The 57507-nt window shown below is 73.7% G+C and carries 51 protein-coding genes and 2 pseudogenes (2 of these 53 only partly in view); 36 read left to right on the forward strand and 17 right to left on the reverse strand.

The window, feature by feature from the left end; genetic code table 11:
* A protein-coding gene (locus ACFV9M_RS09660; RefSeq protein WP_385073165.1) for a helix-turn-helix transcriptional regulator crosses the window boundary here: on the reverse strand, positions 1–564 show its 5' portion. 450 nt of this gene lie to the left of the window's left edge; the window shows 564 of its 1014 coding nt (coding positions 1–564); it begins with the start codon at positions 562–564; the stop codon falls past the left edge of the window.
* A gap of 104 nt (positions 565–668) precedes the next feature.
* Here ACFV9M_RS09660 and ACFV9M_RS09665 point away from each other — a divergent pair, with 104 nt between their 5' ends.
* Entirely contained in the window at positions 669–854 is a 186-nt protein-coding gene (locus ACFV9M_RS09665; protein WP_385073168.1) for a hypothetical protein, read from the forward strand.
* Between the two features lie 5 nt (positions 855–859).
* Positions 860–1198 (forward strand): hypothetical protein, encoded by a 339-nt coding sequence (locus ACFV9M_RS09670; protein WP_385073171.1) that lies wholly within the window; start codon positions 860–862, stop codon positions 1196–1198.
* A gap of 262 nt (positions 1199–1460) precedes the next feature.
* Here the strand turns inward: ACFV9M_RS09670 and ACFV9M_RS09675 are convergent, their stop codons facing one another.
* Positions 1461–1874, reverse strand: a complete 414-nt coding sequence (locus ACFV9M_RS09675) for a pyridoxamine 5'-phosphate oxidase family protein (protein WP_385073174.1) — start codon at positions 1872–1874, stop codon at positions 1461–1463.
* 116 nt (positions 1875–1990) lie between these two features.
* Here ACFV9M_RS09675 and clpB point away from each other — a divergent pair, with 116 nt between their 5' ends.
* Both clpB and ACFV9M_RS09685 read left to right on the forward strand, forming a co-directional pair.
* Entirely contained in the window at positions 1991–4600 is a 2610-nt protein-coding gene (gene clpB, locus ACFV9M_RS09680; RefSeq protein WP_385073177.1) for an ATP-dependent chaperone ClpB, read from the forward strand.
* 239 nt (positions 4601–4839) lie between these two features.
* The gene (locus tag ACFV9M_RS09685) at positions 4840–5373 is read left to right on the forward strand and encodes a YbjN domain-containing protein (RefSeq protein WP_385073180.1); all 534 of its coding nucleotides are present in this window, start codon (positions 4840–4842) and stop codon (positions 5371–5373) included.
* Positions 5374–5508: 135 nt separating this feature from the next.
* Here ACFV9M_RS09685 and ACFV9M_RS09690 read toward each other — a convergent pair whose 3' ends face one another.
* Together ACFV9M_RS09690 and ACFV9M_RS09695 are read right to left on the reverse strand one after the other, a co-directional pair.
* Entirely contained in the window at positions 5509–6198 is a 690-nt protein-coding gene (locus tag ACFV9M_RS09690; protein WP_385073183.1) for a DUF4232 domain-containing protein, read from the reverse strand.
* Positions 6199–6421: 223 nt separating this feature from the next.
* Entirely contained in the window at positions 6422–7618 is a 1197-nt protein-coding gene (locus ACFV9M_RS09695) for a pyridoxal phosphate-dependent aminotransferase (protein ID WP_385073186.1), read from the reverse strand.
* 140 nt (positions 7619–7758) lie between these two features.
* On the opposite strand from ACFV9M_RS09695, the gene ACFV9M_RS09700 reads away from it, so the two are divergent.
* The 14 genes and pseudogenes from ACFV9M_RS09700 (at position 7759) to ACFV9M_RS09765 (ending at position 21536) form a co-directional block, all read left to right on the forward strand.
* Positions 7759–8166, forward strand: a complete 408-nt coding sequence (locus tag ACFV9M_RS09700) for a hypothetical protein (protein ID WP_385073188.1) — start codon at positions 7759–7761, stop codon at positions 8164–8166.
* A gap of 377 nt (positions 8167–8543) precedes the next feature.
* Positions 8544–9101 carry a DUF2617 family protein gene (locus ACFV9M_RS09705; protein WP_385073191.1) on the forward strand — a complete coding sequence of 186 codons (558 nt, stop codon included), beginning with the start codon at positions 8544–8546 and terminating at the stop codon, positions 9099–9101.
* A 140-nt stretch (positions 9102–9241) separates the two neighbouring features.
* The gene (locus tag ACFV9M_RS09710) at positions 9242–10831 is read left to right on the forward strand and encodes a polyamine aminopropyltransferase (RefSeq protein WP_385073194.1); all 1590 of its coding nucleotides are present in this window, start codon (positions 9242–9244) and stop codon (positions 10829–10831) included.
* A 116-nt stretch (positions 10832–10947) separates the two neighbouring features.
* On the forward strand, positions 10948–11901 hold the full coding sequence (locus ACFV9M_RS09715) for an SRPBCC domain-containing protein (RefSeq protein ID WP_385073196.1): 954 nt from the start codon (positions 10948–10950) through the stop codon (positions 11899–11901).
* A gap of 38 nt (positions 11902–11939) precedes the next feature.
* Positions 11940–12773 (forward strand): aldose 1-epimerase, encoded by an 834-nt coding sequence (locus tag ACFV9M_RS09720; RefSeq protein ID WP_385073199.1) that lies wholly within the window; start codon positions 11940–11942, stop codon positions 12771–12773.
* Between the two features lie 10 nt (positions 12774–12783).
* Positions 12784–13332, forward strand: coding sequence for an orotate phosphoribosyltransferase (gene pyrE / locus ACFV9M_RS09725; RefSeq protein WP_385073202.1), 549 nt, complete (start codon positions 12784–12786; stop codon positions 13330–13332).
* Between the two features lie 145 nt (positions 13333–13477).
* Entirely contained in the window at positions 13478–14509 is a 1032-nt protein-coding gene (gene fbaA / locus ACFV9M_RS09730) for a class II fructose-bisphosphate aldolase (protein WP_385073205.1), read from the forward strand.
* Between the two features lie 88 nt (positions 14510–14597).
* The gene (locus ACFV9M_RS09735; RefSeq protein ID WP_385073245.1) at positions 14598–16046 is read left to right on the forward strand and encodes an MFS transporter; all 1449 of its coding nucleotides are present in this window, start codon (positions 14598–14600) and stop codon (positions 16044–16046) included.
* Positions 16047–16068: 22 nt separating this feature from the next.
* Positions 16069–16482, forward strand: coding sequence for a DUF3151 domain-containing protein (locus ACFV9M_RS09740; protein ID WP_385073208.1), 414 nt, complete (start codon positions 16069–16071; stop codon positions 16480–16482).
* A gap of 187 nt (positions 16483–16669) precedes the next feature.
* A complete protein-coding gene (locus ACFV9M_RS09745; RefSeq protein WP_385073211.1) occupies positions 16670–17509 on the forward strand; it encodes a tryptophan 2,3-dioxygenase family protein in 840 nt (279 codons plus the stop codon).
* Complete coding sequence (kynU, locus tag ACFV9M_RS09750; protein WP_385073214.1) at positions 17502–18752, forward strand: kynureninase; 1251 nt, start codon at positions 17502–17504, stop codon at positions 18750–18752. The genes ACFV9M_RS09745 and kynU overlap by 8 nt, the downstream gene beginning before the upstream one ends.
* A 338-nt stretch (positions 18753–19090) precedes the next feature.
* On the forward strand, positions 19091–19984 hold the full coding sequence (locus ACFV9M_RS09755; RefSeq protein ID WP_385073217.1) for an alpha/beta hydrolase: 894 nt from the start codon (positions 19091–19093) through the stop codon (positions 19982–19984).
* Between the two features lie 74 nt (positions 19985–20058).
* Positions 20059–20271, forward strand: a pseudogene (locus tag ACFV9M_RS09760) (response regulator transcription factor); the annotation flags it as partial.
* Positions 20272–20315: 44 nt separating this feature from the next.
* Positions 20316–21536: a cytochrome P450 gene (locus tag ACFV9M_RS09765; RefSeq protein ID WP_385073220.1), complete on the forward strand. Its 1221-nt coding sequence runs from the start codon at positions 20316–20318 to the stop codon at positions 21534–21536.
* Between the two features lie 46 nt (positions 21537–21582).
* Here ACFV9M_RS09765 and ACFV9M_RS09770 read toward each other — a convergent pair.
* Positions 21583–22149 (reverse strand): annotated as a pseudogene (locus ACFV9M_RS09770) (ABC transporter permease); the annotation flags it as partial.
* Between the two features lie 114 nt (positions 22150–22263).
* Positions 22264–23124 carry a diacylglycerol kinase family protein gene (locus tag ACFV9M_RS09775; RefSeq protein WP_385073223.1) on the reverse strand — a complete coding sequence of 287 codons (861 nt, stop codon included), beginning with the start codon at positions 23122–23124 and terminating at the stop codon, positions 22264–22266.
* 218 nt (positions 23125–23342) lie between these two features.
* On the opposite strand from ACFV9M_RS09775, the gene ACFV9M_RS09780 reads away from it, so the two are divergent.
* Positions 23343–24626: an adenylosuccinate synthase gene (locus ACFV9M_RS09780; protein WP_385073225.1), complete on the forward strand. Its 1284-nt coding sequence runs from the start codon at positions 23343–23345 to the stop codon at positions 24624–24626.
* 137 nt (positions 24627–24763) lie between these two features.
* Here ACFV9M_RS09780 and ACFV9M_RS09785 read toward each other — a convergent pair whose 3' ends face one another.
* Positions 24764–28330, reverse strand: coding sequence for a DUF3060 domain-containing protein (locus tag ACFV9M_RS09785; RefSeq protein ID WP_385073228.1), 3567 nt, complete (start codon positions 28328–28330; stop codon positions 24764–24766).
* A 77-nt stretch (positions 28331–28407) separates the two neighbouring features.
* Here ACFV9M_RS09785 and ACFV9M_RS09790 point away from each other — a divergent pair, with 77 nt between their 5' ends.
* Positions 28408–28869 carry a hypothetical protein gene (locus ACFV9M_RS09790; RefSeq protein ID WP_385073231.1) on the forward strand — a complete coding sequence of 154 codons (462 nt, stop codon included), beginning with the start codon at positions 28408–28410 and terminating at the stop codon, positions 28867–28869.
* Between the two features lie 34 nt (positions 28870–28903).
* On the opposite strand, the gene ACFV9M_RS09795 is transcribed toward ACFV9M_RS09790, so the two are convergent.
* The 3 genes from ACFV9M_RS09795 to ACFV9M_RS09805 all read right to left on the reverse strand — a co-directional run bounded on the left by ACFV9M_RS09795 (position 28904) and on the right by ACFV9M_RS09805 (position 32050).
* Positions 28904–29554: a hypothetical protein gene (locus tag ACFV9M_RS09795; protein ID WP_385073234.1), complete on the reverse strand. Its 651-nt coding sequence runs from the start codon at positions 29552–29554 to the stop codon at positions 28904–28906.
* 218 nt (positions 29555–29772) lie between these two features.
* Positions 29773–30480: a GntR family transcriptional regulator gene (locus ACFV9M_RS09800; protein ID WP_385073236.1), complete on the reverse strand. Its 708-nt coding sequence runs from the start codon at positions 30478–30480 to the stop codon at positions 29773–29775.
* 193 nt (positions 30481–30673) lie between these two features.
* A complete protein-coding gene (locus tag ACFV9M_RS09805) occupies positions 30674–32050 on the reverse strand; it encodes an aspartate aminotransferase family protein (protein ID WP_385073239.1) in 1377 nt (458 codons plus the stop codon).
* Between the two features lie 452 nt (positions 32051–32502).
* Between ACFV9M_RS09805 and ACFV9M_RS09810 the strand changes: the two genes are divergently transcribed.
* Positions 32503–34419, forward strand: a complete 1917-nt coding sequence (locus tag ACFV9M_RS09810) for a serine/threonine-protein kinase (RefSeq protein WP_385102365.1) — start codon at positions 32503–32505, stop codon at positions 34417–34419.
* 99 nt (positions 34420–34518) lie between these two features.
* Entirely contained in the window at positions 34519–36072 is a 1554-nt protein-coding gene (locus ACFV9M_RS09815) for a substrate-binding domain-containing protein (RefSeq protein WP_385065584.1), read from the forward strand.
* 148 nt (positions 36073–36220) lie between these two features.
* On the opposite strand, the gene ACFV9M_RS09820 is transcribed toward ACFV9M_RS09815, so the two are convergent.
* Positions 36221–36955: an SLATT domain-containing protein gene (locus ACFV9M_RS09820; RefSeq protein WP_385065600.1), complete on the reverse strand. Its 735-nt coding sequence runs from the start codon at positions 36953–36955 to the stop codon at positions 36221–36223.
* A 320-nt stretch (positions 36956–37275) separates the two neighbouring features.
* Here ACFV9M_RS09820 and ACFV9M_RS09825 point away from each other — a divergent pair, with 320 nt between their 5' ends.
* The 7 genes from ACFV9M_RS09825 to ACFV9M_RS09855 all read left to right on the forward strand — a co-directional run bounded on the left by ACFV9M_RS09825 (position 37276) and on the right by ACFV9M_RS09855 (position 44074).
* Complete coding sequence (locus ACFV9M_RS09825; RefSeq protein WP_385065581.1) at positions 37276–37617, forward strand: YbaB/EbfC family nucleoid-associated protein; 342 nt, start codon at positions 37276–37278, stop codon at positions 37615–37617.
* Between the two features lie 157 nt (positions 37618–37774).
* Positions 37775–38374, forward strand: a complete 600-nt coding sequence (gene recR / locus ACFV9M_RS09830; protein WP_385065598.1) for a recombination mediator RecR — start codon at positions 37775–37777, stop codon at positions 38372–38374.
* Complete coding sequence (locus tag ACFV9M_RS09835) at positions 38367–39026, forward strand: DUF5063 domain-containing protein (protein WP_385065578.1); 660 nt, start codon at positions 38367–38369, stop codon at positions 39024–39026. The genes recR and ACFV9M_RS09835 overlap by 8 nt, the downstream gene beginning before the upstream one ends.
* 407 nt (positions 39027–39433) lie before the next feature.
* Entirely contained in the window at positions 39434–40711 is a 1278-nt protein-coding gene (locus tag ACFV9M_RS09840) for an aspartate kinase (RefSeq protein WP_385065575.1), read from the forward strand.
* Positions 40711–41778: an aspartate-semialdehyde dehydrogenase gene (locus ACFV9M_RS09845; protein ID WP_385065572.1), complete on the forward strand. Its 1068-nt coding sequence runs from the start codon at positions 40711–40713 to the stop codon at positions 41776–41778. The genes ACFV9M_RS09840 and ACFV9M_RS09845 overlap by 1 nt, the downstream gene beginning before the upstream one ends.
* Positions 41779–42203: 425 nt before the next feature.
* The gene (locus ACFV9M_RS09850; RefSeq protein ID WP_385065569.1) at positions 42204–42890 is read left to right on the forward strand and encodes a SigE family RNA polymerase sigma factor; all 687 of its coding nucleotides are present in this window, start codon (positions 42204–42206) and stop codon (positions 42888–42890) included.
* A 122-nt stretch (positions 42891–43012) separates the two neighbouring features.
* Positions 43013–44074, forward strand: a complete 1062-nt coding sequence (locus ACFV9M_RS09855; protein ID WP_385065566.1) for a hypothetical protein — start codon at positions 43013–43015, stop codon at positions 44072–44074.
* Here ACFV9M_RS09855 and ACFV9M_RS09860 read toward each other — a convergent pair.
* Positions 44044–44946: an SURF1 family protein gene (locus ACFV9M_RS09860; protein WP_385065563.1), complete on the reverse strand. Its 903-nt coding sequence runs from the start codon at positions 44944–44946 to the stop codon at positions 44044–44046. The genes ACFV9M_RS09855 and ACFV9M_RS09860 overlap by 31 nt on opposite strands.
* Positions 44947–45070: 124 nt before the next feature.
* Here ACFV9M_RS09860 and ACFV9M_RS09865 point away from each other — a divergent pair, with 124 nt between their 5' ends.
* Positions 45071–46888, forward strand: coding sequence for a prolyl oligopeptidase family serine peptidase (locus ACFV9M_RS09865; RefSeq protein WP_385065560.1), 1818 nt, complete (start codon positions 45071–45073; stop codon positions 46886–46888).
* Between the two features lie 161 nt (positions 46889–47049).
* Here the strand turns inward: ACFV9M_RS09865 and ACFV9M_RS09870 are convergent, their stop codons facing one another.
* A complete protein-coding gene (locus ACFV9M_RS09870; RefSeq protein ID WP_385065596.1) occupies positions 47050–48969 on the reverse strand; it encodes a potassium channel family protein in 1920 nt (639 codons plus the stop codon).
* 163 nt (positions 48970–49132) lie between these two features.
* Between ACFV9M_RS09870 and ACFV9M_RS09875 the strand changes: the two genes are divergently transcribed.
* Positions 49133–50161 carry a permease gene (locus tag ACFV9M_RS09875; protein WP_385065557.1) on the forward strand — a complete coding sequence of 343 codons (1029 nt, stop codon included), beginning with the start codon at positions 49133–49135 and terminating at the stop codon, positions 50159–50161.
* Positions 50158–50961, forward strand: a complete 804-nt coding sequence (locus tag ACFV9M_RS09880) for a TIGR03943 family putative permease subunit (RefSeq protein ID WP_385065554.1) — start codon at positions 50158–50160, stop codon at positions 50959–50961. Before ACFV9M_RS09875 ends, ACFV9M_RS09880 begins: the two co-directional genes overlap by 4 nt.
* Positions 50962–50982: 21 nt before the next feature.
* On the opposite strand, the gene ACFV9M_RS09885 is transcribed toward ACFV9M_RS09880, so the two are convergent.
* Positions 50983–51276 carry a zinc-ribbon domain-containing protein gene (locus tag ACFV9M_RS09885; RefSeq protein WP_385065551.1) on the reverse strand — a complete coding sequence of 98 codons (294 nt, stop codon included), beginning with the start codon at positions 51274–51276 and terminating at the stop codon, positions 50983–50985.
* A 343-nt stretch (positions 51277–51619) separates the two neighbouring features.
* Here ACFV9M_RS09885 and ACFV9M_RS09890 point away from each other — a divergent pair, with 343 nt between their 5' ends.
* Genes ACFV9M_RS09890 through ACFV9M_RS09900 form a run of 3 tightly spaced genes read left to right on the forward strand, consistent with a single transcriptional unit; the run spans position 51620 to position 54835 of the window.
* Positions 51620–53173, forward strand: a complete 1554-nt coding sequence (locus tag ACFV9M_RS09890) for an FAD-binding protein (RefSeq protein ID WP_385065549.1) — start codon at positions 51620–51622, stop codon at positions 53171–53173.
* A gap of 49 nt (positions 53174–53222) precedes the next feature.
* Positions 53223–53849, forward strand: coding sequence for a PadR family transcriptional regulator (locus ACFV9M_RS09895; protein ID WP_385065546.1), 627 nt, complete (start codon positions 53223–53225; stop codon positions 53847–53849).
* Positions 53846–54835: a hypothetical protein gene (locus ACFV9M_RS09900; protein WP_385065543.1), complete on the forward strand. Its 990-nt coding sequence runs from the start codon at positions 53846–53848 to the stop codon at positions 54833–54835. The genes ACFV9M_RS09895 and ACFV9M_RS09900 overlap by 4 nt, the downstream gene beginning before the upstream one ends.
* Before the next feature lie 129 nt (positions 54836–54964).
* Here ACFV9M_RS09900 and ACFV9M_RS09905 read toward each other — a convergent pair whose 3' ends face one another.
* Both ACFV9M_RS09905 and ACFV9M_RS09910 read right to left on the reverse strand, forming a co-directional pair.
* Entirely contained in the window at positions 54965–55102 is a 138-nt protein-coding gene (locus ACFV9M_RS09905; RefSeq protein ID WP_385102368.1) for a DUF397 domain-containing protein, read from the reverse strand.
* Entirely contained in the window at positions 55059–55973 is a 915-nt protein-coding gene (locus ACFV9M_RS09910; RefSeq protein WP_385065594.1) for a Scr1 family TA system antitoxin-like transcriptional regulator, read from the reverse strand. Before ACFV9M_RS09910 ends, ACFV9M_RS09905 begins: the two co-directional genes overlap by 44 nt.
* 178 nt (positions 55974–56151) lie before the next feature.
* On the opposite strand from ACFV9M_RS09910, the gene ACFV9M_RS09915 reads away from it, so the two are divergent.
* The gene (locus ACFV9M_RS09915) at positions 56152–56625 is read left to right on the forward strand and encodes an ATP-binding protein (protein ID WP_385065539.1); all 474 of its coding nucleotides are present in this window, start codon (positions 56152–56154) and stop codon (positions 56623–56625) included.
* Positions 56626–56629: 4 nt separating this feature from the next.
* On the opposite strand, the gene helR is transcribed toward ACFV9M_RS09915, so the two are convergent.
* Positions 56630–57507 carry the 3' portion of an RNA polymerase recycling motor ATPase HelR gene (gene helR / locus ACFV9M_RS09920; RefSeq protein ID WP_385065537.1) on the reverse strand. It continues 1306 nt past the right edge of the window, so 878 of the gene's 2184 nt are visible here — the last part of the coding sequence; its start codon lies off the right edge, out of view — the gene reads right to left on this strand; it ends in the stop codon at positions 56630–56632.

Consider the following 57507-nt stretch of genomic DNA (forward strand, 5'->3'; position numbering starts at 1 on the left):
GCTGTAGCGGGCCGTGTGCTGGTAGAGGGTGCGGATGCGCACGCCGCGCTCGATCAGCGGCCTGTCGCGCTCCAGGGCCTCCAGGAGCCGGTTCTCGGGGCTGCGGCGGCCGCTGGGCTGCACGGTGAGCATCTCGGTGCGGCACTGCGAGGTGGCGAGGTCGAGCGCGGTGTTGATCCGGTCGAGGCCTTCCAGCACGGTGATCGAGTGGGTGGGGGCGGTCTCCTGGGCGCTGAGGGCCATGAAGGGTTCGAAGACGTCGGTGAGCGCGATCGACAGCCGCCGGCTCTCGGTGATCTCGCGCTCGATGGGGTGCAGCCGCTGCGCCAGGGCGATGGACGGGGGGACCGGCCGCAGCCAGTTGGCGTCGTCGGGGTCGGGGTGGAGGAGGGCGAACTCCATCAGGCAGGGAGCGGGCTCGACGTCGGCACGGAGGATGCGGCCGGTGCGCAGGGCGTTCGCGTAGAGACGGCTTCCTTCCTCACACAGCTCGGTCACCGCATGGGGATGTGCCGCCTTAGTCCCATTTGTTGCCAAATCTCCACCCCCCAGGGTCCTGAACATGCAGGAACATGATGCACCGATCGTGTGGCCATGACGTGCCTGAATGAGCCATCGTCTTACTCGACGGGGGAAGAGGGGACCTTCAAGTGAGGACGAAGCCGACTATGCGTAAGAGAATGCTTCGCTCGGTGCTTGTCGCCGCCTTCTCCGCCGTTGTGGCCGTCGGAACGCTGGTCGGCCTCTCCGAAGCGAAGAGCGACGCGCACAAGACGGGTGGTGCTCAGACCGTGATAGCCGCGGTCAACAGCGAGGACACGCCGGCCGTCCCCCTTGACAGCAGGTGGGACTGATCGCGATGACCACACCACCTGACGATCGCTCGTTCCGCCGCGAGATGGCCACCGCCTACCGCTCCGGCTGGCACTTCATCGACCTGGTCACCGCCATCCCCCACAGCGGCGACTCGTTGATGGTGACCGTGTTCGGAGAGCCGGTGGTCGTGACGCGGGACGACGACGGGGACGTACGGGCCTTCCGGTGCCTGCGGCGGCCCCGGGGCGCGCCGCAGCCCGTCCGGTGTGCGATCCGGTACGGAATGATCTTCGTGAACCTCGATCAGCGTGACCACCAGCTGGCGGAGTCGGCGAGCCCCGCCGCCCCCAGGACCATCTCAGCCACCCCCCGCAGTGCCTGACGCGATTCCCCCGTCGTAACAGATCGCCTCAGGTGCTTCCCCCCGCAGCGGCGTCACCGTGACCTGAACACGGTGACGCCGCTGCAGTTTGCGGTGACATGTCGGGGTGCGGGATCCGCGCGCGGTGGCCGAAAAGCGGTGGGTGTGCAACTGGTCACCCTCGATCCCGGCCGGTGGCGGCGGCCGACCGGCCGTCCTCCTGTCCGTCCTCCCTGTCCGCCCTCCCCGTCCGCCTCCCTGTCCGTCCTCCGGTCCGCCGGTGTCAGCCCCGGCCCATGGCCCCGCTCAGCTCGATCTCGATCACCACACGGGTGGGGTTGGGGCGCGGGGCGTGTCCGTAGCGCTCCGCGTAGCGGCGCTCGGCCTCGGCGACGCGCTCCGGGTCCGCGCGGACGAAGGCCCGGCCCTCCAGGGTGGCCCAGCGGCGGCCGTCCACCTGGCAGACCGCGACCCGGGCCCCCTCGGGGCCGGCGGCCCGGACGTTGGCCGCCTTGACGCTGGCTCCGTCGGTGATGACACGAGCGGTCCGGGCCTCGGGATCGTAGGTGACACCGACCGGAACCATGTGCGGGGAACCGTCCGGGCGTGGTGTGGTCAGGGTGCACAGATGGCGTTCACGCCAGAAGGCGAGGTACGCGGCGTCGGGAGCGCCCGGGTTCTGCGGGTATGCGGCCATGGTTGGGAACTTAGTCGCCCCGGAACTCCCCACCACTGCCTTGAGTGGAATAGACTCAACTTTGTGTACGTTGTGCGAGTCAGTGTGACGGCTGACGCAAGGAGGAGACAGCGAACGTGGACGCCGAGCTGACCAACCGGAGCCGGGAAGCCATCCAGACGGCCGGCAACCGGGCCGTGTCCGAGGGACACGCCGACCTCACCCCAGGCCACCTGCTCCTCGCGCTGCTCCAGGGGCAGGACAACGAGAACATCGTCGATCTGCTCGCCGCCGTCGACGCCGACCAGGCCGCCGTGCGGGCCGGCGCCGAGAAGGTGCTCGGCGCGCTGCCCAGCGTGACCGGGTCCACCGTCGCGCCCCCGCAGCCCAACCGCGAGCTGCTCGCCGTGATCGCGGACGCGCAGGCGCGGGCCCGGGAGCTGGGCGACGAGTACCTGTCGACCGAGCACCTGCTCATCGGTATCGCCACCAAGGGCGGGCAGGCCGGTGAGGTGCTCGCCCGGCAGGGCGCCACCCCCGGGAAGCTCCTCGACGCCTTCCGCAAGGCGCGCGGCGGACGCCGGGTGACCACCGCCGACCCGGAGGGGCAGTACAAGGCGCTGGAGAAGTTCGGCACGGACTTCACCGCCGCCGCGCGGGAGGGCAAGCTCGACCCCGTCATCGGACGGGACCAGGAGATCCGCCGCGTCGTGCAGGTGCTGTCCCGGCGCACCAAGAACAACCCCGTCCTCATCGGCGAGCCGGGCGTCGGCAAGACCGCCGTCGTGGAGGGGCTCGCCCAGCGGATCGTCAAGGGCGACGTGCCCGAGTCCCTCAAGGACAAGCGGCTCGTCGCGCTGGACCTGGGCGCGATGGTCGCCGGCGCGAAGTACCGCGGTGAGTTCGAGGAGCGGCTGAAGACCGTCCTCGCCGAGATCAAGGACTCCGACGGGCAGATCATCACCTTCATCGACGAGTTGCACACCGTCGTCGGCGCGGGCGCCGGCGGGGACTCCGCCATGGACGCCGGCAACATGCTCAAGCCCATGCTCGCCCGCGGCGAGCTGCGCATGGTCGGCGCGACCACGCTGGACGAGTACCGGGAGCGGATCGAGAAGGACCCCGCCCTGGAGCGGCGCTTCCAGCAGGTGCTGGTCGCCGAGCCGACCGTCGAGGACACCATCGCGATCCTGCGTGGACTCAAGGGGCGGTACGAGGCCCACCACAAGGTCCAGATCGCCGACAGCGCGCTGGTCGCCTCCGCGACCCTCTCCGACCGGTACATCACCTCCCGCTTCCTGCCCGACAAGGCCATCGACCTCGTCGACGAGGCCGCCTCCCGGCTGCGCATGGAGATCGACTCGTCCCCCGTCGAGATCGACGAACTCCAGCGCGCCGTCGACCGGCTGAAGATGGAGGAGCTGGCCCTCGACAAGGAGACCGACCCCGCCTCCCGCGAGCGGCTGGAGAAGCTGCGCCGCGACCTCGCCGACAAGGAGGAGGAGCTGCGCGGCCTCACCGCCCGCTGGGAGAAGGAGAAGCAGTCCCTCAACCGGGTCGGCGAGCTCAAGGAGAAGCTCGACGAACTCCGCGGCCAGGCCGAACGCGCCCAGCGCGACGGCGACTTCGACACCGCCAGCAAGCTGCTGTACGGCGAGATCCCGGCCGTCGAGCGCGACCTGGAGGCCGCGTCCGAGGCCGAGGAGGAGGCCGCGAAGGACACCATGGTCAAGGAGGAGGTCGGCTCCGACGACATCGCCGACGTCGTCGCCGCCTGGACCGGGATCCCGGCCGGCCGCCTCCTGGAGGGCGAGACGCAGAAGCTGCTGCGGATGGAGGAGGAGCTGGGCCGGCGGCTCATCGGCCAGGGCGAGGCCGTCCGCGCGGTCAGCGACGCCGTACGCCGCTCCCGCGCCGGCATCGCCGACCCCGACCGCCCCACCGGCTCCTTCCTCTTCCTCGGCCCGACCGGCGTCGGCAAGACCGAGCTCGCCAAGGCGCTCGCCGACTTCCTCTTCGACGACGAGCGGGCGATGGTCCGCATCGACATGTCGGAGTACGGCGAGAAGCACAGCGTCGCCCGGCTCGTCGGCGCGCCCCCCGGGTACGTCGGCTACGAGGAGGGCGGCCAGCTCACCGAGGCCGTCCGCCGCCGCCCGTACAGCGTCGTGCTGCTGGACGAGGTGGAGAAGGCGCACCCCGAGGTCTTCGACGTCCTGCTCCAGGTGCTCGACGACGGCCGCCTCACGGACGGGCAGGGGCGCACGGTCGACTTCCGCAACACCATCCTGGTGCTGACGTCCAACCTGGGCAGCCAGTTCCTGGTCGACCCGGTGTCGACGGAGGAGGAGAAGAAGGAGCAGGTCCTGGAGGTCGTCCGGGTCTCCTTCAAGCCGGAGTTCCTCAACCGGCTCGACGACCTGGTCGTCTTCTCCGCCCTGAGCAAGGACGAGCTGGGCCGGATCGCCCGCCTCCAGATCGACCGCCTGGCCCGGCGGCTGGCCGAGCGGCGCCTCACCCTGGAGGTCACCGACGCGGCCCTGGCCTGGCTCGCCGACGAGGGCAACGACCCGGCCTACGGCGCCCGCCCCCTGCGCCGCCTCGTCCAGACCGCCATCGGCGACCGCCTCGCCAAGGAGATCCTGGCCGGCGAGGTCAAGGACGGCGACACGGTCCGGGTGGACGCCTTCGGCGACGGACTCATCGTGGGCCCGGCCACGGCGGAGACGGCGGCCAAGACGCTCTGACGGCGGCCGGACGCACGGCACGGGCCCCGCACCGCACGGCGGTGCGGGGCCCGTCCCGTCCCGCGGCGGCGGCCCCTCGGCCGGCGGCGGGGCCCATGCGCCCCGCCGCCCTCGGACCGGGCTCGGGAGGGCCGGGCGGCCGGATCCCGTCAGCCCGTGGCATACACACCGGGCCGGGGTTGCCATCCCCCGCCCCCTCTGAGGGAGGATGGCGGAATCCGTACGAAGGGAAAAACACGGTGAGCATCGACCCGTCCTCGATTCCGAACTTCGGGGGCCAGCCCGAGCCGCAGCCCCAGGGACCGGCGGGCCCCGTCGTTCCGGATCAGGACCTCGTGAAGCAGCTCCTCGACCAGATGGAGCTGAAGTACGTCGTCGACGACGAGGGTGACCTCGCGGCGCCGTGGGAGGAATTCCGTACGTACTTCATGTTCCGCGGCGAGGGCGACCAGGCGGTCTACTCCGTGCGGACGTTCTACGACCGCCCCCACAAGATCGACGACAAGCCGCAGCTGCTGGAGTCCGTCGACGACTGGAACCGCCGCACCCTGTGGCCCAAGGTCTACACCCACACCCACGACGACGGCACCGTCCGCCTCATCGGCGAGGCGCAGATGCTGATCGGCGCCGGGGTGAACATCGAGCTCTTCGTCTCCTCGACGGTGAGCTGGGTCCGCGCCGCCATCGAGTTCGACAAGTGGCTCGTGGAGCAGCTGGGCCTGGAGAAGGAGGTCAACGACGCGGACACGCCCGAGGAGGGCGACGACGCGTGACGCCTCGCGACATGGCGTGAGGCCCCGCGGCGACGGCGTACCGGCGAGAACGACCGGACACGCCCCGTCCGCACGGCAGAGCCCGGCCCGGGCCGCGACCACCACGGTCGCGGCGGGGCCGGGCTCTCGCCGTCGTCAGGAGGTGTAGGGGACGGCGTCCTGCGGGGCGGTGTGCCAGTTCGTGACGATGGGCTTGTCCACGACCACGGCGCCGGTGTCCAGGGAGACCGGGTCGGGGTCGTCGGCCGAGGCGGAGACGATGACGGTGGTGTACTCGACCCCCCCGTCCCCCGTGGTGCTCTTGGGGCTGAGACCGGCGTAGGCCGTCGTGTCACCGGAAAGGGTGAGCTCGTCCCCGGCGACCTGCTCGGCGGCGGTGGCCTCGATGCCGCCGGAGCCGAAGGCCACCACGGGGAGATCCCCGGACAGCACACAGGTGATGCCCGACTGGGCCTTCACGCTGATCAGGTAGTAGCCGCCCGCCTGGCTCATCTCCTTGACGCTCCAGGTCAGGTCGTTGGTGCCGCAGGACTGGCCGTAGCCGGTCTTGTCCGCGGCCTCACCGGAGGCGTCGGTGTCGGAGCCGGTGCCGGACGAGCCGCCGGACGTCGCGGAGGATCCGCTGCCGCTCGTTCCCGAGCCCGAGGAACCCGGCGTGGCGGATCCCGACGCGGTGGACCCCGACGCGGTGGACCCCGACGCGGTGGACTCCGCCGAGGCGGCGGGGGACGTCGCGGTGGCGTCGCCCTCGCAGGCGGTCATCAGCAGACCGGCCGAGACGGCGGCGGTCACGACGAGAGCGGTGCGCAGACGGCGGCTGTTCATGGAGGTCCTTTCGGGGCAGCTCGTGCGCTGCCGTACGGCAGCTCGGTCAGCTGCCCGTTTCTCTCTTCCGATCAGGATGACGGGGGCGGAGGGGCGTGGGTTCGGTGCCGTCATCCACCAGTGACGGCTGTCACGCGGCTGTGACACGCCCGGCGGCCGGAGAGCCTCTTTTCGGCCACCCCGGACCCAGGGGGTGGCCGGAAAGACGCGCTCCGGCCGCCGGCTAGCCCGCCAGCGCCTTCAGACGCCGCACCGCCTCCTCCAGAACCTCCGGTTTCTTGCAGAAGGCGAACCGCACGAACGGCGCGCCCGCCTCGCGGTGGTCGTAGAACACGGCGTTCGGGACGGCCACCACGCCCGCCCGCTCCGGCAGCGCCCGGCAGAACGCGACGCCGTCGCTCTCGCCGAGGGGCCGGATGTCCGCGGTGACGAAGTACGTGCCGGCCGGCCGGAACACCGCGAAGCCCGCTTCCGCCAGCCCGGCCGACAGCAGGTCCCGCTTGGCCAGCAGGTCCGCGCGGAAGGAGTCGAAGTAGGTGTCGGGCAGGGCGAGCGCCTCGGCGACCGCGTACTGGAACGGGCCGGACGCCACGTACGTCAGGAACTGCTTGGCCGACCGTACCGCCGTCACCAGCGCGGGCGCCCCCGTCACCCAGCCCACCTTCCAGCCGGTGAACGAGAAGGTCTTGCCGGCGCTGCCGATGGTGACCGTCCGCTCGCGCATCCCCGGCAGGGACGCCAGCGGCACGTGCTCCGCCCCGTCGAAGACCAGGTGCTCGTACACCTCGTCGGTGACGACCAGCAGGTCCCGCTCCACCGCCAGGTCCGCGATCGCGGTCAGCTCCGCACGGCTGAGGACCGTGCCGGTCGGGTTGTGCGGAGTGTTGATCAGCAGCAGCCGGGTGCGGTCGGTGACCGCGTCGCGCAGCTCGTCCAGGTCGAGCCGGAACCGGGCCCGCTCGGGGTCGGGCCGCAGCGTCACCGGCACGCGCGTCCCGCCCGCCATCGCGATGCAGGCCGCGTAGGAGTCGTAGTACGGCTCCAGGGCGACCACCTCGTCCCCCGGCTCCAGCAGCGCCAGCAGGGCCGCCGCGATCGCCTCCGTGGCGCCCGCGGTGACCAGCACCTCCGTGTCCGGGTCGAAGGTCAGGCCGTAGCGGCGGCGCTGGTGCTCCGCGACCGCCGTCCGCAGCTCGGGGACGCCCGGCCCCGGCGGGTACTGGTTGCCGCGCCCGTCCCGCAGCGCCCGCACGGCGGCCTCCCGGATCTCCTCCGGGCCGTCCGTGTCGGGGAAACCCTGCCCCAGGTTGATGGCGCCGGTCCGCACCGCCAGGGCGGACATCTCGGCGAAGATCGTCGTCCCGAAAGCGGCGAGGCGGCGGTTGAGGAAGGGGCGTGCGGTGGAGGTCATAAGGGTCATCCTGCGTCGAAGCTCTGGACTTCCTCAAGTGTGCTTTGGCCGGTGAGAGGGGCGGGCATCCCCCGTTCACGCACCGCTCGGCCGGTGCGCGAGGCGCCCACGGGGGGTCGCTTCGGGGGACACGGAAGGAGGGTGACGCCATGGTCATCGGCATCATCCTGGCGGTGCTCGGAGTCGCTGTCGTGGTGGCGGGCGTATGCGCGATCGTCGACGCCGCGCGCCCCCGCCGCACCATGCGGTCCGCGCGGAACGGCCGCGCCGGCCGCTCGCGCGGCTCCGCCGGCTCGCGCGGGTCCGGCAGCTCGCGCGGGTCCGGCAGCCACCACCACAGCGCGGACAGCGCGAGCAGCTGGTGGGTGTCCGGCATCGACATCGGCTCGTCCTCGTCCTCGGGGAGCGACTCCGGTGACTCCGGCGGGCGTTCGGGCGGGCACTCCGGCCACTCCGGTGGCGACTCCGGTGGCCACGGCGGCCACTCCGGCGGGCACTCCTGCGGAGGCGGATCGTCCTGCGGGGGCGGAGGCGGCGGATGCGGCGGAGGCAGCTGACACGGGGCAGCTGAGCTCCCCGAGGGGGAGCCGCATCCGGACCGCGGGGCGCGCCTGTGACCAGGGCGCCCCGCGGTCGCGCCCGGTCCGGCGGTGGGGCGCGTGGAGAGGCGCGTGAGCCGCACGGCGTACGCCGTGGTGGAACAGTTGAGCTGAGGAGCCCTCTGAGGGATGGAAACGTTACGAAGTTGGGTAAAAACGCTGTGACGGCGCCACCGTTCATGATTCCCTCTAAGTCACCAACGCAGCCCCTCGGACCCCTCGGACGTCCCGCCGTGGACGCCCTCCCCAGACAGGGCCGGCCGGGGCCGATCCCCCGGTGTCGGCCGGGGCGCGCGGGACCCTTCCTCTTCTTTGCGTTCTAGCGGAGCCGAGTCATGCTCACGACCCTGACCACCTCCTACACCGACACGCGCGCGGCCGACCTCGCCTGGGCCCTGGGGCGTGAACCGCTGCCGGCCCTGGCCACCCTCGACCTCGAACTGTCCGGAGCCAAGCTCCAGTTGCGGCTGCTCGGCGCGTCGCACCAGGTGCTGCTGGAGGAGGAGCGGGGGTCGTGCTCCGAGACGGTCGCGTGCATCCCCGGCAGCAGCACCCCGCTCCCGCTCGGCGTGGCCAAGCGGCTGGGCGAGTGGGAGTACGAGTTCGCGGCCCGTGTCGAGGTCCTGACGCCCGGCCAGTTCGCGGGCCGCGCCCAGGAGTTGCTGGCCCTGGTCTCCGAGCACCCGCACGGCCTCGCCGGGGTCTTCCCCGGCAGCCCCCACGCCTTCACCGCCCTCCTCGCCCAGCGCCACGAGGGGCATGTGCACTGGCGTACGTGGCACGCGTACCCGCAGGACGGGCAGTTGGTGGCGACCAGGACGCGCGTGGGCGTCCGCCGCGCGCCGGCCGGCCGGTCCCAGGCGCCCGCGGGGGCCCTCTCCCGGGGAGCGTGAGGCCGGCCGCCGGGCGGACGCGGCGGGGACCGGGAGCGGCGACTGCCGTGGCGGGCCTAAACCCGCGGCGGGCCGAAAAACCCGGGTTCCACACGTGTGGGTGACGTTGCGTGCCACACCCGTGACGTAACGTCGCAGTCGTGATCGAGCCGCACGCCCCCGCCCCGCCCGGAGCCCCACCCCCCTGGCGCGGCCCCGCGCGGCTCCCCGTCCGGCCGGACACCGGACGGTCCCTGGTCCTCGCGTGCGTCTTCGTCTGCGCGGCCTGCGGTCTGGTGTACGAACTCGAACTGGTCGCCCTGGCCTCGTACTTGATGGGCGACTCGGTCACCCAGGCGTCCGTCGTGCTGTCCGTGATGGTCTTCGCGATGGGCATCGGCTCCCTCGCCGCCAAACGGCTGCGGCCCCTCGCCGCGGCCGGTTTCGCCGCCGTCGAGGTGACCCTCGCCCTGGTCGGCGGATGCAGCGCGCCCGCGCTGTACGCGGTGTTCGCCTGGACGGGCGACTGGGGCGGCCTGTGGGAGAACGGCCCCCGGATCCTGCTGGTCGCCTTCTCCCTCGCCATCGGCCTGCTGATCGGTGCCGAGGTCCCCCTGCTGATGGAGCTGATCCAGCGCATCCGCCGCCAGGACGCGGGCGGCGCCGTCGCCGACCTGTTCGCCGCGGACTACGTCGGCGCGCTCGTCGGGGGCCTGGCGTTCCCCTTCCTGCTGCTGCCCTTCCTCGGCCAGCTGACCAGCTCCCTGCTGACCGGCGCGGTCAACGTGATCGCCGGCGGCGCCCTGGTGCTGGGCCTGTTCCGGCGCGACCTCACCGGCCGGACCCGCTGGCTGCTGCTGACGGCCACCGTCGGCGTGCTCGGCGTCCTCGCCTCCGCCGCCGCCCTCGTCGACGACTTCGAACACGCCGCCCGCCACGCCCTCTACGGCGACGACGTCCGCGTCGCGGTGGACACCGACGTCCAGGAGGTCGTCCTCACCGGCGGCACCCGAGGCCACCCCCTCGGCCTCTACCTCGACGGCCGGCTCCGCGTCGACGGCCGGGACGAGCGCCGCTACCACCGGTCCCTGGTCCGTCCCGCGATGGACGGCCCGCACGCCCGCGTGCTGATCCTCGGCGGCGGCGACGGCCTGGCCGCCCGCGAGGTGCTCACCCACCCCGGCGTCCACCGCGTCGACGTCGTCGAGCTCGACCCGGGCCTGATCCGCCTGGCCCGCACCGACCCGCCCCTGTCCCGTCTCAACGGCCACGCCTACGCCGACCCCCGCGTCCACGTCACCGTCGCCGACGCCTTCCGCCACCTGCGCGACACCCCGGCCGCCGGCTACGACGTGGTGATCGCCGACCTCCCCGACCCCGGCATCACGGCCAGCACCAAGCTGTACTCCCAGGAGTTCTACGTCCTCGCCCGCCGCGCCCTGCGCCCCGGCGGCCGCCTCGTCGTCCACGCCGGTCCGGTCGCCTCCCGCCGCCGCGTCTTCTGGACGGTCGAGACGACCGTGCGCGCGGCGGGCCTGCGCACCACCCCCTACCGGGTCGACAGCCGCGACACCGGCGTCACCACCGGCCCCGACCGCACCGAGGACACCTCCCGCGCCCCCCGCGACTGGGGTTTCGTCCTGGCCGGGACCGCGGCGCCACCGCCACTGCGCCCGCACCACGACGAGCGGCCGCCGGGGCCGCCGGTGCCGGGCGTGCGCGCCTCCACGCTGACGCACCCGCGGTACTGACGGCGGACGCGGGCAGGCCACCGAGGGCGGAAGGGTACGCGCGGCGGGCGCGGCGGCGGTGCGAATCACGGTTTCGGCGGGTGCTTTTCCGCACGCCGTGGGTAGGCTCCGCTTCCATGGAGCATGAGGTGTTCGTTCCGGTTCCCGTCGAGCGGTTGCGGGCGGCCCTCGCCGATCCCGCGCAGGTGGCCCGGGCGGTCCCCGGACTCCAGCAGGACGCCGGGAGCGAGCCCGTCGCGGGCCGGCTGAAGGTGCGCGTCGGCGGCCACACCATCACCTACCGGGGCACCCTGCGCGTCACCGCCCGGGAGGACGGCACCCACACCGTGGAGGGCGACGCGAGCGAGGTGCGCGGCACGGGGACGGTCACGTTCGCGCTCACCGTCCGGCTCGGGGCGTCCGAGGGCGGCACCACGCTCGGCTTCGAGGGCACCGCCTCCGCCGGCGGCCGGATCGCCCAGGAGTCCGGCGAGGCGGTGGACGGCGCGGTCGTACGCCTGCTGAACCGCTTCGCGGAGAACCTGGGAGCCGGAGCCGGAGCCGGAGCCGCGGACGCCGGGGGTGCGCCCCCGGCTCCGGCTGAGTCCGAGTCCGAGCCCGAGCCCGAGCGGCCGCTCCCCGCCGACGAGCCCCCGGCCGTCCTCGACACCGGCGTCCCCCGGTCGGGCCCGGACGGCGCCGACGACGACCTGCGCGACGGCGACGACGTCGGTGCCGTCGACGGCATCGACGGCATCGACGGCATGGACGACCTGGACGACGACGGCGACCTGGACGACGTGGACGCCATCGATGACGTGGACGACGTGGATGACGGGGACGGCGTGGGCGGCGTGGGCGGACTCCCCTCCTCCGCCGAGCCCCCCGCCGAGGCCGCGCACGCCCGCCGGACGATGATCGGGCGCAGTGCCGAGGAGGTCGACCACGCCCCGCCCCGCGGCCGGTACGCGCCCGTCCCGGCCGCGCAGACCGTCGCCCCCAACAGCGCCCTGCGCTGGGCGGGCCCGGCCGCCGCGCTGGTGGTGGCGTCGGCGATCGTGGTCGGCAGGGCGCTGCGCCGCCGCCGGTGAAGCCGACGCACTCTCGATCGCCTCGATAGGGTCGTCCCGTGAGCGACGAAGACATCACGCTGACCGCGGGTGACGCGGAGGTGACCGTGCAGCCCGGCAACGGCGGACGGCTCGGAGGGCTGCGCGTCGGCGGTGCGGAACTGCTGCGGCAGGGGATGGGGGTCCCCCCGGGCGAGCGAAGCCGAGCCTGGGGGAGCTTCGGCTGCTTCCCGATGGTCCCCTGGTGCGGGCGGATCCGGGACGGCCGGTTCCGGGACGGCGCGGCCGTCCACCAGATGCCGCTCAACTCCCCGCCGCACGCCATCCACGGCACCGTCCGCGACGGCGCCTGGCGGGTCGCCCGCAGGTCGGCCGACGAGGTGGTCCTGACGTACGACCTGGTGGAGCCCTGGCCCTACCCCGGCCGGGTCACCCAGATGGTCGCGCTCGCCGAGGACGCGCTGACGCTGACCATGGCGGTGGAGACGTACGGCTCGTCGTTCCCGGCGCAGATCGGCTGGCACCCCTGGTTCAACCGCACCCTCGACGGCGCGGACGGCGAGCCGGTGCGGGTCGACTTCGACCCGGCCTGGCAGGAGGAGCGCGGCGACGACCACCTGCCGACCGGCAACCGGATCGACCCGGAGCCGGGCCCGTGGGACGACTGCTTCGGCATGCCGGACGGCGTCCACGTCACCCTCACCTGGCCGGGACTGCTCCGGCTGGAGGTGACCAGCCCCGAGCAGTGGGTCGTCGTCTACGACGAGCAGGAGGCGGCCGTGTGCGTGGAGCCGCAGACCGGCCCGCCCGACGGCCTGAACACCCACCCGCGCCTGGTCACGCCGCTGGAGCCGCTGGAGGCCACCACGACCTGGCGGTGGAGCACGCCCTAAGCTGGCCGGTATGAGTGACGTACGTGGCGCGCTGTTGCAGCAGATCAAGGACAAGGCCGTGGTGCACGGCAAGGTGACCCTGTCGTCGGGCCTGGAGGCCGACTACTACGTCGACCTGCGCCGCATCACTCTCGACGGGGTGGCCGCTCCGCTGGTCGGCCAGGTGCTGCTGGACCTGACCGCCGAGCTGGAGTTCGACGCCGTGGGCGGCCTGACCATGGGCGCCGACCCGGTCGCCGCGGCCATGCTGCACGCCGCCGCCGCGCGCGGCCGCCGGCTGGACGCCTTCGTGGTGCGCAAGGCGGCCAAGGCGCACGGGCTCCAGCGGCGCGTGGAGGGGCCGGACATCAAGGGCCGCCGGGTCCTGGTGGTGGAGGACACCTCCACCACCGGCGGTTCGCCGCTGACCGCGGTGGAGGCCGTGCGCGAGGCGGGCGCCGAGGTCGTGGCCGTCGCGACCATCGTGGACCGGGCGACCGGTGCCGCCGAGAAGATCCAGGAGGGCGCGGGGGTGCCGTACCTGTTCGCCTTCTCGAAGGATGAACTGGGTCTGGACTGACGAGCGACTTCGACCTGGACTCGACCGGCGCGTGGACCGACCGCGCATGTCTGGAAAGATGGGCACGACGATGACGTCGCACCCAAGGTCTAGGTCAGGGCCGTAAGCAGCAGAACGCCAACCCGCACACCCAAGGAGCGGACGAATGCCCATCGCAACCCCCGAGGTCTACACCGAGATGCTCGACCGGGCGAAGGCAGGCAGGTTCGCCTACCCGGCCATCAACGTCACCTCGACCCAGACCCTGCACGCGGCTCTGCGCGGCTTCGCGGAGGCGGAGAGCGACGGCATCATCCAGATCTCGACCGGCGGCGCCGAGTTCCTGGGCGGCCAGTACAGCAAGGACATGGTGACGGGCGCGGTCGCCCTCGCCGAGTTCGCGCACATCGTCGCCGAGAAGTACCCGGTCACGGTCGCCCTGCACACCGACCACTGCCCGAAGGACAAGCTCGACGGGTACGTGCGTCCGCTGCTGGAGATCTCCCGCAAGCGCGTCGAGGCCGGTCTCGGCCCGCTGTTCCAGTCCCACATGTGGGACGGCTCCGCGGAGACCCTGGCCGACAACCTGGCCATCGGTCAGGAGCTGCTGGAGAAGGCCCGCGCCGCGAACATCATCCTCGAGGTCGAGATCACCCCGACCGGTGGCGAGGAGGACGGCGTCTCGCACGAGATCAACGACTCCCTCTACACCACGGTCGAGGACGCGATCCGCACGGCGGAGGCGCTCGGCCTCGGCGAGAAGGGCCGCTACCTGCTCGCCGCGTCCTTCGGCAACGTCCACGGCGTGTACAAGCCGGGCAACGTCGTCCTCCGCCCCGACCTGCTGAAGGAGCTGAACGAGGGCGTCGCCGCCAAGTTCGGCAAGCCGGCCGGCTCGCAGCCGTTCGACTTCGTCTTCCACGGCGGCTCCGGCTCCACGGAGGAGGAGATCGCGACCGCGCTGGAGAACGGCGTCGTCAAGATGAACATCGACACGGACACCCAGTACGCCTTCACCCGTCCGGTCGCCGACCACATCCTCAAGAACTACGACGGCGTCCTCAAGGTCGACGGCGAGGTCGGCTCCAAGAAGACCTACGACCCGCGGACCTGGGGCAAGCTGGCCGAGGCGGGCATGGCCGCCCGTGTCGTCGAGGCGACGCAGAACCTCCGGTCGGCCGGTACGAAGATCAAGTAGGTCCTCGTACGGCTGATGGCGGACGAGCCCGGTGCCCCGGCACCGGGCTCGCTGTATATCTGGGGCCATGCCCGACGTATCCGGGGCCATGCCCGATGTCCGGCTGGCCTCGCCCCGGGGCAGGTGGATCCTGCTCACCACGGTCCTCGGCTCCAGCATGGCCATGCTGGACTCGACCGTCGTCAACGTCGCCCTGCCGCGCATCGGCCGTGACCTCGACGCCGACCTGGCCGCCCTCCAGTGGACGGTCAACGCGTACATGGTCACGCTGGCCGGGCTGCTCCTGCTGGGCGGCTCGCTCGGCGACCGCGTCGGCCGCCGGAAGGTCTTCGTGGTCGGCGTGGTGTGGTTCGCCGCCGCCTCCCTGCTGTGCGGGCTCGCGCCGAGCGCGGCCGTCCTGGTCGCGGCACGGGCGTTGCAGGGCGTCGGCGGCGCCCTCCTCACCCCCGGCTCGCTCGCCCTCATCCATGCCTCCTTCCACCCCGACGACCGGGGGCGGGCCGTCGGCCTGTGGTCCGGCTTCGGGGGCGTCGGGGCGGCCGTGGGGCCGTTCCTGGGCGGCTGGCTGGTGGACGGGCCCGGCTGGCGGTGGGTGTTCTGGCTGAACGTCCCGCTGGCGCTGCTGTGCGCCCCGGTGGCCCTGCGCCACGTCCCCGAGTCGCGCGGCCGGCGCGCGCACGGCCGCTTCGACGTGCTCGGCGCCGTCCTGGCCGCGCTGTCGCTCGGGCTGGTGACGTACGCGCTGATCGAGGCGGGCGCGGGGACGCCGGCCGTCGCCGTCGCGGCGGTGGCCGGGGTCGCCGCCGGGGCGGCCTTCGTCCGGGTCGAGCGGCGCAGCCCCGACCCGATGCTGCCGCTGGACGTCTTCGCCTCCCGCCAGTTCACGGCGGTCAACCTGGTCACCCTGTGCGTGTACGCGGCCTTCGGCGGGTTCTTCTTCCTCTCCGCGCTCCAGCTCCAGACCGTGGCCGGCTACTCCGCCGTCGGCGCCGGTACGGCACTGCTGCCGACGACCGCGCTGATGCTGCTGCTGTCGGCGCGCTCCGGTGCGCTCGCCGACCGGATCGGCCCGCGTCTGCCGCTCACCGTGGGCCCGCTGCTGTGCGCCGCGGGCATGCTGCTGATGCTCCGGGTGGGCCCCGGCGCCTCCTACGCGGCGGACGTCCTGCCCGCCGTGCTGGTCCTCGGCCTCGGCATGGTCACCCTCGTCGCCCCCCTCACGGCGACCGTCCTGGCCTCGGTGGACGACAGCCGCGCGGGCCTGGCCAGCGGAGTCAACAACGCGGCGGCCCGCGCGGCCGGCCTGATCGCCGTGGCCGCGCTGCCCCTGGTCACGGGGATGGGCCCGGAGGCGTACCGCTCCGCGGAGGCCTTCGAGGGGGCGTTCCGGCGGGCGATGGCGGTGTGCGCGGGCGTGCTCGTGGCGGGCGCCGGGGTGGCGTTCGCGACGGTGCGGCGGCCGGGGGCGGACTGCGTGCGGCCGGAGTGCAGATGTCACGGCAGCGTGACGGCGCCGCCGTTGGAGGCGGGGCGGTGAGCCGATCGTCCAGACTGGACCCATGTCCATTCACGAGAACCTCCTCGGGGGCCCGCCCCCGACGCACCTCCCCGACGACCCGGAGCCCCGTGAGCTCCTCGCCGCCGGCACGGCGCCCGCCGACGTCGCCGCCGGGCACCCCACCTCCTCGCTCGCCTGGGCCCAGCTCGCCGACGACGCGTTCGAGCGGGGCAGCGTGGTCGAGTCGTACGCGTACGCCCGAACGGGCTACCACCGCGGCCTGGACTCCCTGCGCCGCAACGGCTGGAAGGGCCACGGCCCCGTCCCCTGGGAGCACGAGCCGAACCGCGGCTTCCTGCGCGCCCTGCACGCCCTCGCCCGGGCGGCGCAGGCGATCGGCGAGCAGGAGGAGTACGAGCGCTGCTCGCAGTTCCTGAAGGACTCCTCGCCGACGGCGGCCCAGACGCTGGGCTAGCACGTGTGAGGTGTCCGGGCCCGCCCGCCCGACGTGGGCGGGGCCGTCGTGGCGGGCCCGCCCGGCGTGACCGGGCGGGCCTTGCGCTTTCGGGGGACGATACGGAGGATGCCCGTGGGGACCGGGGCCCCCGTGTCGGTAACGGCAGGGGCGGACCGCTACCCGGAGTACACAACAGGAGACAGCGATGTCCCATGAGGCTCATGAACCGCACGAGCCCGAGACCCCGCATCTCGACTTCGCAGGCACGACGCCGTACGAGGACTACGTCAAGGCGGACGTGCTCACCCACCTCCAGCACACCCTCTCCGACGACCCCGGAGAGATGGTCTTCCTGGTCACGACCCAGGTGATGGAGCTGTGGTTCACCGTGATCGTCCACGAGTGGGAGACGGCGGCGCAGGCCCTGCGCCAGGACCGGGTGCCGGTGGCGACCGCCGCGCTGAAACGTTCCGTACGGGAGCTGGAGGCGCTGAACGCCTCCTGGCGGCCGCTCGCCCAGCTCACCCCCGCCCAGTTCAACGCGTACCGCTCCGCCCTCGGCGAGGGGTCCGGCTTCCAGTCGGCGATGTACCGGCGGATGGAGTTCCTGCTCGGCGAGAAGTCCGCGTCGATGCTGGTCCCGCACCGGGGCGCGCCCCGCGTCCACGCCGAGCTGGAGAAGGCGCTGCACGAGCCGAGCCTGTACGACGAGGTGCTGCGGCTGCTGGCCCGCCGCGGGCACGCGGTCCCGGAGTCCGTCCTGCGGCGCGACGTCGCGCTGCGCTACGAGCCGTCGCCGGAGGTGGAGGCGGTGTGGACCGCGCTCTACGCCGGTGACGAGAGCGACGAGCTGGCCCGCCTCGGCGAGGCGCTGACCGATGTCGCCGAGCTGGTGTGGCGCTGGCGCAACGACCACCTCGTCGCCACCCGCCGCGCGATGGGCGCGAAGACCGGCACGGGCGGCTCGGCGGGCGTGGCCTGGCTGGAGAAGCGCGCGCGCAAGAACGTGTTCCCGGAGCTGTGGACGGCGAGGTCCCATGTCTGACCTGGCCTTCAAGGCGAGCGAGCTGGACGCCGGTGACGCGCTGGCCGCCAAGCGCGCCGAGTTCCTCCTCGACCCCGCGTCCGGCCCGGAGTCGGGCGACCCGGTCGTCTACCTCGACGGCAACTCCCTGGGCGCCCTGCCGGTGTCCGTCCCCGGCCGGGTGGCGGACGTCGTACGCCGCCAGTGGGGGGAGCTGCGCATCCGCTCCTGGGAGGAGAGCGGCTGGTGGACCGCGCCGGAGCGGATCGGCGACCGGATCGCCCCGCTGGTGGGGGCGGCGGCCGGGCAGATCGTGGTCGGGGACTCGACGAGCGTCAACGTCTTCAAGGCGCTCGTCGGCGCCGTGCGTCTCGTGGACGACCGCCGCGACGAGATCCTCGTCGACGCGACGACCTTCCCGACGGACGGGTACATCGCCGGGTCGGCGGCCCGGCTGACCGGACGCACCCTGCGGCCGGTGACCCCGGCCGAGGTGCCGGCGGCCCTGTCGGACCGTACGGCCGCGGTGCTGCTGAACCACGTCGACTACCGCACCGGCCGGCTGCACGACCTGCCGGGGCTGACCGCCGCCGTGCGCGCGGCGGGCGCGGTCGCCGTCTGGGACCTGTGCCACAGCGCGGGCGCCCTGCCGGTCGGCCTCGACGAGCACGGCGTGGACCTCGCGGTCGGCTGCACCTACAAGTACCTGAACGGCGGGCCGGGTTCACCGGCGTACCTCTACGTCCGGCGCGGCCTCCAGGACCGCTTCGACTCCCCGCTGCCCGGCTGGAACTCCCACGCGGAGCCCTTCGGCATGCACCCCGGGTACGAGCCCGCCCCGGGCGCCGTGCGCGGGCGGGTCGGGACGCCCGACATCCTGTCGATGCTCGCGCTGGAGGCGGCGCTCGACGTGTGGCGGGGCGTGTCGATCGAGGCCGTCCGCGCGAAGTCCCTCGCGCTGACGGACTTCTTCCTGGAGTGCGTGGCGGCCTACCTCCCCGCCGGACGCGTGGAGTCCGTGACGCCGGTCGCGCACGAGGAACGCGGCAGCCAGGTGGCCCTGCGCTGCTCCCCCACTCTCGGCTCCGCTCGAGCGGGCGGTGCCCCCATCGCCGGAGACGTCATGAAGCGCCTGATCGACCGGGGTGTCGTCGGCGACTTCCGCCACCCGGACGTCCTCCGCTTCGGCTTCACCCCGCTGTACGTGGGCTTCGCGGACGTGGAGCGGGCGGCGCGGGTGCTGGGGGCGGTGGTGAGGGGATAGCGCGGTCGGAGCGCGGTCGGAGCGCGGTCGGAGCGGGGTCGGAGCGGGGCCGGAGCGGGGCCGGCGCGGGCGCGTCGCGGTGGGCCGGCCCGGCCGCGGGGACCCGGGCCGTGCGCCCAGCAGGACGTACGTGCCGGGTTCGCCGGACATGTCGGCCTCCCGCGGACCCCGCTCACCGGCTCGACGGGAGCGGGGAACCCGTTAGCCCTCACCGAGCGTGACATCCCCGTGTCCGCGCACGTCACCGGCCTGATACCGTCCCCGCCAACGGCCGACTCCCCACCTGGTCCGCCACATCCGTTTCGTTCAAACACGTTTCGTTGCTGAGAGGTTGGAGCATGCCGGACGACGTCGTCGCAGCCCGGGCCGCCGCCGAAGAGGAGTCGGCCTTCTCGCATCCGGCGGTCGACCCGGACACCACCGCCGCCTACGGCGACCACCCCGACCAGGTGATCGACTTCTACGCACCGCGGGCCACGGCCGCGGCGGGCGCCTCCGGCGACTCCGCCCCGCTGGTCGTCGTCCTGCACGGCGGCGCCTGGCGGGCGCCGTACGACCGGCGGCACATCACGCCGTTCGCCGGCTTCCTGGCACGGCGGGGGTTCGCCGTGGCCAACGTGGAGTACCGGCGGGGGGCGGCGGGCGAGGCCTCCGGGACCGAGGCGCCGGTCGCGGGCCGCTGGCCCGACACCTTCGACGACGTCGCCGCCGCGCTGGACGCCCTCCCCGCCCTGGTACGCCGGGCCCTGCCGCAGGCCGACCCGCGCCGCACGGTGCTCACCGGCCACTCCGCGGGCGGCCACCTCGCCCTGTGGGCCGCGGCCCGGCACGTGCTGCCCGCCGACGCGCCCTGGCGCACCGGCGGCCCCGCCCCGCTGCGGGGCGTGGTCGCGCTCGCCCCGATCGCGGACTTCGAGGTCGCCGGGAAACTGGACGTCTGCGGTGGCGCGTTCCGCCAGCTCCTGGGCGGGGACGAGCACGTCGCCGAGCGGCAGCCGTACGCCGACCCCGCGCTGCTGCTGCCGACCGGCATCGCGACCACCCTGGTGCAGGGCCGTACCGACCTGGTCGTCCCGCAGGTGGTCGCCGAGTCCTACGCGGAGGCGGCGGCGAAGGCGGGGGAGGTGGTGGGCGTGACGCTGCTGGAGGACGTCGGGCACTTCCCGCTGATCGACCCGGTGGCGGACGCGTGCGCGGTGGTGGCGGAGGAGATCGCGCAGCTGGCGTGGTGACGCGCGTGGGGGGCGGGGCGCGGCGGGGCCGTAGTGACCGGCTGGCCGGCGGCCCCCCTCCGGCCCGCACCGGGCAGGCGGCCTACGGCGACCTGACCGAGCGCGGGACGGAGGTCCTGGTCCTGATCGCGCGGGGCCTGTCCGACGCCGAGACGGCCGGGCGGCCGGTGGTGGCCGAGTCCACGGTCAAGACCCACGTCAGCCGGATCCCGGTGAAGCCGGGCCTGCGCGGCCGCACCCGGGCGGCGGTGTTCGCGTACGAGGCGCGGCCGGCGACACCGGGGTGAGAGACCCCCTGGTCAGCGGCGCGGCCGACGGGTAGCGTCCGGCCATGGCAGCAGTCGACGACCTTCGCTTCGATCCCTGGGACCCGGCGTTCGTGGCCGACCCGTACCCGGCCTACGCCGAGCTGCGGGAGCGGGGCCGGGTCATCCGGTACGAACCCACCGGCCAGTGGCTGGTGCCGCACCACGCGGACGTCTCGGCGCTGCTGCGCGACCGGCGGCTGGGGCGGACCTACCAGCACCGGTTCACGCACGAGGACTTCGGGCGGACGGCGCCCCCGGCGGAGCACGAGCCGTTCCACACGCTCAACGACCACGGGATGCTCGATCTGGAGCCGCCGGACCACACCCGCATCCGGCGCCTGGTGTCGAAGGCGTTCACCCCCCGCACGGTCGAGCGGCTGAAACCGTACGTGGAGCGGCTGGCCGGCGAGCTGGTGGACGGGCTGGTGGCGGCCGGCGGGGGAGACCTGCTGACGGACGTCGCCGAACCGCTGCCGGTGGCGGTGATCGCCGAGATGCTGGGGATCCCGGCGTCGGAGCGGGCCCCGCTCAGGCCCTGGTCGGCGGACATCTGCGGGATGTACGAGCTGGGTCCGTCGCAGGAGACGGCCCGCCGGGCGGTGCGGGCCTCGGTCGAGTTCTCCGCGTACCTGCGGGAGCTGATCGCGGCCCGCCGCAAGGAGCCCGGCGAGGACCTGGTCTCCGCTCTGATCGCCGCCCACGACGAGGGCGACCGGCTCACCGAGCAGGAGATGATCTCGACGGCCGTGCTCCTGCTGAACGCGGGCCACGAGGCGACCGTGAACGCCACGGTCAACGGCTGGTGGGCGCTGTTCCGCAACCCGGACCAGCTGGCCGCCCTGCGCGCGGACCACTCCCTGGTGCCCTCCGCCGTCGAGGAGCTGATGCGCTACGACACCCCGCTCCAGCTCTTCGAACGCTGGGTCCTCGACGACATCGAGATCGACGGCACGACGATCCCGCGGGGCGCGGAGATCGCGATGCTGTTCGGCTCGGCCAACCGCGACCCGTCGGTGTTCACCGCCCCGGACCGGCTGGATCTGACCCGCGCGGAGAACCCGCACATCTCCTTCAGCGCGGGCATCCACTACTGCATCGGCGCTCCCCTGGCCCGTATCGAACTGGCCGCCTCGATGCGGGCCCTCCTGGAGCGGGCCCCGGCGCTGACCCTGGCGGCGGAGCCGCGGCGCAAGCCGAACTTCGTGATCAGGGGGCTGGAGGGGCTGAGGGTGGTTGCCGGCTGAGCCCCGTCACGACGTCGTCAGGTCCCGCCCGCGCAGCGCGGTGACCCCGGCCGCCCATCCGCTCGAAGATCTCGCGCGCCCGCTCGTTGCCGCCGACCAGGTCGGCCGCGCCGTCCGTCATGCCGCCGTAGACCACCCCGGCGACGAAGAAGCCGGCGCTCCAGCCGAGGACGCCGCCGCGGTGCAGCCGCCGGGCCAGGGCCCCCGCCGTCCGCAGACGGCCGGCGGCCGGTCCCGGCCGGGTCGGCAGGAAGCTCGCACCGACGTCCCGGCGGCCCGCCAGCGCGTACGCCGTCGCGCCCTGCGCGAGGATCGCCGCCGCGAACAGCGCCAGGACCCCCCAGCGTTCGCCCGCGAAGGGCCGCAGGTGCTCCAGCCGGCCGAGCGGGGAGAGCCAGGTCAGCGCCGAGGAACCGTCGTCCGTCGCCGAGTCGCCCGCCGCGCGCAGCACGAACGCGGCGCCCAGCACCGCCGAGGTCAGCCCCCGGGCCGGCCGCGCGCTCCCGGTGAGCTGCGCGACGATCGCCGCCATGGTCGCGAAGAGCATCCCCACGGCCGCGAGCCCCAGCCCGAAGGCCAGGGCGCCGGCCGCCCCCTGACCCGCCAGCCCCGCAGGTGAGGAGGTCGCCGCCATGATGGAACGGTGGCGGGTCCACCGCGAGCGGCTGTTCGGGGACCGGGACCCGGGGTGATCCGGGCGGAGTCGGCCCGGCGCCCCGGACGCCTCTCACCGCCCCGGCAGCACCAGCCCCAGCGCGCCCTCCCGCACCGTCCACGTCCTCCTGCGGACCGGGCCCGCGACCGACGCGTCCGCCCGGTAGCGGAAGTCGGCGCCCGAGACGGTCACCGTCCGTCCCCGGGCCTCCAGCGGTGACGCCTCGGCGCCCAGGGACAGCGGGCGCACCTCGACCGTCGCCGTGCCGGTGGCGGCGGGGGTCACCGAGATCTCCTCGACCGGCTGGTCCAGGTCGACCAGGGTCACACCGTCGACCTCGACCCGCAGCCGGGCCGGGCCGGGCGGGGGAGGGGCCGGGGCGGTCCGGGCGGGCCGGGCCGGCACCAGGGTCCGCACCAGGTGCTGGCACGTCCGCAGCCAGGGGTGCGCACCGCCCGGGACGGCCGCACCCTCCGGCACGTCCCGCGGGGCCAGCGGCACCGGCGGGATGCGCAGGGCCCCCAGCACCACCCCGTCGCTGTCGTCGACCAGCAGGTCCAGCCGCCGCTCGGTCCCCTCGAGGACCGCCCGCGCCGCCGCCACGGCCCCCGTGGGCACCCCCAGGGCGTGCGCGACGCCCAGGGAGCTGCCCACCGGCACCACCGACAGCACGCAGTCGGCGAGCTCCCGCCGGCGGTGCAGCAGGGCCACCGCCCGGCTCAGGGCGCGGTCGTCGCCGACGACCACCGGCCTCCGGGAGCCCCGGCGGTCCAGCATGCGGGCAAATTCCTCCGGCCCCTCCGGCAGGCACACTTTTGCCGCCGCACCCGCGCTGAGCACGTCTTTCGCGATTCTCACGGACTCTCCGTCCGTCGTCCGGGCGACCGGATCGATGATCACCAGCAGCTGGTCCGGCGTCGCGAAAGTCGCCACCTCGGTCCTGCCTCGCTTCCTCGGGTAGCATCTTTGTGCAAGAGCCCCTTGCGCTATTGCGCCAGGGGCTTCGTCTATTCCGGGGCATCCGGGTCCGACGGTGTGCGACCGGTGACGGTCGCGTGGCGGCCAACGACGGTCGCGGTGCACGCGGTGGTAAGCGCCTCCGCATGCGCCCCTGACCCTGGACATGCCCCACCCGGAAGGGGTGTACGCGCGTGCCCGCACTTGTGCTGCTCGGTGCTCAGTGGGGTGACGAAGGCAAGGGGAAGGCCACCGACCTGCTCGGTGGTTCGGTGGACTACGTAGTGCGCTATCAGGGCGGCAACAACGCCGGCCACACGGTCGTCGTGGGCGACCAGAAGTACGCACTCCACCTTCTCCCTTCCGGGATCCTCTCCCCCGGATGTACGCCCGTCATCGGAAACGGCGTCGTCGTCGACCCGTCGGTCCTGCTCTCCGAGCTGAGCGGTCTGAACGAGCGAGGCGTCGACACGTCCAAGCTCATGATCAGCGGCAACGCGCACATCATCACGCCGTACAACGTCACTGTCGACAAGGTGACGGAACGCTTCCTCGGAAAGCGCAAGATCGGCACCACGGGCCGCGGCATCGGACCGACCTACGCCGACAAGATCAACCGCGTCGGCATCCGTGTGCAGGACCTGTACGACGAGTCGATCCTCCAGCAGAAGGTCGAGGCGGCGCTCGACGTCAAGAACCAGCTGCTCACCAAGCTCTACAACCGCCGGGCGATCGCCGTCGACCAGGTCGTGGAGGAGCTGCTCGGCTACGCCGACAAGCTGGCGCCGTACGTCGCCGACACGGTCCTGGTGCTGAACCAGGCCCTGGAGGAGAACAAGGTCGTCCTCTTCGAGGGCGGGCAGGGCACCCTGCTCGACATCGACCACGGCACGTACCCCTTCGTCACCTCCTCCAACCCGACCGCCGGCGGCGCCTGCACCGGCGCGGGCGTCGGCCCGACGAAGATCAGCCGCGTCATCGGCATCCTCAAGGCGTACACGACCCGCGTCGGCGCGGGCCCGTTCCCGACCGAGCTGTTCGACGCGGACGGCGAGGCGCTGCGCCGCATCGGCGGCGAGCGCGGTGTCACCACCGGCCGTGACCGCCGCTGCGGCTGGTTCGACGCGGTGATCGCCCGCTACGCCACCCGCGTCAACGGCCTCACGGACTTCTTCCTCACCAAGCTGGACGTCCTCACCGGCTGGGAGGAGATCCCGGTCTGCGTGGCGTACGAGATCGACGGCAAGCGCGTCGAGGAGCTCCCGTACTCGCAGTCCGACTTCCACCACGCGAAGCCGGTCTACGAGACCCTCCCCGGCTGGAACGAGGACATCACCAAGGCGAAGTCGTTCTCCGACCTGCCGAAGAACGCCCAGAACTACGTCAAGGCGCTGGAGGAGATGTCCGGCGCCCCGATCTCCGCGATCGGCGTGGGCCCGGGCCGGGACGAGACGATCGAGATCAACTCGTTCCTGTGATCCTGTGATCCCGTGATCCCGTGATCCCGTGATCCGGTGATCCCGTGACACGGCGCGGAAGGGGCCGGTGACCGGCGGCGGCCGCGGGGCACCGGCCCCTTCCGCGTCATCGGCGCCCCCTCGGCGTCCCCTCCGCGTCACGGGTCGCAGCCGATGACCGTGTGGACGGCCTGCCGGTCGAGGAAGACGGGGAACCGGTACACGTCCTTCGCGGGGTTCCGGCAGTAGACGGAGTTGAGGTTGCCGCCGATGCTGAGCCCGTCGGTCCGCTCCACGTAGACGCCGTTGCCCTCGCCCTGGACGTCCACCTCGCCGCAGGTGCCGGTGAGGGTCAGCTTCGCGTCGTCCGCGTGCAGCTCCACCCGCCCGCCGTGGCACACGTGCGACCTGTGGACGCCGTCGGTGTCGATCGTCAGCTCCGTCGGCAGGGGTGTCTCCTCCTCGGTCGGGGTCGGGGTCGGGGTCGGGGAGGGGGAGGGGGACGGGGGAGGGGTCGGGTGCTTCTCCGTCTCCCGGGGGCCACCGCACGGGGCGGGCACCGGCTCGCCGAGCCGTGGGTGGTCGTCGGACAGCCCCAGGTCCCGCAGGGCTTCGGCGGTGCGGGACAGGGCGGTCCCGTCGCTGGTGCGGGAGCAGCCGGTGCGCGTGTCCGAGACGACCGTCACGATCACCACGTTGTCCACGCGGACGGCGAGCCGGACCGGGTTGCCCGCCGGGGTGATCGCGGCCTCCGAGCCCAGGCCGGACACCGGCTCCCGCGTCCCGAACGTCGCGCGCACCCTGTCGTAGTACACGGCCGCCACGTCGACGGCGCCGAGGGAGTAGACCGGCTCCAGCACACTGATCCGCAAGTACAGCCCGTACGTGCCGACGTAGCCGGTGTCCGGGAGCGGCGGCACGAACGGTGAGCCCGCGTCCCGGGGCGGCGCGGAGGCGGGGTCCGTCTCGCCGCTCCACGCGCAGTCGTACGTCTCCGCGTCCGCGCGCTCGCTGCGCGTCAGGGAGTAGCCGGGCGGCAGGGCGAGCGCCGGACAGGTCACGTCCGACGCCGCGTACGGCCCCGGCACCCCGGGCGTGAGGCTCAGGGCGAGCAGCACCACCAGCGCGACGGGCAGCGCGGCCAGGTTGACCACCGGGGGCGGCAGGGGTAGCCGGCGGGACTGCGCGGGCGTGGGTGCGGGCGCGGGACCGCCGGCGAGACGGTCCTGGAGGCGGGCGTGGCGGAATGCGTGGACTCCGCCGGCCTGACGCAGGACACCCCGGCGGTGCGCGTCCTCCAGGAAGGACCCGAGCGCCCACGGCAGCCGCCCGGACAGGGCGAGCGCCACCCGCGTGGAGGTGAAGCCCCACCACGCCGAACAGGCGGCGCCGAGCAGCGCGAGCGACACCAGCGCCGCCACGGCGGCGAGCGTCCAGGTCCGCGCGTCCACGGCGTCCCGGCCGCCCGTGCGGTGCCAGGCGGCCGTGACCAGCAGCGGGCCGAGCGCCGCCCCGGCCAGGAGCCAGGAGCGGAGCGCGGACACGCCCTCGCCGCGCAGCGCGTAGACGGGCCCGAGCACCGCCACCGCCGTACGGTCGGCGCGCAGCAGCTGCCAGGGGCCGGCGGCGCGGGAGATGTCGACGGCGTGGTCCACGAAGGCGCGTGTCGCGAACAGGACGGGCAGCGCGGCCAGCAGCACCGTGGGGATCCGCAGCGGCAGCCCGACGGCGAGGACGACCGGCGTCGCGAGGGCCGCCTGCCCGGCGAACGCGCGTATCCGCCCGCGCACGGCGAGCCGGCGCGGTGCGACCCCGGCGTCCACGCCCGGGGGAGGCCGCGTCAGCAGGGCGATCACACAGGCGGCCGCCTGCACCGCGAGGACGGCCGGCGGGGAAGGCGGCTGCGGCTGGCGCGGCCCGCCGAGGACCAGCCAGGCGGTGACGGCGAGGGGCAGTGCGAGGGCGAGGCACTCCAGCGCCAGGCGGCAGGCCTCGGGGACCCCCGGACCGAGCCGCCACCAGGTGATCTCCCGCATCCCGAGCCGTTGCAGCCTGCGGGCCAGCGCGCCCAGCCAGACGCGGGCCGTGTCGGCGCTCCAGCGGTCGTCGAGGACGCCGTGCGCGTCCGGGACCGGGCGGTAGACGGCGGTGACGAACTGGTCGAGGAGATGGTCCTCCACGTCCTCCTGCCGGCGGAAGCGGTCCCGGCGCAGCAGTTCGGCGGGGGAGGCGGTGGTGTCGCTGTACGCGGTGCGGGCCAGGGCGGTCATCAGGGGGGTGGACAGGGCGCGGCGGAGCATGGCGCCGTGCTCGGCGTCCGGGTCCGGGGAGGCGGCCGCCACCGGGCCGCCGGGGGCGGCCGGGACGCGGGGGCCGTGATGGCCGTCGGGGGCGCGGGGGACGCGGGGGTCGTCGTGGCCGTCGGGGGCGTGGTGGTTCTCGGGGTGGTCCGGGCCATCGGTCCCATCCGGGGTGTCCGGGGTGTCCGGGCCATCGGTCCCGTCCGGGGTGTCCGGGGCGTCGGTCCCGTCCGGGGTGTCCGGGTCGTCGGTCCCGTCCGGTTCATCCGGGTCGTCCGGGTCATCGGTCCCGTCCGGGTCGTCCGGCAGGGCGTCCAGGACGGGCTGCCACTTGGAGCCGTCGGTGTCGCGGGCGCCGGTCCGGCCGGTCAACGGCAGGAAGCGGCGCAGGTCGTCGGGTGCGAGGGGGACGAGTTCGATCACGGCGGCGGCCTGGAGGGCGCCCACTTCGCCGACGGCCGCCGCGTACTCCGCGCGGCGGCTGGTCAGCACCACCCGGCCGGTCTCCCGTCCCCGCATGCGGTTCAGCGCCTCGATGACCTGGGGGCGGGCGGCGGCGGGCAGTTCGTCGAGCCCGTCGAGGACCGGTAAGAGCCGGCCCTCGTGGAGGAGTTCGGCCGCCGTGGACTCCGCGCTGCCGCCGGCGTGGGCGAGCCGCGGATGGTCGAGGGCGATGCGGTGCGCGGCCCACGCCTCGAAGGTGTCCCGCGGATCCCAGGACGACAGGGGCAGCAGGACCGCGACGGGGCCCGCCGGGTGGTGGTCGCGCCGGTGCTGGAGATGGCGCAGCACGAAGCGCGTCGCGAGGACCGACTTGCCGGAACCCGGTCCGCCCAGCACGACCAGCCGACGGGAGTCGATCCGCTCGAAGACGTCCAGGATGTCGTCGAACCGTCCGTTCAGGGGGAGGGGCTCATCCTCCTCGACGTCCCGGATCGTCGGCCAGTGGTCGTGCAGCGAGGTGGCCGTCCGCCAGCGCACCGGGAGCGGCTTGGGGTCGTAGAGCCGCCGGACCTTCTCCTCCCGGTCCCAGGTCGCCCTGGTCGCCTCGGCCAGCAGTTCGCAGGCCACGGCCAGCCGGTGCGCCCTGCCCAGGGAGCGGTACGCCCGCCAGCCGGCCGTCGTCAGGGCCAGCCCCCAGCCCGCCCCGCCCAGCAGGACCAGCGCGGCGCCGGCCAGGACCCACGTCCAGGGCGGCGGCGCGTACGACGTCATCCGGTCCAGCGCGAACCAGCCGCACACCCCCGCGCCGGCGGACAGCACCAGGGACGCCACGAGCCGGCCGAGGACGGGCCAGGGCGAGCCGGTGCGCCCCGAGAAGATGATGTGGCCCTTGATGTCCCGGGCCTGCACCAGGTGGACGGCGTTGCCGACGAACGTGTTCGTCGTCCCGGGTGCCGGCTCCCCCGCTTCCTCCCGCGCCATGTCCCCCTCGCGCCACGGTCGCTGTCGTGAACCCCCGGCAACATACACCGCCCATTCCCGGCGTTTCGCCTCTTCCGGTGCTCTACCCTCGAACCCTGACGTACGCCGCTGTACTCACCGGAGAGGTGGCCGTGGAACCGATCGCACCCGCACTGCTGATGGCTCTCGCCGGAGGGACGGCGGGCGCCGCCGGGCAGCAGCTCTGGGCGTCCCTGCGGGCCCTGGTCAGAGCGCGGCCGACGAGCGGCGAGGGCCGGGGGACGGCCGGCGAGCCGCGCGGCGAGGAGGAGCTGGCCGCCCTCGACGAGGCCTCGGACGACGCGGCGCGGGCGCGGGAACTGGCCGGGACGCTGGCCCTGCGGGCCCGGCAGGACCCGGCGTTCGCCCGGGCCCTGGAGACCTGGCGCCACGAGGCCGAGGCGCTGCCGGAGCTGCGGACCGGCGCGGGCGACGTGAGCAACGAGATCTCCGGCGGCACCTTCCACGGCACGGTCGTCCAGGCACGGGACATCAACGGGCCTCTGCACTTCGGGCGTTAGACCACCGGCGCCCGCCCGCCGGCCCCGTCCGGCCTCAGCTGAACACGATCATCGAGCCCTGCGCCAGGCTCCGCGTCGCGGCGGCGTGCAGTCCGAGCCACACGTGCCGCTCGCGGGCGAAGGGGCTGGGGTCGTACGGCGCGGGAACGGCCGGCTCCTCCAACTCCGTCGGGGCGGCGGGGGGCTGGGGAGCCGCCGGGGGGTTCGCCGGGTCGATGCCGATCGACGGGGCGACGTACTCCAGCTCCCGCAGCAGGGCCTGCGAGGAGCCCAGCGGGCCGCCTCCGGCGAGGAGCGCGTCGTTGGAGAGCGGATGGGGGAAGTCGACGGGGACGTAGGCGCCCGCGTGGTCGTAGTGCCACACCAGGTGGGACTGCTGGGCCGTCGACTCGAACATCTCCAGCAGCTGTTCGTAGTCGCCGCCGAGTTCGTCGACCGGGGTGACCGGAAGGCCGCACACCTGCAACAGGTAGGCGCGCCGCAGGAAGTGCAGGGCGTCGTAGTCGAAGCCGGCCACGGGGGCGACGTCGCCGGACAGGCCCGGCATGTACTGGTACACCGGCACGGGCGGGAGTCCCGACTCGGCGAGCACCTTGTTGTACTGCGCGAGTTCCTCGGCGAACGGGTTGTCGGGGGTGTGGCACAACACGTCGACGAGCGGTACCAGCCACAGGTCACAGGCCAAAGAGAGCTCCTCACCCAGCGTGTTCGTCGTGCCGTTGTCATTGCCGATTGCCGGTCGGGGCGGCCGTGGCCGTTGGGGGCGCCATGGCCATGGCCCGGTCTGCGAAGGGTAGTCGGTGCGGCATGCCGCGGTGCCCCTTGTCCTTCCCGCGTGCGGGTCCCCTACCCATCCATCGACCGCTCACCTACAGGACGGCCCGCGATCGGCCGGAGAAACGCTCATCCCGCTTCCGCCGCCGGCCGCTCGATCAGCGCGATCGAGTGGGCGTGGTAGGCGTCGAGCATCGAGCGGGCGGTGGCGGTGTCGTGCCGGTACAGGGCGTCGACCAGCTCGGTGTGGCCGGACCACAGACGGCCGCGCAGCTCGGTCAGCCGCCGCAGGTGCTGCACGAGGCACATCCAGGACTGCACCCGCAGCCGGTGCAGGAAGTCCGCGAGGTACGGGTTGCCGAACAGGGCGCTCAGCTCGCGCCAGAACCGCAGGTCGTAGCCGATGAGGACGGTGAGGTCACCGGCGGTGGCGGCCCGCTGGGCCTCCTCCCCGCGCCGCCGCACGCCCGCGACGGCGGCGGCGATCCGCGGGTCCTCGACGTTCTGGAGGCGCCGGCTGTCCTGGTCGAGCGCGAGGAACATGCTCTCGGTGATCAGGCTGCGCGCCTCGATCATGCCCCGGAAGTCCGCGACGGAGTACTCGTGGACGCGGAAGCCGCGGTGCTGGTCGGCCTCCAGCAGCCCCTGCGCCGACAGGTCGACCAGGGCCTCGCGGACCGGGGTCGCGGAGACGCCGTACTGCTCGGCGATCTCCTTCACGGTGAACGCCTGGCCCGGCTGGAGCCGGCCCGCCAGCACCTCGTCGCGAAGCGCGTCGGCGATCTGCTGCCGCAGGGTGCTGCGGGTCACGGCGCCGGTGCCGCTGCTGCGGGGCATGGTCGGGGCGTCTCCCTCGTCGCGAACGTCGGGTGGCGTGGCCGTACGCGCACCGCGCGGCACCCGCGCTCGCACGCGAGCGCACACCGGCAGTCGTACGAGCCCACACATTCGTACACATCTACGAGCACGCCACCTTACGCGTTCGACGGGTCCGGGGCGCTCTCCCCGTTCCCGGCCGCGCCCCGCGCCGTCACCCGGCCGTCGTCTCCTCCTGCTCCGTGTACGCGTCCGCCACCGACAGCGCCGCGTCCAGCGCCGCCAGGCCCTCCTTCACCTCGGCCTCGCTCGCGTTGCACGGCGGCACGAAGTGGGTGCGGTTCATGTTGACGAACGGCCACGCGCCGGCCTGCTTGGCCGCGGCGCCGAACGCCGCCATCGGCGCGTTCGCCTCACCGGCCGCGTTGTACGGCACCAGCGGTTCGCGCGTCGCGCGGTTCTTCACCAGCTCCACGGCCCAGAACATGCCGACGCCCCGCATCTCGCCGACGCTCGGGTGGCGCCGCGCCAGCTCGCGCAGTCCCGGCCCGACGACGGCGGCGCCCAGCTTCTTCGCGTTCTCGACGACCCCCTCCTCCGCCATGACGTTGATCGTCGCGACGGCGGCCGCGCAGGCCAGCGGGTGCCCGGAGTACGTCAGACCACCCGGGTAGGGCCGCTTGGCGAAGGTCTGCGCGATGGCGCCCGAGATGGCGACACCGCCGAGCGGCACGTAGCCGCTGTTGACGCCCTTGGCGAAGGTCAGCAGGTCGGGCACGACGCCGAACAGGTCGGCGGCGAACCACTCACCGGTGCGGCCGAAGCCGGCCATGACCTCGTCCAGGATGAAGACGATGCCGTACCGGTCGCAGAGCTCCCGCACGCCGGCGAGGTAGCCGGGCGGCGGGACCATGATCCCGGCGGTTCCGGGGATGGTCTCCAGGATGATCGCGGCGATCGTCCCCGGCCCCTCGAAGGCGATGGTCGTCTCCAGGTGCTCCAGCGCCCGGGCGCACTCCTGCTCCTCGGTCTGCGCGTAGAAGCGGGAGCGGTAGAGGAACGGCGCCCAGAAGTGCACGACCCCGGCGGAGGCGCTGTCGGAGGCCCAGCGGCGCGGGTCGCCGGTGATGTTCACGGCCTGCTGGGTGCCGCCGTGGTACGAGCGGTACGCCGAGAGCACCTTCGCCCGGCCCGTGTGCAGCCGCGCCATGCGCACGGCGTGCTCGACGGCGTCGGCGCCGCCGTTGGTGAAGAAGATCTTGTCCAGGTCGCCGGGGGTGCGCTCGGCGATCAGCCGGGCGGCCTCGGAACGGGCCTCGACGGCGAAGGCGGGCGCGAAGGTGGCCAGGTGCGCGGCCTGCTCCTGGATCGCGGCGACGACCTTCGGGTGCTGGTAGCCGATGTTCGTGAAGACGAGCCCGCTGGTGAGGTCGAGGTAGCGCTTGCCGTCGTAGTCCCAGAAGTACGACCCCTCCGCGCCGGCCACGGCGAGCGGGTCGATGAGCTCCTGCGCGGACCAGGAGTGGAAGACGTGCGCGCGGTCCGCGGCCTTCACGGCGGCGCCGGCCTGGGGGTCGGTCTGAGGGGTCATGCGGTGAGCGTAGATGTCCGCGATGCGGAAGCGATATCGGCGTCATGTCTGCGGACGGGCACTTTCCGCGACAGGTTGTCGACGGCCGGTACCGAGGGCGGACCGTTCGGTCGCACGTTCCCGCGCCCGGACCGCCGGGCCGCGCGCCCGGACCGCCGGGCCGCGCGCCCGGACCGGTGGGCCCGCTCCCGGACTGCCGGGCCCCGCGCCCGGACCGGTGGGCCCTGCGCCCGGACCGGTGGGCCCGCTCCCGGACCGCCGGGCCGCGCGCCCGGACCGGTGGGCCCGCTCCCGGACCGCCGGGCCCCGCGCCCGGACCGGTGGGCCCCGCGGGCTTCCGCCGACTTCCGCCGGCCCCCGTTATGCAACCGTAGACACCACGCCGCTCGACTCCCCGAAGGGCCGGATTATTCTCGGCTCGATCACACGTGCGGGGGAGAGGGGGAGCGGCCATGGAGAAGCTGGGCGCGGGGGATCCGCAGCGCATCGGCGGATACCGGCTGCTCGCGCGGCTGGGGGCCGGCGGGATGGGACGGGTCTACCTCGCCCGCTCGGACCGCGGCCGGACCGTCGCCGTGAAGCTGGTCCGGCCGGAGCTGGCGGCGCGCGAGGAGTTCCGGGCGCGGTTCCGCCAGCAGGTGCGCAACGCCCAGCGGGTCGGCGGGTTCTGGACCGCGCCCGTCCTGGACGCCGACACCGAGGCGGCCGTGCCCTGGGTCGCCACCGGCTACGTCGCCGGCCCGAGCCTCCAGCAGGTCGTGGGCCACGACCACGGCCCGCTGCCCGAGCGGTCGGTGCGTGTCCTCGCCGCCGGGCTGGCCCACGCGCTCACCAACATCCACGCGGCCGGGATCGTCCACCGCGACCTCAAGCCGTCCAACGTGATGGTCACCATCGAGGGCCCCCGTGTCATCGACTTCGGCGTCGCCCGGGCACTGGAGACGGTCGGCGGCGAGGCGGGCGGCCTCACCCGGACCGGCGCGGTGGTCGGCTCACCCGGCTTCATGGCGCCCGAGCAGGTGCGCGGCGACCGGATCACGCCCGCGTGCGACGTCTTCTGCCTCGGCTCCGTCCTCGCCTACGCCGCCACCGGCACCCTCCCCTTCGGCTCCGCCGACAGCGGTGTGCACGTCCTGATGTTCCGCATCGCCGAGGAGGAACCCGACCTGTCGGGCCTCCCCGAGGACATCGCCGACGTGGTCCGCGCCTGTCTGCGCAAGGACCCGGCCGCCCGGCCGTCCCTGGAGTGGCTCCTGGAGCGCACCGGCGCGCACGAGACCGTCGCCGAGGGCCGCTCCCGGGAGCCCTGGCTGCCGAACACCCTGGTGGCCCAGTTGGGCCGGCACGCGGTGCGGCTGCTGGAGACGGAGAACCCGGAGGGCGACGAGGCGTCCCCGGCCGGCGCCCCCGAGGCCGCGCCGGAGCACTCCGGCCCGCGCGGCGCGGGCCTTTACCCGGCCGCCCCCGCGCCGCCCGCCGGCCCGCCTGCGGGCGCGGGCGGCCCGACCGCCGCCCCGGCCCACCCCGCGTACGGCCACCCCCGCCCGCACCCCCGCCCGCACCCCCACCCGCCGTCCGCGCCCCCGGTCCACGGCCTTCCGCAGCCCCCGGTCCCGCAGGCGGTGCCGGTGCCCGTCCCGCACAACCCGTACGCGGCGGCGGGCGGCGGCCCCGGCGCGACCCTGCCGCACCCCGGGTACGCCCCTCACGGGGACGAGCCGTATCCCCCGTACGGCCCCTACGGGGACGAGCCGTATCCCCCGTACGGCCCCTACGGGGACGAGCCACAGGAGCCGCCGCGCCGCAGCGGCCGCACGACCGCGCTGCTGGTCGCGGTCGCCCTGGTCGTCGCGCTGGCCGCGGGCGGCTCGGTGTACGCGCTGATGAACGGCGGCGGCACCGGGTCCGCCGCGCGCCCCGACCCGACACCGACCGCCTCCGCACCCTCCACGGCCTCCGGCACCGGGGCCGCCACCCCGGCCGAGTCCGGCGGGCCGTCGGCCTCGCCGTCCGCCACGGAGCCGGCCGGCGCGGTACCGGCGGACTACCTCGGCACCTGGGCCACGACCGTCGACGGCGCGAGCGGCACGGACACCCGCAGGCTCACCCTCACCCAGGGCGAGGTGGGCGACACGGTCCTCTCGCTCGTCGCGGACGGCGACTCCTACCACTGCGAGTTCACCGCCGAGCTGACCCAACGGCCTTCCACCGAGGGCCCGTTGCGGATCGGCCCGTCCACGGTCACCGCCGGCGAGCCGCTCTCCTCCTGCTCCCCGGGCGCCCCCACCGAGGTCACCCTCCTGTCCGACGGCACGCTGGAACGCGTGAACACCTCCACCGGGGAGAAGCTGACGTACACCCGCCGGTGAACGTCCGGCGAACTTCCGCCCTCGCGTCCGGAATATCCCCTCGGACAGACGTACGGTGACCCCACGATCCGGCTGGCGGGAGTGGCGGGGGCACCCACAGTGGACTGGCTGAACGCTGAGAATTTCGTGGCCGTGGGGACGGCCGTGCTCGGTATCGCCGCGTCCGGCGCGATGGTCTGGTACGAGCGCCGGGTGCCGCGCCGCAAGAGGATCGGCTACCGGGTGCAGATGGACAACCCGATCGGTGACGACGTCCGCTCCGGCCGCCCCAACCGCCGTATCGGCCTCTTCGACGAGACCCCCGGCATGGCGGCCGCCACCCTCGTCCTGCTGCGCATCGAGAACGACGGCTCGCAGGGCATCGCCCGCGACGACTACACCGGTCCCGAACGCCACGGGCTCACCGCGGTGTTCACCGACCGCACCATCCGCGGGGTGTCGGTCACCCAGCCGACCGACACCGACCACCTCATGGACCACTTCACCGCGGACCGCGGCTTCGGCTACGAGGACAACACCCTGCGCATCCCGCGCGTCCCGCTCAACCCGCGCGAGCACTTCAAGCTGCTGGTCCTGCTGTCGGGCGGCGACGTCGGCCACGGCATACGGCTCTACGGCGGCATCCGCGACGGCGAGGTCCACCCCAACCGCAGTGCCACGCCGGACGACACCCCGCCGCTGTTCAGCCGGGCGGCCCGCCTGATCTCCCTCCTCCTCACCCTCTGCGTGATCACCCTCGCGACGATCGTCGTCGTCCGCGACGCCCCGCCGCCCATCGGCTGCGAGCGCGGCAGCCTCACCCTCACCGGCTCGACGGCCTTCGCCCCGGTGATCCGCGAGGTGGCCCGCAAGTACGAGAGCGACTGCGAGGGCGCGCGGCTCACCGTGGACCCGCACGGATCGACGGCCGGCATCCGCGAACTCACCGCGGCGGGCGCCCGGGCGAAGGACGGCTCGCCGCCCGTCGTGGCCCTCTCCGACGGCCCCAAACCGTCCGGCCTGGCCGAACTGCGCGAGAACCGGGTGGCGGTGTCGGTGTTCGCCCTCGTCGTCCACGACGGCGTCCGCCTGACAGACCTCTCCACCGAGGACGTACGCAGCCTCTACCTCGGGCGGATCACCAACTGGCGCAAGCTCGGCGGACCGAACCTGCCGGTGACCCTGGTCAGCCGGGACGCCAACTCCGGCACGCGGCAGGTGTTCCAGCGCCGGGTCCTGGGCCGGGGCGAGATCGCCAACTCCTCCGTCGACTGCCTGAGCAAGGACGACCCGACGGCCTCCGTCGTGCGCTGCGAACTCGACTCCACCGAGCAGGTCCTCTCCACCGTCGCCGTCATCCCCGGCGCCATCGGCTACAGCGAACTCAACGTCGCCGACCGCGCCGAGGGCCTGCACGCGCTGCGCCTCGACGGCGACCCCGCGTCCGTCGACGCCATCGAGAACGGCACCAGCGACTACCCGTACCGCGAGATCGAGTACGCCTACACCTACGGCCGCCCCCCGGCCGACTCCCTGGCGTCGAGCTTCCTGACCTACCTCACCCGGGGCAACGGCCAGGACGTCATCCGCACCCACGGCCACCTGCCGTGCTGGACACCGGAGGGCCTGCGCCTGTGCGCACGGGGGAGCCAGTCCAGCCCGTCGTCCGACTGACGTACCGGCACACGGTCCAGCCCGTCCGGCGATTGAGGACGAGGCCCGTTCAGGGCCGACAGCGGGGGTCTGGGGGCGGCAGCCCCCAGGACGCGGCAGAGAAGGACGGCAGCCCCCGGCACGGGGAAGAAAAAGCGGCGACAGCCGCTCACCGCGGCTCCGGCGGCCGCTGCCGAGGCATGTTCGGCCGGCTCCCGGCCCCCGGCGGCAGCGGAAACCTCCCCTGCGGCACGCCCGCCTCCGGCCGCCCGCCGGCCGCCACCGCCCCCTGGATCCCGAGCGGCGCGGCCCCCGTGCGGAACTCCACCATCCAGTCCGCCGTCTCCACCCGCACCAGCTCGGTCACGTCCTCCGAGAACCGCCGCAGCACCCCCAGGCACCGCTCGGCGGCCTCGCTCGCCGTCCCCTCCGCCGGCCCCAGCACCTCCCGCGCGCTCTCCGACGCCCAGTCGAACTGCAACACCTGCAACCGCCGCTGCACGGCCTGCGCGGTCGCCACGTCCCTCATCCACCCGGACGTCACCCCGAAGAACCGGTCCACGGCCACGCACGCCACCGCGACCAGCAGCGCGAGACACCCCCACGGAGCCACCCCGCCCCGCACCCCGGTGAGGTCCAGCAGCGGCAGCGCCGCCCCCGCGACGGCCCCCGCCGCCGCCCCGGTCCGCAGCACCCGTGCGCCCCGCCGCTTCCACAGCCGGTCGGCGAGGTACCAGGCCGCCGTCTCCAGGGCCCGCCGCTCCACCCACCGGTACAGCTCGTCGAGCCGCTCCGCCGGCTCGCCCCAGTCCCCGAGCGGCAACGCCCGGCCGGTCAGATCGCCCGGCCGCAGCCCGGCCGCGCCCTCGCCCCGCCCGTCCTGAGGCGGACCCTCGGGCTGCATCTCCGGCTGCTGACCCACCGGCACTCCCTCCTGAACCCGACCGACCTGAACCCGACCGACCCCGACCGACCCCGACCGACGCCCCGGTCACCCGCGGGACCCGTGGTGACGCCTGATGCGCCGCACCTTTCCTACCTCCCAATGGGTGGCGGAGAGGAAGGTTTCCTCGCCTTTACGCCCGTAAGGGGGCCTTGATCAGGTATAGACCTCGCCGAAGACTCACCCGAAAGAGTGCCGGGGCGGCACCCGCACAGACCACGTAGGCTCGTGGCGAGCGGGAAAACCCGTCTCTGCCTCGAGGCCCGGAAGAGGAGCTGATCGTGATTCCCGGTGGTGGCCAGCCCAACATGCAGCAGTTGCTCCAGCAGGCCCAGAAGATGCAGCAGGACCTGGCCCGGGCCCAGGAGGAGCTGGCGGCCACGGAGGTCGACGGCCAGGCGGGCGGCGGTCTGGTCAGGGCCACGGTGACCGGGGCCGGCGAGCTGCGCGGCCTGAAGATCGACCCGAAGGCGGTGGACCCGGAGGACACCGAGACCCTCGCCGACCTGATCGTCGCGGCCGTCCAGGCGGCCAACGAGAACGCGCAAGACCTCCAGCAGCAGAAGCTGGGCCCGCTGGCCCAGGGTCTGGGCGGGGGCGGCATCCCCGGCCTGCCGTTCTGACCGTGGCGACTCCGGCCGCCGCGAGCGTGCCGGCCGCCCCCGTCTCCCCGGTCGTTCCGCCGCCGGTCGCCCGGACGACACCCGAACCGCCTTCCTAGGACGGGTGGCGGACAACTACCGTACGTACTGCAAGGAACCCAGGAAGGACGGCAGTCCGTTGTACGAAGGCGTGGTCCAGGACCTCATCGACGAACTGGGGCGGCTGCCCGGCGTCGGTCCCAAGAGCGCGCAGCGGATCGCCTTCCACATCCTCCAGGCGGAGCCGACCGACGTACGGCGTCTCGCGCAGGCCCTGATGGAGGTCAAGGCGAAGGTCCGCTTCTGCGCCACCTGCGGCAACGTGGCGCAGGAGGAGCACTGCTCCATCTGCCGAGACCCGCGCCGCGACCCCGCCGTCATCTGTGTGGTGGAGGAGCCCAAGGACGTGGTGGCCGTCGAGCGCACCCGTGAGTTCCGGGGCCGCTACCACGTGCTGGGCGGGGCGATCAGCCCGATCGAGGGGGTCGGCCCGGACGACCTGCGCATCCGGGAACTGCTGGCCCGCCTGGCGGACGGCACGGTCACCGAGCTCATCCTCGCCACGGACCCGAATCTCGAGGGCGAGGCGACGGCCACGTACCTCGCCCGCATGATCAAGCCCATGGGGCTGAAGGTCACCCGCCTGGCCAGCGGCCTCCCGGTGGGTGGCGACCTGGAGTACGCGGACGAGGTCACCCTCGGCCGCGCCTTCGAGGGGAGACGACTCCTAGATGTCTGACGCCACGCTGCACGCGACCGACCAGAACCCGGACGACTTCGCGGTCCAGATCGCCGACCAGATCGAGAGCTTCCTGGTGGCCGTCGCGGAGGTCGCCAAGGGCGACGAGCCGGGCTCGGCGGTCCCCTTCCTCCTGCTGGAGGTCTCCCAGCTCCTGCTGGCCGGCGGCCGTCTCGGCGCCCACGAGGACATCGTCCCCGACGAGCGCTACGAACCCGACACGGGCCCCGACGCGGACGTCGACGAACTCCGCGAGAACCTGGCCCGCCTCCTGGACCCGGTCGACGTGTACTCGGAGGTCTTCGACCCCTACGAGCCCCGCAAGGCGCCTGTGCCGGCCCGGATCTCCGACGACCTCACCGACGTCATCACCGACCTCCGCCACGGCATGGCCCACTACCGCGCCGGCCGCACCACGGAGGCCCTGTGGTGGTGGCAGTTCTCGTACTTCTCCAACTGGGGCTCGACGGCCTCGGCGACCCTGCGCGCCCTGCACTCGGTACTGGCCCACATCCGCCTCGACCAGCCGCTGGAGGAGCTGGACGGCCTGGACACCGACCAGGGCGTGGGCGACGACACCCTGGAGTTCGAGGCCGGGAGGGTCATGGCGGAGGAGATCGGCGGCCACCTGGGCCTGCGCCCCGCCACCTGACCGGTCCGTGCTCCGCCCCGTGACCGGTCCGCGCCCCGTCACCTGACCGGTCCGTGCTCCGCCCCGTGACCGGTCCGCGCCCCGTCACCTGACCGGTGCCCTCCCCGTCACCTGACCGGTCCGCGCCCCGCCGCGTGACCGTCGGCGTGGACCGTCGGCGTGGACCGTCGGCGTGGATCGTCGGCGTGGATCGTCGGCGTGGATCGTCGCGCATCAGTTCGGTGGAAGTGGGCAGGGAACGTCCTGGACGGGCGCCGGACCCGTCCCCGGCACCTCTCGCCGTGCGGCCTGGACGCGGTCTCACGATGCGATACCCCGGGGGCGGAAGACGGACGCTCGTTACACTGAGCCGACCCGCAGTACAAGGGCGTATGTGCGGAAAGAGACAAACTGAGCGAGGAGCGCACGTGGGCCTTGTCGTGCAGAAGTACGGAGGCTCCTCCGTAGCCGATGCCGAGGGCATCAAGCGCGTCGCCAAGCGGATCGTGGAAGCCAAGAAGAACGGCCACCAGGTGGTCGCCGTGGTTTCCGCGATGGGCGACACGACGGACGAGCTGATCGATCTCGCCGAGCAGGTTTCCCCGATCCCTGCCGGGCGCGAGCTCGACATGCTGCTGACCGCCGGAGAGCGGATCTCCATGGCCCTGCTGGCCATGGCGATCAAAAACCTGGGCCACCAGGCCCAGAGCTTCACCGGCAGCCAGGCAGGTGTCATCACCGACTCGGTCCACAACAAAGCCCGGATCATCGACGTGACGCCGGGCCGGATCCGTGACTCGCTGGACGAGGGCAACATCGCCATCGTCGCCGGGTTCCAGGGCGTCAGCCAGGACACCAAGGACATCACCACGCTGGGCCGCGGCGGCTCCGACACCACCGCCGTCGCGCTCGCGGCCGCGCTCGACGCCGAGGTGTGCGAGATCTACACCGACGTCGACGGCGTGTTCACCGCCGACCCGCGCGTGGTGAAGAAGGCCCGGAAGATCGACTGGATCTCGTTCGAGGACATGCTCGAACTGGCTGCCTCCGGGTCCAAGGTGCTGCTCCACCGCTGCGTGGAGTACGCGCGCCGCTACAACATCCCGATCCACGTCCGCTCGTCCTTCAGCGGACTCCAGGGCACGTGGGTCAGCAGCGAGCCGATCGAGCAAGGGGACAAGCAGGTGGAGCAGGCCATCATCTCCGGTGTCGCGCACGACACCTCCGAGGCCAAGATCACGGTCGTCGGTGTGCCGGACAAGCCGGGCGAGGCCGCCGTGATCTTCCGCACGATCGCCGACGCCGAGATCAACATCGACATGATCGTGCAGAACGTGTCCGCCGCCGCCACGGGCCTGACGGACATCTCCTTCACGCTGCCGAAGGCGGAGGGCCGCAAGGCCATCGACGCCCTGGAGAAGAACCGGTCCGGCATCGGCTTCGACTCGCTGCGCTACGACGACCAGATCGGCAAGATCTCCCTGGTCGGCGCGGGGATGAAGACCAACCCGGGCGTCACGGCCGACTTCTTCAAGGCGCTGGCCGACGCGGGCGTGAACATCGAGCTCATCTCGACCTCCGAGATCCGCATCTCGGTCGTCACCCGCGCCGACGACGTCAACGAGGCCGTGCGCGCCGTGCACAGCGCCTTCGGGCTCGACTCCGACAGCGACGAGGCCGTCGTCTACGGAGGCACCGGGCGCTGATGACGGGCCCCCGCGTGACCGGGCGCCCGACCCTCGCGGTCGTGGGAGCGACCGGAGCCGTCGGCACGGTCATGCTGCAGATCCTGTCCCAGCGCGCCGACGTCTGGGGCGAGATCCGACTCATCGCCTCGCCGCGCCCGGCCGGCCGCAAGCTGGCCGTGCGCGGCGAACAGGTCGAGGTGGCGGCGCTCGGCGAGGAGGCCTTCGACGGCGTCGACGTCGCGATGTTCTGCGTGCCCGACGAGGTCGCCGAGCGGTGGGCGCCGCTCGCCGCCGCCCGGGGAGCGGTCGTCGTCGACAACTCCGGCGCCTTCCGGATGGACCCGGACGTGCCGCTGGTCGTCCCCGAGGTCAATCCGCACATGGCGCGGGTGCGTCCGCGCGGAATCGTCTCCAGCCCCGGCTGCACGACCCTGTCGATGATCGTCGCCCTCGGCGCGCTGCACGCCGGGTTCGGGCTGCGCGAGCTGGTGGTGTCGTCGTACCAGGCCGTCAGCGGGGCGGGCCGGGCCGGAGTGGAGACGCTCCGGCGGCAGCTGTCGCTGGTGGCCGGTACGGAGCTGGGGACGAGCCCCGGTGACGTACGGCGGGCCGTGGGCGACGGCACCGGGCCGTTCCCCGAGCCGGTCGCGCTGAACGTGGTGCCGTGGGCCGGGTCGCCCCGCGAGGACGGCTGGTCGTCGGAGGAGATGAAGGTGCGGGACGAGTCCCGCAAGATCCTCGGCCTGCCGGGGCTGCCCGTCGCCGTGACCTGCGTACAGGTGCCGGTGGTCACCGTGCACTCCCTCACCGTCCACGCCCGCTTCCAGGACGAGGTCACCGTCGGGCGGGCCCGCGAGATCCTCGCCACCGCGCCGGGTGTGGTGCTGTGCGACGACCCGGCCGCCGGGGAGTTCCCGACGCCCGCCGACGTCGTGGGCACGGATCCGACCTGGGTGGGCCGGGTGCGTCGCGCGCTGGACGACCCCACGGCGCTCGAACTCTTCGTGTGCGGCGACAACCTGCGCAAGGGAGCGGCCCTGAACACCGCGCAGATCGCGGAGCTGGTGGCGGCGGAGCTGTCGTGAGCCGGTGAAGAGGCCGAAAAAACGCTGGCCACGGCGTGACGGGTTTGTAGGATCTTCAGCACGGATGTGAGCCGGTCGGTGGTCCGGACCACTTGTCCTGGGACCTGTCGGCATCCGAAGATTTTCCTCCCCGCGTTCCGCAACCGTGCGGAGCGCGGGGAGCGTCTTTGCCGTCACCCTTCGGGGTGCGCAGACGTGATCCCGGCGCACAGGGGACGCCGTGGTCGGGGCGTGGGGGCGCCCGTTCATATGGAGCACAGGGGAAGAGCGGGACGCATGAGGGCATGTGAGGCGCCGTCGGCGGGGAAGCCGGCCAGCGCGAGACGGGCGCCCGGAACGGTGGCGGTCACACGCGTGACGCCGTACGGCGCGAACGCGACGGCCGACGTGTACAACCCCCGAGGGGGGACGCGTGTCCAACTGGCGTGGCAGAGGTACTCGACTTCCCCGCGGCGGCCCGCGGCACGGCCCTGCGGCCGCCCCGCACCGCCCTCCGTCCCCGCCGCCCGGCCGGGACGCCCGGTGGCATGCCGGTGATCGCGCCCATGCCCGCAGCGCGGCCCGCCCGCATACCCGGCCAGCGTGACGGCGCGGACCACACGGAGGACGGCGTCGCGGCCGGAACCACCGTCGACCACCTCACCGAGACCTACCGGGCGCACTACCGCTCGCTGCTCGGTCTCGCCGCCCTCCTCCTCGACGACACCGCCTCCTGCGAGGACGTCGTCCAGGAGGCCTTCATCCGCGTCCACTCCGCGCGCAAGCGCGTCCGCGACCCGGAGAAGACCCTCGCCTACCTGCGCCAGACGGTCGTCAACCTCTCCCGGTCCGCCCTGCGCCGCCGCATCCTCGGACTGAAGCTGCTGTCCAAGCCGATGCCGGACATGGCCAGCGCGGAGGAGGGCGCCTACGACCAGCTGGAGCGCGACTCCCTCATCAAGGCGATGAAGGGGCTCCAGCGCCGCCAGCGCGAGGTCCTCGTCCTGCGCTACTTCGCCGACATGACCGAGGCCCAGGTCGCCGAGACCCTCGGCGTCTCGCTCGGCTCGGTGAAGGCGTACGGCTCCCGCGGCATCGCCGCCCTGCGCGTCGCCATGGAGGCGCGGACGTGAGCGGGAGGGCCGGCGGGGACGGCACGGGTGAGCGCGAGCGGCACGAGCCGTCCGCGTGGCGGGAGCCGGGGCGGGCACCGCACGAACAAGAGCCGAAGCAATCGCACGCTGGGAACGGAACCGTGAACCACCACCTCGACGACCAGGGCCCCGACGGGCTCGACTCGGACGAGCTGGCACTGCGCCGGATGCTGCACCACGCGGTCCAGGAGATGGAGCCGCGCGACGGGACGCTGGACCACCTCCGGCGGGCCGTCCCGGCCCGCCGGGCCCGCAAGCGGCAGGCCGCCGTCGGCATGGCCGCCGCGGCCCTCTTCGTCGGCACCGCCGTCCCCGCCCTCCTGCACGTCTCCGGCGCCGGCGGCTCCGACGCGAACCCGTCCATCGCCGGCCAGGCGTCACAGGCCCAGGGCGGTGCCGGGGAGGGGCGGACCCCCGACAGCGACTCCTCCGGTACGGCCGGCGGCTCGGTCGGCGGGACCGGCGCGCAGGGCGATGACACCACCGAGGGCACCGGCCGGGGCGAGGACCCCGGCGGCACCGACGGCACCGGGGGCGGCACCGGATCCGGCACCTCGGTCGAGGCGGACGCCACCGCCTGCACGGCGTCCCAGCTCGGCGACGCCTCCGCCGACGTCGCGGTCGCCGACTCGGCCGGCACCGTCTACGGCACCTTCCGCGTCGTGAACGTCTCCGGCAGCGCCTGCACCGTCGGCGGGAGTGTCGCGGTGACGCCCACCGCCCAGGGCGCCGCCGACGCCACGAGGATCAGCGTGGTGGAGCACGCCTCCGGGGACGCGGCGGCCGGCCTGCCCGACCCCTCCCTCTACGTCTCCCAGCTCTCCCTCGCCCCGGGCTCGGCCTACGACGTGAAGTTCGCCTGGGTGCCCTCCGAGACCTGCCCCACCACCGGCGGCGGCGGCAGCGGCGGCAGCACGGGGGGCGACGGCGGCAGCACGGCCTCCCCCGACCCGAGCCCGAGCGAGCAGACGGGCACCACCGGTTCCACCGCCACCACCGACACCGACGGCACCGCGGCCCAGCTGCTCGTCGCGGACGGCACGGCCGACGGCAGCGTCGTGGTGACGTACACCGCCGAGGGCGGGGTCCCGACGGTGTCGGCGACGGTGTCGAACGCGTGCGCCGGGACGGTCTACCGGACGGGCGTGCTGGCCTCGTCGTGAGTTCCGGCGGCCACCGCGGGGCCGGAGCCGGTCCCGTGGGTTCCCTCGGTTCCGGCGGGTCCGGCTGCTTCGGTTCCAGATCCTTCGGGGCCGGTTCCGTCGGTTCCGGTTCCGTCCGGGGCGATGCCGAGCGCCGCGTCCCGCGCGAACTCCACCTCGCGGCGCAGCAGCCGGAACCACATGAACACCACGAACCCGGCGAAGACGAACCACTCGCCGGTGTACCCGAGGTTCTGGAACGCCTTCAGGTCCAGCCCGCTGTCGGCGGGCGCGCTCGCGGGCACCGCCGTCATCCCCGCGTCGGCGGTGCCGAGCGTGATCCACGCGTCGTACAGGTCGTAGTCCACCAGGTTGACCAGGGAGGCCGCGCTGATCGCGGCCGTCTGCCCGGCGGGCAGGCCGCCGCGGGCGCTCACGCCGTTGTCGCCGGGCGTCTCGGACGCCTGGAGCGCGCCCGTGACGGTGACCTCGCCGGTGGGCGGCGCCGGGGCCTTGGCCGCGTCGGCCGTACCGGGCAGCCAGCCGCGGACCACGGGGAGCGCCTCGCCGTCGTCGGTGCGCAGCAGGGTCAGGACGTAGTAGCCGTTCTTCCCGTCGAGCTCCCGGTCGGGCACCAGCAGCTGCTCGGCGTACCGGCCGGTGGCGGTGACCTGCCTGCCGGAGGTCGACTTGTCCACCGGCAGCATCTCGGCGAGCGGCCGCGCCGCCTCCTCGCGGGCGGACTCGACCTGCGCCTCCGCCGCGCGGTGGTCGTCGACCCGCGCCTCGAACCGGCTCAGCTGCCAGGACCCCATGAAGACGCAGAAGGGGATGGCCAGCAGCACGAAGACGTTGATCCCCCACCAGCGGGGCGTCAGCAGAAACCGGTACACGACCTCAACGGTACGGGTCTCGTGCGGGGAACCCGTCGCCGGGGTGTGGGGATCGCGCCGAAGTTTTCCACAGGCTGGGGAGGGTGGGCGGTCGATTGTCCGTCCGGGCGGGCAGTATGGGGCCATGACTGAGAGCAACGGGTCCGCCGCACCGCAGCGGTACGAGGAGATGCCGGACTGGGAGAGGCGCTTCAGGGCGCCCCGGGTGTCGCTGCCCGACTGGGCCGAGGACGCGCCCGACCGCTCCCTGTTCGTCTCGAACGCGACGGGGACGTACGAGCTGTACGCCTGGGACCGGTCCACCGGCGACCAGCGCCAGGTGACGAACCGGGCGAACGGCACCACGGACGGCGTGCTCTCCCCGGACGGCGCGTGGATCTGGTGGTTCGACGACAAGGACGGTGACGAGTTCGGAGTCTGGCGCCGCCAGCCCTTTGAGGGCGGCGAGGACGAACTGGCGGCACCCGGCCTGGACCCGTCGTACCCGGCGGGCCTGGCACTGGGCCGCGACGGCCGTACGGCGGTGGTGGGCCGGTCCACGGACGAGGACGGCACCACGATCCACGTGGCCCGCACCGGCGAGCCCCCCTTCGAGCTGTACCGCCACCGCGAGTCGGCGGGCGTGGGGGACCTCTCCCACGACGGCTCCCTCGTCGCGATCGAGCACACCGAGCACGGCGACGCCATGCACTCCGCGCTGCGCGTGCTGCGCCCCGACGGCACCCCCGTCGCCGAGCTCGACGACACCCGGGGCGGCACCCGGGAGCTGGGCCTGGAGGTGCTGGGCTTCGCCCCCGTCGACGGCGACACCCGCCTGCTCATCGGCCACCAGCGGCGGGGCCGCTGGGAACCGCTGGTGTGGGACGTGGCGACGGGCGCGGAGACCGACCTGGCGCTGGACCTGCCGGGCGACGTCAGCGCCGAGTGGTACCCGGACGGCTCGGGCCTGCTCGTCGCCCACGGCTTCGAGGCCCGCAGCGAGCTGTACCGCTACGACCTGGCGACCCGCGAGCTGGTCCGGGTGCCGACCCCGGCGGGCACGGTGTCCGGGGCGACCGCCCGCCCCGACGGCAGCGTGGAGTACCTGTGGTCCTCCGCCGCCCGGCCGCCCGCGGTCCGCTCCACGGCGGGCGGCGTGGTCCTCGACCCGCCCGGCATGAAGTCCCCCGGCTCGGTCCCGGTGCGGGACGTGTGGGTGGAGGGCCCCGGCGGCCGCATCCACGCCCTGGTCCAGAAGCCGTCGGGCGCGACCGGCCCGCTGCCCACCGTGTTCGACATCCACGGGGGCCCCACCTGGCACGACAGCGACTCCTTCGCGGCGGGCCCGGCGGCCTGGGTGGACCACGGCTACGCGGTCGTCCGGGTGAACTACCGCGGCTCCACCGGCTACGGCCGCGCCTGGACGGACGCGCTGAAGCACCGGGTGGGCCTGATCGAGCTGGAGGACATCGCGGCGGTCCGCGCCTGGGCGATCGACTCCGGCCTCGCCGACCCCGACCGCATGGTCCTCACCGGCGGCTCCTGGGGCGGCTACCTCACCCTCCTCGGCCTCGGCGTGCAGCCCGACGCGTGGGCCCTGGGCATCGCCGTGGTCCCCGTCGCCGACTACGTCGCGGCCTACCACGACGAGATGGAGGCGCTGAAGGCCATGGACCGCACCCTCCTGGGCGGCACCCCCGAGGAGGTCCCCGAGCGCTTCGAGGCGTCCTCCCCGCTGACCTACGTCGACCGGGTCAAGGCCCCGGTCTACATCTCCGCGGGCGTGAACGACCCGCGCTGCCCCATCCGCCAGATCGACAACTACGTCAAGCGCCTGGAGTCCCGCGGCGCGACCCACGAGGTCTACCGCTACGACGCCGGGCACGGCTCGCTGGTGGTCGACGAGCGGATCAAGCAGGTGCGGCTGGAGCTGGAGTTCGCGGAGAGGTACCTGGGGAAGTAGCGGCGGCCGGCGGCTGGCCGGCCAGCCGCCGGGCGGACCGGGACGGGACGGGACGGGCAGGGGCAGGGCAGGGGAGGGTCAGGGGCAGGGGACGGCGGGGTGGTGACAGCGGGGCGGGGGTCACCGCCCCTGCGTCCTTGAACCCCTCCGCCTCCGTTCCGTCACCGCCCCTGCGTCCCTGAGCCCCTCCGCCGCCGTCCCAGCAGCTCCGCCAGCCCCTTGCGGGTGGCCGCCAGCACCACCCGGTCCTCGTTCCGCAGGACGTACGTCTCCGGCAGGTCCCACACCAGCTCGGACCCGCCCGGCCCCTCCTCGCCCGCGTCCAGCGCCAGCACCCGCCAGTGTCCGGCCCGGAACGCCTCCCCGACCGTCCGCCCGGCCAACTGCGCGTACGCCCCGACCTCCAGGGCGGCGAACAGCAGCACCCGCCGCTCCACCGGGATCGCCCCCAGGATCTGCCGCCCCATCATCGCCCCGGCGAACGACGGCGCCGCCAGATGCGTCACGCTCCGGCTCCGGGTGAGCGCCTGCGGGTGCGCGGCCCGCAGGGTGCGGTACACGGCGGTCGCGAAGTCGTCGTCGTACAGCCGCAGCACCACGCGCAGATCGGGCCGCAGGGAGCGGGCGTACAGCGCGGCCTCCAGGTTCGTCGTGTCGGAGCTGGTCACCGCGAGCAGCGCGTGCGCCCGGCCGATCTTGGCCGCCTCCAGCACGCCCTCCTGGGTGACGTCGCCGAACACCACCGGCACCCGCAGCCGCCGCGCCGCCGAGACGCCCCGCGCCTCGGGCGTGGCCTCGACGCACACCACGGGGATGTCCAGCTCCCGCAGCCGGGTCAGCACCCGCGTCCCGATCTTCCCCAGCCCCAGCAGCACCACATGCCCGCCGAGCCCGCGCGGCGGCCTGCGCACCGCCCCCGCCCCGCGGAACGTCCCCAGCGCCTCCAGCACCGCGGCCAGCAGCACCGGCAGCAGCAACAGCCCCATCAGCCCGGACAGCAGTTGCAGCACCTGCCGCTCCGTCGACTTCCCGAGCGCCGGCTCGTTGATCGCGAACAGGTCCAGCAGCGTCAGGTACACCGCGCCCAGCGGATGGATCCCGGTCACCAGCCACAGCGCCACCGCCAGCGCGACCACACAGCCCACCAGCCCGGCCAGCGACCAGCGCAGCCGCCGTGAGAACAGCGAGGCGAACGGCGGCACCATCCCGACCCCCCGCCCCGTGGGCAGCGCGCCCGCGGCCGAGTAGGCCACCTGCTCCAGGACGACACTGCCCCGCCCGGTCGCAGCGGCCACCGTCGCCGCGTCCGGCAGCAGCACCGGCCCCTGCTCCCCGCTGGCCTCGGAGCCGTCCGCGAAGGCGGGGTCGTTGCCCGTCGAGGACAGCAGCGCGAGGGTGGGCGGCCCCGCGCCGGCGACGTGCCCGGGTCCGGGCGGCGGGCGTTCGACGGCCCGCAGCAGCAGCCCGTCCGTCTGGACGACCTTGGTGGTGCCGGCGACGGCGGTCGCGGCCAGCGCGGGCGCGGCGGTGTCCGCGTCGGACAGGACGGTGGTCGAGGCGTCGCCGACCGTGCGGTCGCCGCCCCCCGACGCCAACGCGGCCGCCTGGTCGAGGAGTTCCTCTATGTGCTGCCCCAGCCGCCGGTTGTACAGCCGCAGCACGAGCCGCAGCCGGGGGTTGAGCCGGCGGGCGGTGAGGGCGGCGCGGATGTTGCGCTCGTCGTCCTCGTACACCAGGGCCAGCGCGGCGGCCTGTGCCACCCCCGCCTCGGCGAGGACGGCCTCGGTGGGCTCGGCGGCCTCCAGCTCGGGCCCGCTGCCGGGGTCACCGCTGCCGGCGCCGCCCCCTGGCGAACCGTTACTGCCGCTGCCGCTGCCGCTTGCGCTGCCGGCGGCGCGGTTGACGGCCGCGTTCACCACCCGGTCGAGGAAGGCCGCCGACACCGCGCGGGCGCGCCCGACGACCGGCGGCCGCACCGTCCGCTCGGACGGCGGTACGACGAGCGTGACCCGCTCCCCGTACACCTGCCGCAACTCGGCGGCCAGACGGTGCGCCAGCCCGTCGTCGCCGCACACCACCATGTGCCCGACGGGCTCACCCGACGGGGCGATCTGATTCGGAACGCTCCCCACGAGTGAGAAGACTGCCCCACCGGGACGGGCGGTTCCAGAGGTAGCTGAACGCGGGCGGGCGTCCGGCCGTAGGGGAGGGGAGGGCAAGACACGGATCCGGAGGTGCCCACCCGTGGCCATCACACGAGCCCCCTCGGACGAGGGGGAACTCCCGGCGGCGTCCCGGGAGCGAGCGCGGAAGTCCCCGGAGACCGGGCGTGTGACCTCCCCCCTGGCCCTCACCCTGCTCCTGCTCCTGCTGGTGCTGCTCCAGAGCCCCATCCGCCGCGCCCTGTCCGCACCGGTGATGCAGAGCTGGACGACGGTCTTCCTCGCGGTGGTCGTCCAGGCCCTGCCGTTCCTCGTCCTGGGGGTCCTGCTGTCGGCGGCGATCGCCGTGTACGTCCCTCCGTCGTTCTTCGCCCGCGCCCTGCCCCGTCGCCCCGCGCTGGCGGTCCCGGTGGCGGGGGCCGCGGGCGCGGTGCTGCCCGGCTGCGAGTGCGCGTCCGTGCCCGTCGCCGGCGCCCTGGTCCGCCGGGGCGTCACCCCCGCCGCTGCCCTGGCGTTCCTGCTCTCCGCCCCGGCGATCAATCCGATCGTGCTGACGGCGACGGCCGTCGCCTTCCCCCACGACCCCGCGATGGTCCTGGCCCGTTTCGCGGCGAGCCTGCTCGTGGCGTGCGCGATGGGCTGGTTGTGGCACCGCCTGGGCCGCATGGACTGGCTGCGCCCGCCGTCGCACGCCCCGCACGAGGGGCGGAGCAGGGGCGAGGCCTTCTGGGACTCGGTGCGGCACGACGTGACGCACGCGGGCGGCTTCCTCGTCGTCGGCGCGATGGCGGCGGCGACCCTGAAGGCCGCCGTACCGGAGACCTGGCTGCGCACGGCCGCCGGTCATCCGGCGGTGGCGGTCCTGGCCCTGGCCGTCCTGGCCGTGGTCCTGTCCCTGTGCTCGGAGGCGGACGCGTTCGTCGCGGCGTCGCTGACCCAGTTCTCGCTCACGGCCCGGCTCACCTTCCTGGTGGTCGGCCCGATGATCGACCTCAAACTGTTCGCGATGCAGGCGGGCACCTTCGGCCGCGCCTTCGCCCTGCGCTTCGCCCCGGCGACCTTCGTCCTCGCCGTCGCCGTGTCGGCCCTGACCGGGGCGGTGCTCCTGTGAACCGCCAGGCCCAGGCCGCGGTCCTGTTCCTGCTCGGCACGAGCCTCCTGCACGCCGGCACCACCGACCTCTACCTGCGCTACGTCAAGGCAGGCCTGCAACCGCTCCTCCTGGCGTCCGGCGCCGTCCTGATCGCCACGGCACTGGCGACGGGGTGGTACGAGTGGCGCGGGCCGAAGCGACGAGTGGAGACGGCGACCGGCAATCGGACGGTGACCGGGGATCGGACGGCGACCGGCGACCGGGTGGTGACCGGCGACCGGGTGGTGACCGGCGACCGGGCGGCGGCCCACCCCGAACCCCGCGTCTCCTGGCTCCTGCTCCTCCCCCTCCTGGCGCTGATCCTCGTCGCCCCGCCGGCCCTGGGCTCGTACACCGCCACCCGCACCGGTACGGCCCTCCAGGAACCGGTCGCCTACCCCGTGCTCCCCGCCACCGACCCCCTCCCGCTGGCGGTCGCCGACTACGCGGGCCGCGCGGCCTACGACCACGGCCGCACCCTCACCGGCCGCCGCGTCACCCTCACCGGCTTCGTCGCCCTGGACCGCGACGGCACCCCCTACCTGGTCCGCATGGCCCTCAACTGCTGCGCGGCGGACGCCCAGCCCGTCAAGGTCGGCCTCACCGGCCGCGTCCCCCCGGTCCTCCAGCCGGACACCTGGCTGGAGGTCACCGGCACCCACACCCCCCGGCTGACCCGCGACCCGGTCAACGGCGGCCCGATCCCGTTCCTCGAGGTCACCACCGCCAGGCCCGTGGCGGCGCCGGACGACCCGTACGACGAGACGTGGAACACCTGAGGAGGAGGCCCGGAGAACCGGTCACCGTCCCTGGTACGGCTGCTGCTGCGGCTGCCCGTGCGGCTGGCCGCCGTACCCGCCCGCGCCCTGCGCCTGCAACCGCTGAGCCTGCTCCGCGGTCACCTTCTGCTCGGCACCGCAGAAGGTGCACTGCGTCAGGTACTTCGTGGAGACCGGGAACAGCGGCACGAAGAAGAGCGTGAACTTCGTGACGCGCTTCCTGAGCGTGTGCGCGGCGGGGTTGCCGCAGCCCCCGCACACCAGCGTCAGTATCGCGAGCTGGTACAGGTACCCCTTGGTGCCGAAGATGATCACTGTTCCGTCCTTCCGTCCTGCCCGGATCCGTCCCTCCGATCCTCCCCCGGTTTCCCGGGCGGCGTCGCCCCGCACCCCGGGCCACCGCGGGAAGGGCATCTCCCATGCCGCCACGCCGCCGACACCACGTCGGTCCTGGCCGGCCGTCCCCGGATCCCGATGCGCCTCGACCCGCGCCGACCGGAGCCGGTCGGCCGGGGCGCCCCACCGGAACCCGCCGTACCGCTCGCACGGCCCTCGAACACCCCACGCGGTGACCTCAACTCCCCTACCCTGACGTGGATTTGACCGACTCAGGTCAATCGGATCACTTCGGAGCACTTCCGAGGGGGGAGTGGCACGTATGTCCCGCACACCGTCACGCCGTACTGTCCTGCGCGGACTCACCGTCACCGGGGCGGCCGTGATCGGCTTCGACCCCGCCACGCGGAGCTGGGCCACGACCGGCCCGGCGTCCGCCACGGAATCCGCAACGGCGTCAGGCCCGGCGTCCGCCACCGAGTCCGCCACGGCGTCCGGCCCCGGGCCGACCGCGGGGATCCCCGGAGTGTCCCGGATCCCCCGGCTGGACGGGACCCTCGTCACGGACGAGCCGTCGCTCACCGCCGCGGCGGACGACTTCGGCCACATCGTGCACCGCCGGCCGGTCGCCGTCCTGCGCCCGGGGTCCGTCCGCGACGTCGTCGCCATGATCCGGTTCTGCGGCGAGCACCGCCTGCCGGTCGCGCCGCGCGGCCAGGGGCACGCCGCGTTCGGCCAGGCGCAGGTCGAGGGCGGCCTCGTCGTCGAGACCGCGACGCTCGCGGACATCGGCCCGCTCGGGCCGGGCGGCACCACCGTCACGGTGGGCGCCGGCGCCCGCTGGAGCGACGTGGCCAAGGCCACCCTCGCCCACGGCCTCACCCCGCCCGTCTTCACCGACTACCTGGAGCTCTCCGTCGGCGGCACCCTGTCCGTGGGCGGCCTGGGCGGCCAGGCCCACCGGCACGGCGCCCAGGTCGACAACGTCACCGAACTCAGGGTCGTCACCGGCGCGGGTGAGCTCCTGCGCTGCTCCCCGTCCCGCCGCCCCGACCTCTTCCGCGCCGTCCTGGCCGGCCTCGGCCAGTGCGCCGTCATCGTGGAAGCCACCCTGCGCCTGGTACGCGCACCCGAGACCGTACGCCACTACCAGCTGACCTACGACGACCTGGAGACCTTCCTCGACGACCAGCGCGTCCTCGCCGAGGAGGGCCGTTTCGACTACGTCGAGGGCCAGGTCTTCGCGGACGCCGACGGGAGGTTCCGCACCTACGTCATGGAGGTGGTGGCCTACGGTCCGCCGGCCGGCCCCGCACCGGACGACACGGCACTCCTGCGCGGCCTGCGCCACGACCCCGCAGCCGTCCACCGCACCGACCTGCCCTACTACGACTTCCTCGACCGGCTGGCCCCCACCGTCGCCGCCCTGAAAGCGGCCGGCCAGTGGACATGGGCCCACCCCTGGCTCGACCTGCTGCTCCCCGGCAGCTCCGCCGCCACCGTCGCCGCACCGCTCCTGGACGCCCTCACCCCGGCCGACCTGGGCCCCGGCGTGATCCTCTTCTACCCGCTGCTGCGCGACCGGCTCACCACCCCGCTGTTCCGCGCCCCCGACGAGCCGGTGACGTACCTCTTCGACATCCTCGGCGCCGTCCCGCCCGACGACACCGCCACCCTCAACCGCCTCCTCGCCGCCAACCGCTCCGCCTACGAGAGCGCCGCGGCCGTCGGCGGCCACTGGTACCCCGTCGGCAGCATCCCCTTCACCCCCGCCGACTGGCAGGCCCACTTCGGCCCGGCCTGGTCCGGGCTGGAGGCGGCGAAACGCGCCTATGACCCCCGTTCGCTCCTGACCCCGGGCCAGAACGTCTTCTGACCGCGACTCCCACCTAGGAATGGTCTATTTAGACTGTTAGAGTTCGACCATGCCTCGTCGCGCCCTGGACAACCCGATCGTGCTGGCCGTGCTGGGACTCCTCCTGGAACAGTCCATGCACCCGTACCAGATGCTCTCCGAGCTGCGGAAACGCAGCGAGAGCCATGCGGCGGCGATCACGCGCGGCACGCTGTACAACACCGTCGCCGCCACGGTCGAGGCGGGCTGGGTGGCCGCACAAGGGCAGGAGCGCTCCGGCAACCGGCCGGAGCGGACCGTCTACGAGCTCACCCGGGCGGGGCGCGACGAGCTCGTGCGCCGGCTGGACTCCCGCATCCGCAACCCGGAGCGGGAGTTCTCCGAGTTCCTGGGCGCCGTCAGCTACCTCGGCGCCCTCGGACCCGGCGGCGCCGTGGAGGCGCTGACCGAGCGGACGGAACGCCTCCGGCACCGCACGGCGGCGGACGAGCGGCGCCTCACGGACGCCCTGACGGCCGGCGTGCCCCGGCTGCACGTCATCGAGGCCGAGTACGCGCTGTCCCTCGCGCGCGCCGAGATCGCGTGGATCGGCTCGGTCGTCGACGACATCCGCACCGGCTCACTGACCTGGCCCGGGTCCGGGCCCGCGACGGCATCCCCTGTGGCCGACCAGAAACGAGAGGACGCGGACGCATGACGCTTCCGGCACGTGAAGGACTGCTCTTCGGGATCTATCCCGGCGGAGTCACCGGCGACGACGCCGGAGGGCTGGCCGGCGGGCCGCCCGACGACCCGGCCCGCGTGGCCGACGCGCTCGACCGGCTCCAGGGCCGGGCGGACCGCCCGTTCCTGGTGCGCGCCTACACGGGCTTCGACGACACCACCCGGCTCGGCGAGCCCCACCCCACCGCGGCACCGGCGGACGCGGCCCGCTACGCCGTCCGGGGCCGCCGCCTCGACCTGGTGGCGCAGTACCGTTCGGCCGCCGGGGACGTCGACGGCTACTGCGCCTTCCTGCGCGAACTCGTCGCCCAGTACGGCGCCGTCACCGACACCCTCCAGGTCGCCGAAGAACCGAACGACACCACCAACCCCACGCTGGACGGCTACTACCCGGGCGTGCGGGACGCGATCGTCCGCGGTGTGGCCGCCGCCCGGGCACAGGCCCGCGACCTCGGACTCACGCACCTGCGCACAGGCATCAACACCTCTCCGCTCTTCGGCCCCGGCGCCTCCTTCCTCACCGACCTGACCGACCACGGAGGCGCCGACTTCGTCGCCGGCCTCGACTACGTCGGCCTGGACTTCTTCCCCGACGTCTTCCAGCCCGTGGCCGCCGCCGACCTGGCACCCGCCGTAGAAGGACTTCTACGCCACCACCGCGAGACGGCGATGACCCCGGCCGGCCTGGGACACCTGCCCCTGCACATCACCGAACACGGCTGGCCCACCGGCCCGGACCGCCCCCCGCACCGCCAGGCGGACGTCGTACGCACCGTGGTCGACACCATCGCGACCCACGCCACACGACTCGGCCTGAGCGGCTACACCCACTTCGCCCTCCGCGACGCCGACACCACCAACCCCGGCCTCTTCCACCGGTTCGGCCTCACCACCGACGACTACACCCCGAAGCCCGCCTTCGAGACCCTGAGAGACCTCATCGACCAGCACAGCCTGTGACGGCAACGGCCGGGTTCCCGAACGCTTTCCGGTTCTCGAGGCGGCCCGTGGCCCACCGGACCCTCGCGGGCGAGGATCCGGCGGACTCGGAAGGCGGGGGTGGCAGGTGCCCGGCCGGACCTGGCCGACTCAGATCCGGTGCCGAGCGCTCTTCAACTCGCTTATGAACGCCGACCAGGAGCCGGGTGCGAAGGTCAGGGCGGGGCCGTGCGGGGCTTTGCTGTCACGGACGGGGACGGCGCCCTGACTCACGTCGGCCACCTCCACGCAGTTGCCGCCCTCCTGATTGCTGTAGCTGCTCCTGCGCCAGACGGCGCCGTTCAGATCGGGACGGGACCTTGGCTTCACGGTGGTTGCCCTCCATCACGGATCGGATCATGTCGAGCGACATGAGCGGGGGCAGGGCTGCCGCCCTCAGCCGATCGTAGGTGAAGGAAAACCGCCTGACCTCGGCCGGATCCTCGACGAGTTGGCCGTAGTGCGCCCCTTCCGTGTAGACGACCTCCGAGTCGTCGGGCAGCGTGAGCATCGTCAGCGAGCCGCCCATCACGTCGTGCTCGCCCTGGTCGAACGGCAATACCTGCACAGTGATGTGGCGTTCCGTTGCGGTGTCCAGCAGCCGCCCCAATTGCTCACGCATCACCGCGTGACCGCCGACCGGACGCCTCAACACCGCTTCGTCGAGAACGACCCACAGGCTCGGTCGGTCAGCCGAGCCGAGCCGCTCCTGGCGTCCCATACGGGCTGTGAGCCGCTCCTCCAACTGCGCCTCGCTGCTCAGCGTCAGGCCGACGCTCAGGACGGCTCGAGCGTAGTTCTCGGTCTGCAGCAGACCAGGCACCACATGCGCCGCATACTCCCCGATGGACACCGCCCTCTCCGAGTACTCCATGAACTTCCGCGACCAGTCCGGGAACGCCTCCCGGTACACGTACGGCCACAACTCCACCAGCAGGTCGTCCGCCCCGAGGGCGGCATCCAGCGCTCGCGCCAGCTCCAGCGTCGGTTTCGCTCCGGAGGCCCGTTCGATCTGCGTGATGCGGGTGCTCACGACGTGTGTCTTCTGGCCGAGTTCCGCCTGGGTCAGGCCGGCCGCCGTCCGGAGCTTGCGCACCCGTACACCGAACAGTGCCGCCATCGACGTACTGGGATCGATTCCGTTGGCCAAGACGTCACTTCCGTTCCTTACGAGCCGAAAGGTAAGGCTGTGTCACCTTTCGAGCGTAGGGCCGCCCGACGACCCTTGAGTGCGGAACGTGACAACTCGCGCACGCTGCGGGGCGTCGGAAGAGACGACAGGCAAGGACGGGCACGCTGTGCTGACAGGACCGACCACCTCGGGCGAGGGGCCCCGCACGAGCACCGAACTCCCCGTGTTCAGCGCGTGGTTCACCTCCTCGCCCCGAGGGGCGCGACTCGCCCGGCGGCTCGCCGCGCGGTGGATGGAGGAGTGGGGGCACCCGCCGGTGTCGGACGCGTCGTGCGCGGTCGCCCTCGTCGTGGGCGAACTGGCCGCGAACGCCGTGCGGCACGGCCGGGTGCCGGGGCGCGACTGGCGCCTCCGGCTCCGGCTCGACCGGGCGTCGGGCCTGGTGCGGATCGAGGTCGCCGACGCGGCCGCCGGGAAACGGCCGCCCGCCGCCCCGCCCGAGCCGCTCCCCGACGGTGAGTCGGGCCGCGGTCTGCTCCTGGTGGACGCCCTGGCCGTGCGCTGGGGGACGGCGGCCCGTCACCCGGTGGGCAAGACGGTGTGGGCCGAGGTGCCGGTCGACGTTCCGGGCCTCCCCTGAGACGTCAGGGGCTGGTGAGGACGACGAGCTGCCCGGTCGCCCGGGTCATCGCGACGTAGCGGTCGACCGCTCCTCGGACGCCCTCGCCGAACGCCTCCGGGTCGACGAGGACGACCAGGTCGAACTCCAGCCCCTTCGACAGCTCCGGTGTCAGCGACCGGACGCGAGGCGTCGCCCGGAACGAGGGGTCGCCGATGACGCAGGCGGTCCCGTCGGCGTGCGCGGCGAGCCAGGCGTCGAGGACCGAGTGCAGATCCGAGGCGGATCCGTGCGCGACGGGGACGCCGCCGCTGCGGATGGAGGTCGGCACGTTGGCGTCCGGGAGCACGGCCCGGATGACCGGCTCGGCCTCCGCCATGATCTCCTCCGGTGTGCGGTAGTTCACGGTCAGGGCGGCCATGCTGATCCGGTCGAAGCCGACCCGTTCGAGCCGTTCCCGCCACGACTCCGTGAACCCGTGCCGGGCCTGGGCGCGGTCCCCGACGATGGTGAAGCTCCTGGACGGGCACCGCAGCAGCAGCATCTGCCACTCCGCGTCGGTGAGTTCCTGGGCCTCGTCGACGACGACGTGGGCGAACGGGCCGGCGAGCAGGTCCGGGTCGGCGGTGTGCAGTTCGGCCTCGTCGACCAGGCTGACCTGGGCGTCCTCGCCGCGCAGCATCGTCACCAGGCCCTCGCCGTCGTCACCGTCGGCGCCCGAGTCGGCCACGGCGTCGATCAGGTTGTCGACGACCTGGGCCATGCGCTCGCGCTGGGCGGCGATGGCGGCCCGGTGCCGGCGCTTGCGCCGCGCCGTCTGCGGGTCGCCGAGCCGCTGCCGTGCCGCGTCCAGGAGCGGCAGGTCGGACACCGTCCAGGCCTGGGGGTCCGCGCGCTGGAGCC

Origin of the sequence: Streptomyces sp. NPDC059895, assembly GCF_042731035.1 — a bacterium.
Lineage (GTDB): Bacteria > Actinomycetota > Actinomycetes > Streptomycetales > Streptomycetaceae > Streptomyces.

Coding starts and splice junctions, on each gene's coding strand:
- ACFV9M_RS09670 (WP_385073171.1), top strand. CDS start 860: ATGACCACACCACCTGACGATCGCTCGTTCCGCCGCGAGATGGCCACC.
- ACFV9M_RS09765 (WP_385073220.1), top strand. CDS start 20,316: ATGGCAGCAGTCGACGACCTTCGCTTCGATCCCTGGGACCCGGCGTTC.
- pyrE (WP_385073202.1), top strand. CDS start 12,784: ATGAGTGACGTACGTGGCGCGCTGTTGCAGCAGATCAAGGACAAGGCC.
- ACFV9M_RS09810 (WP_385102365.1), top strand. CDS start 32,503: ATGGAGAAGCTGGGCGCGGGGGATCCGCAGCGCATCGGCGGATACCGG.
- ACFV9M_RS09805 (WP_385073239.1), bottom strand. CDS start 32,050: ATGACCCCTCAGACCGACCCCCAGGCCGGCGCCGCCGTGAAGGCCGCG.
- ACFV9M_RS09755 (WP_385073217.1), top strand. CDS start 19,091: ATGCCGGACGACGTCGTCGCAGCCCGGGCCGCCGCCGAAGAGGAGTCG.
- fbaA (WP_385073205.1), top strand. CDS start 13,478: ATGCCCATCGCAACCCCCGAGGTCTACACCGAGATGCTCGACCGGGCG.
- ACFV9M_RS09845 (WP_385065572.1), top strand. CDS start 40,711: ATGACGGGCCCCCGCGTGACCGGGCGCCCGACCCTCGCGGTCGTGGGA.
- ACFV9M_RS09715 (WP_385073196.1), top strand. CDS start 10,948: ATGGAGCATGAGGTGTTCGTTCCGGTTCCCGTCGAGCGGTTGCGGGCG.
- ACFV9M_RS09895 (WP_385065546.1), top strand. CDS start 53,223: ATGCCTCGTCGCGCCCTGGACAACCCGATCGTGCTGGCCGTGCTGGGA.
- ACFV9M_RS09675 (WP_385073174.1), bottom strand. CDS start 1,874: ATGGCCGCATACCCGCAGAACCCGGGCGCTCCCGACGCCGCGTACCTC.
- ACFV9M_RS09665 (WP_385073168.1), top strand. CDS start 669: ATGCGTAAGAGAATGCTTCGCTCGGTGCTTGTCGCCGCCTTCTCCGCC.
- ACFV9M_RS09800 (WP_385073236.1), bottom strand. CDS start 30,480: ATGCCCCGCAGCAGCGGCACCGGCGCCGTGACCCGCAGCACCCTGCGG.
- ACFV9M_RS09870 (WP_385065596.1), bottom strand. CDS start 48,969: ATGGTGGTGTGCGGCGACGACGGGCTGGCGCACCGTCTGGCCGCCGAG.
- ACFV9M_RS09835 (WP_385065578.1), top strand. CDS start 38,367: ATGTCTGACGCCACGCTGCACGCGACCGACCAGAACCCGGACGACTTC.
- ACFV9M_RS09900 (WP_385065543.1), top strand. CDS start 53,846: ATGACGCTTCCGGCACGTGAAGGACTGCTCTTCGGGATCTATCCCGGC.
- ACFV9M_RS09700 (WP_385073188.1), top strand. CDS start 7,759: ATGGTCATCGGCATCATCCTGGCGGTGCTCGGAGTCGCTGTCGTGGTG.
- ACFV9M_RS09820 (WP_385065600.1), bottom strand. CDS start 36,955: ATGCAGCCCGAGGGTCCGCCTCAGGACGGGCGGGGCGAGGGCGCGGCC.
- ACFV9M_RS09735 (WP_385073245.1), top strand. CDS start 14,598: ATGCCCGATGTCCGGCTGGCCTCGCCCCGGGGCAGGTGGATCCTGCTC.
- ACFV9M_RS09740 (WP_385073208.1), top strand. CDS start 16,069: ATGTCCATTCACGAGAACCTCCTCGGGGGCCCGCCCCCGACGCACCTC.
- ACFV9M_RS09705 (WP_385073191.1), top strand. CDS start 8,544: ATGCTCACGACCCTGACCACCTCCTACACCGACACGCGCGCGGCCGAC.
- ACFV9M_RS09865 (WP_385065560.1), top strand. CDS start 45,071: ATGACTGAGAGCAACGGGTCCGCCGCACCGCAGCGGTACGAGGAGATG.
- ACFV9M_RS09910 (WP_385065594.1), bottom strand. CDS start 55,973: ATGGCGGCACTGTTCGGTGTACGGGTGCGCAAGCTCCGGACGGCGGCC.
- ACFV9M_RS09695 (WP_385073186.1), bottom strand. CDS start 7,618: ATGACCCTTATGACCTCCACCGCACGCCCCTTCCTCAACCGCCGCCTC.
- ACFV9M_RS09785 (WP_385073228.1), bottom strand. CDS start 28,330: ATGGCGCGGGAGGAAGCGGGGGAGCCGGCACCCGGGACGACGAACACG.
- ACFV9M_RS09745 (WP_385073211.1), top strand. CDS start 16,670: ATGTCCCATGAGGCTCATGAACCGCACGAGCCCGAGACCCCGCATCTC.
- kynU (WP_385073214.1), top strand. CDS start 17,502: ATGTCTGACCTGGCCTTCAAGGCGAGCGAGCTGGACGCCGGTGACGCG.
- ACFV9M_RS09890 (WP_385065549.1), top strand. CDS start 51,620: ATGTCCCGCACACCGTCACGCCGTACTGTCCTGCGCGGACTCACCGTC.
- ACFV9M_RS09690 (WP_385073183.1), bottom strand. CDS start 6,198: ATGAACAGCCGCCGTCTGCGCACCGCTCTCGTCGTGACCGCCGCCGTC.